Source organism: Variovorax paradoxus, assembly GCF_030815975.1.
In the GTDB taxonomy this organism is placed as follows: Bacteria; Pseudomonadota; Gammaproteobacteria; order Burkholderiales; family Burkholderiaceae_C; genus Variovorax; species Variovorax paradoxus_N.
Genome location: NZ_JAUSXL010000002.1, coordinates 724,483 through 779,801, shown reverse-complemented (window position 1 = coordinate 779,801; position 55,319 = coordinate 724,483). Strand labels below are relative to the sequence as shown.

Here is a 55,319-nt window from a genome sequence, read left to right as displayed (position 1 = left end):
GTAGCCTCCGCCGTAGTTCTTGGGCTCCCAGGGCTGGCCGCCGGTGGTGCCGGCATCGAAGAAGAGTGGACCATCGTTGATGACCGTGGCCGGCGTGAAGCCCTTCTCGAGCGCCGCCGAATAGATGAAAGGCTTGAAGCTCGAACCCGGCTGGCGCCAGGCCTGCGTCACGTGGTTGAACTTGTTCTTGCCGAAGTCGAATCCGCCCACCAGCGCCTTGATGGCGCCGTCGCGCGGGTCCATGGCGACGAAGGCGCCTTCCACTTCGGGCAGCTGAGTGATTTCCCAGGTGTTCTTGGGCGTCTTCACCACGCGGATCACCGCGCCGCGCCGAATCTTGATGTTGGGCGGTGCCTTGTCGGAAAGGCCGGACTGCGCGGGCTTGAGGCCATCGCCCGTGATCTGCACCGGGTCGCCATTGCCGCGCACGGCCGAGATTTCGCGGGCGTTGGCCTTGAGCACCACGGCCGCCATCACGTCGCCGTTGTCGGGATGGTCGGTCAGGGCGTCGTCCACTGCGTCGTCGAGCTCCTTCGGGTCGTTGGGCAGCTCGACGAATTTCTCGGGGCCGCGGTAGATCTGGCGGCGCTCGTAATCCATGATGCCCTTGCGCAGGGCCTTGTATGCCGCGGCCTGGTCGGCCGCCACCAGCGAGGTGTACACCTTGAGCCCGCGCGTGTAGGTGCTGTCGCCATATTGCGCATACATCAGCTGGCGCACGGTTTCGGCCACGTATTCGGCATGCAGGCGGTTCGGGTCGGCCGCGTCGCGCAGGTGCAGTTCTTCCTTCTTGGCCTCGGCCGCCTGCTCGGCGGTGATGAAGCCTGCGTCCTGCATGCGGTCGATCACATAGAACTGGCGTCCGCGCGCCCGCTGCGGGTTGTTGACGGGGTTGTTGGCCCCCGGCGCCTTCGGCAGGCCGGCCAGCATGGCGGCCTGCGCAATGGAGAGCTCCTGCAGCGGCTTGCCGAAATACGCCTCCGAGGCCGCCGCGAAGCCGTATGCGCGGTTGCCGAGATAGATCTGGTTCAGGTAGATCTCGAAGATCTGGTCCTTGGTGAGCAGGTGCTCCAGCTTGAAGGTGAGCAGCACCTCGTAGATCTTGCGCGTGAGCGTTTTCTCGGAACTCAGGTAGACATTGCGCGCCACCTGCATCGTGATGGTCGACGCGCCCTGGCTCTTCACGCGGTTCATGTTGGCCAGGCCGGCGCGCACCATGCCCTTGTAGTCGACGCCGCCGTGATCGTAGAAGCGCGTGTCTTCGGCCGCCAGCACCGCCTCCTTCACGAGCTTGGGGATTGCCGCGATCGGGGTCAGGTTGCGGCGCTCTTCGCCGAATTCGCCGATCAGGATGCCTTCCGCGGAGAAAACCCGCAGCGGCAGCTTCGGCCGGTAGTCCGACAGCTCGGAGATGTCGGGAAGGTTCGGGTAGGCGACGGCCAGGGCGACGGCGATCACGCACAGCAACGCCAGAACACCGGCTGCGGCAATGCCCAATCCCCAGACCATGAAGCGCAGCAGCCATTTCAGCCAGGCTGGGCGTGCGGGGGGAGGGGTCTTGGCTGGCCCTTTGAGGCGTGAAGTTTCTTGCATGTGGGCCCGGAGAGTCACCGCACATTATAAAAAGCCGGCCCCTTGCCACGGGCGGAACTTGGGTGCATCGTTGCGGGCTAAACCAAAAGTTACCAAATGTGGCTTCAGCGTCAGCTTTTGACAACGGTCTGCCATTTTGCCGACGTGGGTTGCTTGGTTGCCGCTACGCCTGCTGCTAGCATGCAACCGAACGCAAATTTTTCCATTAGTTACAAATGCAGGGGTAAAGGGACCTAACTTGGCTGCTTTCGGATCATTGTTTCGCCGACAGAACGCCCCCATGCTCGGCCTGGATGTCAGCTCTTCCAGCGTGAAGCTGGTCGAGCTCGGCCGTGAGGCCAGTGGCAAGCTGGTTCTCGAGCGCTGCGCGATCGAACCCCTGGAACGGGGCTGGATCACTGACGGCAACGTCGAGAAGTTCGACGAAGTGGCCGAAGCCGTCCGCCGCGTCGTGCGCAAGAGCGGCACCCGCACCCGCAACGTCGCGCTGGCGCTGCCTCCCTCGGCGGTCATCACCAAGAAGATCATTCTTCCTGGCGGCATGAGCGAGCAGGAACTCGAAATCCAGGTCGAGTCCGAAGCCAACCAGTACATCCCGTTTTCGCTCGATGAAGTCAGCCTCGATTTCTGCGTCACCGGGCAGAGCACCGCCTCTGCCGGCGATGTCGAGGTGCTGATTGCCGCGTCCCGCAAGGAAAAGGTCCAGGACCGCGAAGGCCTGGCCGAGGCGGCCGGTCTGAAGGCGGTGATCCTCGACGTCGAGTCTTATGCCTCCCGCCTCGCGACCGCTCGCCTGATCGAGCAATTGCCGGGCAAGGGCCTCGATGCCGTCGTGGCGCTTTTCGAAGTGGGTGCTTTCACCACCAGCATGCAGGTGCTGCGCAACCAGGAAGTGCTGTACGACCGCGACCAGGCCTTCGGCGGCGCGCAGCTGACCCAGCTGATCGTGCGCCAGTATGGTTTCTCGGCCGAAGAGGCCGAAGCCAAGAAGCGCAGCGGCGATCTGCCCGACGACTACGGCTCGGGCGTCCTGAAGCCCTTCGTGGAAAGCATCGCGCAGGAAATCGCCCGTGCGCTGCAGTTCTTCTTCACCAGCACGCCCCACAACCGCGTGGACTACGTGCTGTTGGCCGGCGGATCGGCCTCCTTGCCCAGCCTGACCAGCGCCGTGACGCGCCAGACCTCGTTCGCCTGCTCGCTCGTGAACCCGTTCGACGGCATGGAACTGGGTCCGAACATCCGCGAGAAGAAGGTTCGGCGCGAGGCGCCGTCCTATCTGACTTCTTGCGGCCTGGCCATGCGGAGGTTCGTGCAGTGATCCTCATCAATCTGCTTCCGCATCGCGAAGCCGCGCGCAAGCGGCGCCGCGAAGCCTTCTACGGCACTCTGGGCGCAGCCGCAGTGCTGGGCGTCCTGATCGCCGGCCTGGGCTATCTCTGGTTCGAGGCGCAGATCTCGGCCCAGCAAACCAAGAACAATTTCCTGAAGACCGAGATCACCAAGCTCGAAGTCGAAATCAAGGAAATCTCGACCCTGCAGGAAGAAATTGCCGCGCTGCGCGCACGCCAGCAGGCGGTCGAAGACCTCCAGGGCGACCGCAACCTGCCGGTGCACCTGCTCAACGAACTGGTCCGCCAGCTGCCCGACGGCGTCTACCTGACCAGCATGAAGCAGGACAACCAGACCGTCACGCTGCAGGGCATGGCGCAGTCGAACGAACGCGTCTCGGAACTGCTGCGCAACCTGGGCAACAACAGCCCGTGGCTGGTCAAGCCCGAGCTGGTCGAAATCACTTCCGCGACGGTGAGCCTGAGTCAGCGCGACCAGCGCCGCGTGGCGAACTTCACGATGCGCATCGGCCTCAAGCGGCCGACCGACGCGCAGAAGGCCGCAGCCGACAAGGCCCTGGCCGCAGCGGCGCCAGCCAAGGGGTAGACGGATCATGGCAAGCAATCGCCCCTCTCAAAAAATCGACGTCGGCGCGGCGCTGCGCAGCTTCGGCGACCAGTTCCGCAACCTGAACCCGAACGATCCGTCCGCCTGGCCGCCGGTGCCCCGCTACGCCTTGTGCCTGGCGGTGACCGCGCTGGTGCTCGCCGGCATGTGGTTCCTGTGGCTGACCAATTCCAACGACGAGCTCGAGAGCGAGCGCGCCAAGGAAGTCACGCTGCGGGCCGACTACCAGAAGAAGGTGGCGCTTGCCGCCAATCTCGATCTGCTGAAGAAGCAGCGCGAGCAGGTGCAGCAATATGTGACGCTGCTCGAGAAGCAGCTGCCCAGCAAGGCGGAAATGGACGCATTGCTGTCCGACATCAACCAGGCCGGGCTCGGACGCAGCCTGCAGTTCGAACTGTTCCGCCCGGGCCAGGTTTCGGTGAAGGACTACTACGCGGAACTGCCGATCGCCGTGCGCGTGACCGGCCGCTACCACGACATCGGCTCTTTCGCGGCCGACGTTGCGAGCCTGTCGCGCATCGTGACGCTGAACAACCTCACGATCACTCCGCAGCAAAAAGACAAGGACGGCACCCTCACGATGGATGCCACGGCACGCACTTACCGCTATCTCGATGACGAAGAGCGGGCGGCCCAGAAACGCGCCGCGGCGCCGAAGGCGAAGAAATGAGGACGACCGCCAACCTCCTGTGGCTGGTCGTGGCCGCCCTGGGCCTGAGCGCCTGCGCCGATTCGGAGCAGGAAGACCTGCGCCGCTGGATGGTCGAGCAGCGCGCCCAGGTGAAGCCCACGGTGCCGCCGATCACGGAACCCAAGAAATTCACGCCCCAGGCCTATACCGAAGGATCGGCGTTCGAGCCGTTCAACCTGCTGAAGCTGACCCAGGCGCTGCGCCGCGACTCGAACCAGCCCAGCACGTCGGAGCTGATCGCGCCCGAGCTGGCGCGCCGCAAGGAAGCGCTCGAAGCCTTCCCGCTCGACGCGATGGCCATGGTGGGCAGCATGAACCGCCACGGCCAGCCAGTGGCGCTGGTTCGTGTCGACAAGCTGCTCTACAAGGTGCGCGTCGGCGAGTACCTGGGGCTCAACTACGGGCGCATTACCCGTATCAACGAAACCGAAGTCGCCCTGCGTGAAATCGTGCAGGACGCCGCCGGTGAATGGATCGAACGCGTGGCGACATTGCAGCTGCAAGAGAGTGCGAAATGAATCAGAAAAAATCAACGATGGCACAGCGGCTGCGAGCTGCGGGGCTGGGTCTGCTGGCACTTGGCGCTTTCGCTATGGCCCATGCGCAAAACGCCATCGAGGCGGTGACCAGTTCGACGCAGTCCGGCGCGGAGGTGATCCGCATCGATCTCGCCCAGCCGCTCGCGGTCTTGCCGACCGGCTTTGCCGTGCAGACGCCGGCGCGCATCGCGCTCGATTTTCCGGGCGTCACCAACGCCATCGGACGCTCGGCCATTGAAGTGAACCAGGGCAACCTGCGTTCCGTCAATGTGGTCCAGGCCGGCGAGCGCAGCCGGGTGGTGCTGAACCTCAAGCAGGCCACGGCGTACAAGACCGAGATCCAGGGCAAATCGCTGCTGGTGATCCTCGAGCCCGTGGCCGGCACGGCGCTGGCGTCGTCCACGCCCACGGTCTTTGCCGAGAACCGCAACCGCGACACCCTGCCGCTGCGCGACGTCGACTTCCGCCTGGGTGCGGACAACACGGGCCGCGTGATCGTCGACCTGCCGAACAACCAGGTGGGCGTGGACGTCAAGCAGCAAGGCAAGAACCTTGTCGTCGAGTTCACCAAGTCGACCCTGCCCGAGGGGCTGCGCCGCCGCCTCGACGTGGCCGACTTCAACACCCCGGTCCAGCTGATCACCTCGCAACAGTCGGGCGACCGCGTGCGCATGACGATCGAGGCCAAGGGCGACTGGGAGCACAGCGCCTATCAGAGCGAAAACCAGTTCGTGGTGGAGCTTCGCGCACGCAAGGTGGATCCGGCCAAGCTGACGCAGGGCGTGGGCTACAACGGCGAGAAGCTGTCGCTGAACTTCCAGAACATCGAGATCCGCTCGCTGCTGCAGGTGATTGCCGACTTCACGAACTTCAACATCGTGACCTCCGACTCGGTCTCCGGCGCGCTGACGCTGCGGCTGAAGGACGTGCCCTGGGACCAAGCCCTCGACATCATCATGCAGGCCAAGAACCTGGGCATGCGCAAGAACGGCAGCGTGCTGTGGATCGCGCCCAAGGATGAAATCAACGCCAAGGAAAAGCTCGAATTCGAAGCCAAGGCCGCGATCGAGAACCTCGAGCCGGTGCGCACCCAGTCGTTCCAGCTCAACTACACCAAGGCGATCGCCATTGCCCAGGGGTTGACCGGAACCGGCGCCTCGGCCGGCGGCGGTGGCGGCTCCGGCACCACCACGCGCATCCTGAGCCCGCGCGGCAGCGTGATCGCGGAGGCGCGCACCAACCAGCTGTTCGTGTCGGACATTCCCTCACGCCTCGCACAAGTGGCCGACCTGATCCAGAAGCTCGACATTCCGGTGCGCCAGGTGCTGATCGAAGCCCGCATCGTGGAAGCCTCCGACACCTTCGGCAAGTCGCTGGGCGTGCGGCTCGGCGGCGGTATCTCCCGCGAACGCGTCGCGTCGGCCAACGGCAATCCGGCGTACGGCACCTTCGGCGTGATGCCCGCCACCACCGGCGGCGTCGGCGCCGCAGCAGCCACTTGGACCAACTCCAACTTCATCAACCTGCCTGCGGGCGACGCCGGCGGCACCGGCAACGCGCCGGGCACCTTCGCGATCTCGCTGTTCAACTCGAGCTTGTCGCGCATGCTGAACCTCGAGATCTCGGCGCTCGAAGCCGACGGCAAGGGCAAGCTGGTGTCCAGCCCGCGCGTCATCACGGCGGACCAGACCAAGGCGCTGATCGAGCAGGGCGAGGAAATTCCCTACCAGCAGGCAACCTCCAGCGGCGCCACCTCGATCTCGTTCCGCAAGGCGGTGCTGAAGCTCGAAGTCACGCCGCAGATCACGCCCGAAGGCAACATCATTCTCACGCTCGACGTGAGCAAGGACGCCCGCGGCGTCAACACCTCGGCGGGCCCGGCCATCAACACCAAGCATGTGCAGACCGAGGTGCTGGTCGAGAACGGCGGCACGGTCGTCATCGGTGGTATCTTCGAACTTACCGAAACCAATGACGAGTCGCGCGTGCCGGTGCTGGGTGAAGTGCCCTACCTGGGGGCACTGTTCCGCAAGCGCGAACGCGTTGCCAACAAGACCGAAATGCTCGTCTTTATCACTCCGAAGATGATTACCGACCGCAACGCCGCGCGCTGACGCGCGGGCGTAGCAGCCACCGCGTGGCGGTCGCACTCGTCGGGTTGCCCGGCGCCGGCAAGTCCGCAGTGGGCCGGCGTTTGGGCGCACGCCTGAACCTTCCCTTCGTCGATACCGATCACGTGATCGAGCAGCGCATCGGCTGCTCGATCCGCGATTTCTTCGAGCGGGAGGGTGAAATCGCCTTCCGGGACCTCGAGCAGACGGTCATCGCCGACCTTGCCGCCCAGCCCCACGGCGTGTTGGCCACGGGGGGCGGCGCCGTCCTGCGGGAGGCCAACCGCAAGCAGCTGCGGGACCGCTTCCACGTGATCTACCTGCGCTCCTCGCCCGAGGACCTGTTCCGGCGCCTGCGCCACGATGTCAAGCGGCCCCTGCTGCAGGTGGCCGACCCGCTGGGCCGGCTGCGCGAACTGCACGATGCGCGCGATCCGCTCTACCGCGAGACGGCCCATGAAGTGGTCGATACCGGGCGCCCCTCGATCGCCATGCTGGTGAACATCATCGTGATGCAGCTGGAGCTCGCCGGCATCGTGGTGCCGGGCAGCCAGCCGGAAGAGCCCTCCGACTGAAGCGCCGGCTCGCAGCGCCTAAACTCGCTGCCATGCCATTGCCCGCACCTTCCGCACCGCCAGAACGCGTCGACATTCAGCTCGGCGAGCGCAGCTACCCGATCCTGATCGGCGCCGGCCTGCTGGACGACCCCCAGAGCTTTGCCGCCGTGCCCGCGGCCGCCAGCGCGCTGATCGTCAGCAACACCACCGTGGCGCCGCTCTACGCCAAGGCCTTGCGCGCCGCGCTGGCCGGCCGCTTTCGCACCGTGCACCTGCTCGAACTGCCCGACGGCGAGGTGCACAAGAACCTGCAGACCCTGAATCTGATCTTCGATGCCTTGCTCGGCCACGGCAGCGACCGCAAGACCGTGCTGTTCGCCCTGGGCGGCGGCGTGGTGGGCGACATGGCTGGCTTTGCCGCCGCCAGCTACATGCGCGGCGTGCCCTTTGTGCAGGTTCCGACCACGCTGCTGGCGCAGGTCGATTCGTCGGTCGGCGGCAAGACCGCCATCAACCACCCGCTCGGCAAGAACATGATCGGCGCGTTCTACCAGCCGCAGCTCGTGGTGTGCGACCTGGGCACGCTGCAGACGCTGCCGCCGCGCGAGCTGAGCGCCGGCCTGGCCGAGGTCATCAAGTACGGCCCGATCCACGACATGGCCTTCTTCGACTGGATCGAGGCGAACATCGATGCCCTCGTGGCGCGGGAGCCCGCCGCGCTGGCCCATGCGGTCAAGCGCAGCTGCGAGATCAAGGCGCTGGTCGTCGGCCAGGACGAGCGCGAGACCGGCGTGCGGGCCATCCTCAACTTCGGCCACACCTTCGGCCACGCCATCGAGTCGGGCCTGGGCTACGGCGAGTGGCTGCATGGCGAAGCGGTCGGCTGCGGCATGGTGATGGCGGCGCACCTGTCGCAGCGGCTCGGCGGCGTCGATGCGGCGTTCGTCGAGCGACTCACGCGGCTGATCGAACGCGCCGGCCTGCCGACCGTCGGGCCGGCGCTGGGAGCGGAGCGCTATCTCGAATTGATGCGGATCGACAAGAAGTCCGAAGCCGGCGAGATCCGCTTCGTGGTGATCGACAAGCCGGGCTCCGCGGCTGTCAGCAGCGCGCCCGATGCGCTGGTGCGCGAAGTGCTCGCGCGGTGCTGCCAGGCGGAATGAGCGCCGCGCCGAGAGTGCATCAGTGAACGGATCGCCAGGGGTGCCTCAGTGAGCCTTGCGGCCTATGCCTGCCACCCGGCGCGCTCGCGCGGGAGGCGCCATGCCGAGCCGCCGGCGCCCACGCGCGATGCCTTCCAGCGCGACCGCGACCGCATCGTGCATTCCACCGCGTTTCGGCGGCTGGTCTACAAGACACAGGTTTTCCTGAACCATGAAGGCGACCTGTTCCGCACCCGGCTCACGCATTCGCTCGAAGTCGCCCAACTGGGCCGCTCCATCGCCCGCGCCCTGCGCATCAACGAGGACCTGGTCGAAGCGATCGCCCTCGCGCACGACCTCGGCCACACGCCGTTCGGCCATGCGGGGCAGGATGCGCTCAACGCATGCATGGAAGGCCATGGCGGCTTCGAGCACAACCTGCAGAGCCTGCGCGTGGTCGACGCCCTGGAACATCGCTATCCGCAGTACGACGGACTGAATCTCAGCTTCGAGACCCGCGAGGGCATCCTCAAGCACTGCTCGCGCGCCAATGCCGAGCGGCTGGAAGCCGGCGAGCCCAACGGCGTGGCGCGCCGCTTCCTGGACCGCACCCAGCCGGGCCTCGAAGCGCAGCTTTGCAACCTGGCCGACGCAATTGCCTACAACGCGCACGACATCGACGACGGCGTGCGCTCCGGGCTCATCAACGTCGAGCAGCTCGGCCAGGTGGAGCTCTTCGAGCGCTACCGCCGCGAGGCGCTGGCCGAATACCCCCAGCTGGGAGGGCGGCGTGTGCTCTACGAAACCATCCGGCGCATGCTGAGCGCCCAGGTCTACGATGTGATCGACGCCACCCGTGCGGCCCTGGAAACAGTGAAGCCGGCCGATGCCGACGGCGTGCGCAACGCGCCGCCCCTCGTTGCATTCAGCGAAACCATGCAGGCGCAGTCCAACGAGCTCAAGGCCTTTCTGTTCCGCAACCTCTATCGCCATCCGCAGGTGAGGCAGACCACCGACCAGGCGCAGCAGGTGGTGCGCGAACTGTTCGAGGCCTATCTGGAGCGCGGGGCCGAGATGCCCGGCTCCTACGCAGAGCGCCGCGGCCGGCATCGCGCCGTGGCCGACTACATCGCCGGCATGACCGACCGCTTCGCCATGCGCGAGCATGAACGGCTGACCGGCCGGCGGGGCATTGGATGAGCGCAACAGCCGTCTCGTCCGCTCGCGTTCCCGCCGCTGCCTTCGCCGTGGTGCTGGGCGGGGTCAGCGCAGCGCTGCACCTGGGCAAGCTGCCGCCTGCCGTGCCGGCCCTGCAGGCGTCGCTCGGCATCGACCTGGTCGAGGCCGGATTCCTGCTGTCGCTGGTGCAGGTGGCGAGCATGAGCCTGGGGTTGATCGCCGGGCTCGCGGCCGACACGATCGGCTTGCGCCGCAGCATGCTGACCGGCCTGCTGGTGCTGACGATGGCGAGCCTGCTGGGCGGCGCGGTCGGCGCAGGGCTCCTGGGCGGCGCCTTTGCGGTGCAATGGCTGCTCGGCCTGCGCGCGCTCGAAGGCATCGGCTTTCTGCTGGCGGTCATGCCGGGGCCGGGGCTGATCCGCGCCCTGACGCCGCCGGGCGCGGACAAGGCGGCGCTCGGCGTATGGGGCGCCTACATGCCGCTGGGCGTCGCGCTTGCGCTGCTCTTCGGGCCGGCGCTGATCGCCTGGGGCGGATGGGCCGACTGGTGGTGGACGCTGTCGGCCGTTTCGGCCGCCGCGGCGCTCTGGCTGTGGCTGGTGGTGCCCGCGGATGCGTTGCGTTCGGCTGCGGCGGGCGTGGAGGGCAGCACGGCCGGCGGATGGCCGTCGCGCTTGCGCGCCACGGTCGGCGCGCCCGGGCCCTGGATGATCGCGCTGACCTTTGCGGTGTATTCGGCCCAGTGGATGGCGGTGATCGGCTTTCTCCCGGCCATCTACGCCGGCGCCGGCATACCGGCCGGCTGGAGTGCGGTGCTCACCGCCGTGGCGGCGGCGATGAACATCGTCGGCAATGTCGCGGGCGGCCGCTGGCTGCAGCGCGGCGTTGCACCCGAGCGCTTGCTCCAATGGGGTTTCCTGGCCATGGCGCTGGGCGGCTTTGCAGCCTTCGCGCAGATCGGGCAGGGCGCCGACGCACTCGGTCTGCCGCCGGTGCTTCGCTATGCCGCGGTCTGCGTCTTCTCCCTGTGCGGCGGGATGGTGCCGGCGACCCTTTTCCTGCTCGGCGTCCGCCTGGCGCCCGGTCGGTCCACGGTTTCCACCACCGTCGGACTCATGCAGCAGGCGTCTTCCCTGGGCCAATTCCTGGCGCCGCCGGCGGTAGCGTGGGTGGCCTTGCGTGCCGGCGGCTGGCACTGGACCTGGACCGCCACGCTGGCATGCTCGCTGGCCGGCATGGCCCTGGCGCGGCGCCTCGGCGAAATACGCCCTTCGGCGGAGGTGGGATGACCGGCGCGGCGACAATCGATGCCATCCAGGCCGAAGCCGACATGCGGCGCTGGCTCGAACGCGCGGTGATCGGGCTCAACCTGTGCCCGTTCGCGAAAGCGGTGCACGTGAAGGGGCAGATCCACCATGCCGTGTACCTGCCCGCTGACGAATCCGCGCTGATCGACATGCTCCTTGCAGAGGCCAATGAACTCGCTGCGCTCGATGCCTCCGTGCGCGACACCACCTTGCTGACAGCACCCAATACCTTGGCGGATTTTCTGGACTTCAACGATTTCACGGCGCGCGCCGAACGCAGGCTCGCGCGCGCGGGCTTCGACGGCGTGTTTCAACTCGCGAGCTTTCATCCGCGGTTCCAGTTCGCAGGCACCGACGCCGACGACATCGCCAACGCCACCAACCGCGCGCCGTACCCCACGCTGCACTTGCTGCGCGAAGACAGCGTGAGCCGCGCGGTCGAGGCCTTTCCAGAGGCCGAAGCCATCTTCGAACGCAACATCGAGACGCTCGAGGCGCTGGGGCCGGACGGCTGGGCTGCGCTGGACGTGGGCCCCGGGAGCGCCCGGCCATGAACGCACCAGCGACCAGGGCCGTGAAGACGGCCAAGACCACCAAGGCCGAGGCCGAGCTGGCCGAGGTGCTGCGTCCGGGCCAGTCCATCGAGCTGCTGAAGGAACTGCACATCCTCACGCGCGAAGGCCGGCTCAACCAGGATTCGCGGCGCAAGCTCAAGCAGGTCTACCACCTGTTCCAGTTCATCGAGCAGCTGCTGCGCGAACTGCCGGAAGGCGGTGCCGAGGCCACGCTGGCCGACCATGGCGCCGGCAAGTCGTACCTTGGCTTCATCATCTACGATCTGTTCTTCCGCTCGCGCCAGGGCGGCCATGTCTACGGCATCGAGACGCGCAGCGAGCTGGTCGAGAAATCGCGCGCCTTGGCGCGGCAGCTGGGCTTCGACCGGATGTCCTTCCTGAACCTCACCGTGGCCGAATCGGCCCAGGCGAGCGAGCTGCCGGAGCGCATCGACGTGGTCACTGCGCTGCATGCCTGCGACACGGCCACCGACGACGCGATCGCCTTCGGGCTCGCCAAGAAGGCGCGCTGCATGGTGCTGGTGCCCTGCTGCCAGGCCGAGGTAGCGGCATGCCTGCGCGAAACCAAGGCGCTGGCCCTGTCGCGCACGCCATTGGCCGAACTCTGGCGCCATCCGCTGCACACGCGCGAAATCGGCAGCCAGCTCACCAACGTGCTGCGCTGCCTGTACCTCGAGGCCAACGGCTACAGCGTCACCGTCACCGAACTGGTGGGCTGGGAGCACAGCATGAAGAACGAGCTGATCCTGGCGCGCCACACCGGGCAGCGCAAGGCCGCAGCGGCCGCACGGCTCGGCGAGCTGCTGTCGCAGTTCGGGCTCGACACCCTGGGCGAGACGCGGTTTCGCCTGCCCTGAGATTTCGCTGAAGCGCATCGCGTCACGTCTCGTCTCGTCACGCCATGGCCCGTCTGCCCCGCCTCACACTCGCCGGCCTGCCGCACCATGTGATCCAGCGCGGCAACAACCGCCAGGCGATCTTCATCGACCGCGCCGACCACGAGCGTCTGCTTGGCCTGCTGGCAGACGCAGCCCCGCGCTTCGGCGTGGCGCTGCATGCCTATGTGCTGATGGACAACCATTTCCATCTGCTGGCAACGCCCGACACGACCACCGGGCTGCCGCAGTTCATGCAGGCGGTGGGGCGCAGCTACGTGCGCTATTTCAACGATCGCCACGGCCGCAGCGGCACCCTGTGGGAGGGGCGCTACCGATCGACATTGATCCAGACCGACCGCTACCTGCTCACCTGCATGGCCTACATCGACCTCAATCCCGTGCGGGCCGGCCTGGTGTCGGACGCGCGCGACTTTCCATGGTCCAGCCATGGGCACTATGCGGGCCTGCGGCACGACAAGCTGCTGACGCCGCATCCGCTGTACTGGGAACTGGGCAACACGCCTTTTGCCCGCGAGGCGGCCTACGTCGAACTGGTGCGTGCCGGCGTGCGCGCGGCCGACCAGGGCACACTGACCGAAGCCACCTTGCGCGGCTGGGCGGCCGGCGATGCGGATTTTCTTGCGTCGCTTCAGAAGGCGACCGAGCGCCGCGTCGCCAAAGCCAAGGCCGGGCGTCCGCCATCGGCCTCCGATTCCTGAGCTGAAGCTTCCCGCCGCGGGACGATGAGTGGAGCTTTCGCATCTTCATTAATGTGTCCCCAATTTTATTCTGACCATAAGAGTCGGGATTTAATTGGAATCTGACCCCGTTTAAAGTGTTTGGCATTCTTTGTGCATCGCAATATCCTTCTCATCCCTGCGAAAAACTGAAGGAGTGCGCCATGACGACGGCTGCCGAGATCGAACATCTCCAACAACACGGTCTGTATTCCGGTGCCGATGAACACGATGCCTGCGGCGTCGGCTTCGTCGCGCACATCAAAGGCGAGAAGAGCCATGCCATCGTGCTGCAGGGCCTGAAGATCCTCGAAAACCTCGACCATCGCGGCGCAGTGGGCGCTGACAAGCTGATGGGCGACGGCGCCGGCATCCTGATCCAGCTGCCCGACCGCCTCTATCGCGAAGAAATGGCCAGGCAGGGCGTCACACTGCCTCCTCCTGGCGAATACGGCGTCGGCATGATCTTCCTGCCCAAGGAGCACGCCTCGCGCGAAGCCTGCGAGCAGGAAATGGAACGCGCCATCAAGGCCGAAGGCCAGGTGCTGCTGGGCTGGCGCGACGTGCCGGTGAACCGCGACATGCCCATGTCGCCCACGGTGCGCGCCAAGGAGCCGCTGCTGCGCCAGGTGTTCATCGGCCGCGGCAACGACGTGATCGTGCAGGATGCGCTGGAACGCAAGCTCTATGTGATCCGCAAGACCGCCAGCGCCAACATCCAGCGCCTGAAGCTCAAGCACAGCAAGGAATACTACGTTCCGAGCATGTCGAGCCGCACCGTGGTCTACAAGGGCCTGCTGCTCGCCGACCAGGTCGGCACCTACTACCTCGACCTGCAGGACAAGCGCTGCGTCTCGGCCCTGGGCCTGGTGCACCAGCGCTTCTCGACCAACACCTTCCCCGAGTGGCCGCTGGCCCACCCGTACCGCTATGTCGCCCACAACGGCGAAATCAACACGGTCAAGGGCAACTACAACTGGATGAAGGCGCGCGAAGGCGTGATGTCGTCGCCCGTGCTGGGCGCCGACCTGCAGAAGCTCTACCCGATCAGCTTCGCCGGCCAGTCCGACACCGCCACCTTCGACAACTGCCTCGAACTGCTGACGATGGCCGGCTACCCCATCAGCCAGGCCGTGATGATGATGATTCCCGAACCCTGGGAACAGCACGCCACCATGGACCCGCGCCGCCGCGCGTTCTACGAATACCACGCCGCCATGCTCGAGCCGTGGGACGGCCCGGCTTCCATCGTGTTCACCGACGGCCGCCAGATCGGCGCCACGCTCGACCGCAACGGCCTGCGCCCGTCGCGCTACTGCGTGACCGACGACGATCTGGTCATCATGGCCTCGGAATCGGGCGTGCTGCCGGTGCCCGAGCAGAAGATCGTGCGCAAGTGGCGGCTGCAGCCCGGCAAGATGTTCCTGATCGACCTGGAGCAGGGCCGCATGATCGACGACGAGGAGGTCAAGGCCACCCTCGCCAACAGCAAGCCCTACAAGCAGTGGATCGAGAACCTGCGCATCAAGCTCGACAGCGTCGAGGCCGAGCCGGTCCCCGCGCCGCTCTCACAGGTTGCGCTGCTCGACCGCCAGCAGGCCTTCGGCTACACCCAGGAAGACATCAAGTTCCTGATGAGCCCGATGGCGCAGGCCGGCGAAGAGGGCATCGGCTCCATGGGCAACGACAGCCCGCTGGCCGTGCTCTCCAACAAGAACAAGCCGCTCTACAACTACTTCAAGCAGTTGTTCGCGCAAGTGACCAACCCGCCGATCGACCCGATCCGCGAGGCCATCGTGATGTCGCTGGTGTCCTTCATCGGCCCCAAGCCCAACCTGCTGGACATCAACCAGGTCAACCCGCCGATGCGGCTCGAAGTGAGCCAGCCGATCCTCGACTTTGCCGACATGGCCAAGCTGCGCGACATCGGCAAGTACACTCAGGGCAAGTTCAAGAGCTACGCGCTCGACATCACCTACCCGCTCGCCTGGGGCGACGAGGGTGTCGAAGCCAAGCTGGCCTCGCTGTGCGCCGAAGCGGTGGACGCCATCAAGGGCGGCCACAACATCCTGATCGTGAGCGACCGCGGCGTGAGCCCCACGCAGGTGGCCATTCCCGCCGTGCTGGCGCTCTCCGCTGTTCATCAGTATCTGGTCCGGGAAGGCCTGCGCACCACGGCCGGCCTGGTGGTGGAAACCGGCTCGGCGCGCGAAGTGCATCACTTCGGCGTGCTCGCGGGCTACGGCGCGGAAGCCGTGCACCCCTACCTCGCCATGGAAACGCTGGCGGCCATGCATGCCGACCTGCCGGGCGACATGAGCGCGGAGAAGGCGGTCTACAACTACGTCAAGGCCATCGGCAAGGGCCTGTCGAAGATCATGTCGAAGATGGGTGTCAGCACCTACATGAGCTACTGCGGCGCGCAGCTGTTCGAAGCCATCGGCCTCAACACCGAGACGGTCAACAAGTACTTCACCGGCACCGCCAGCCGCGTCGAGGGCATCGGCGTGTTCGAGATCGCCGAGGAAGCCATCCGCATGCACAAGGCCGCGTTCGGCGACGACCCGGTGCTCTCCAACATGCTCGACGCCGGCGGCGAATACGCCTGGCGCACGCGCGGCGAAGAGCACATGTGGACGCCCGACGCCATTGCCAAGCTGCAGCACAGCACGCGCGCCAACAACTGGAACACCTACAAGGAATTCGCGCAGCTCATCAACGACCAGAACCGCCGCCATCTCACGCTGCGCGGCCTGTTCGAATTCAAGCTCGATCCGGCCAAGGCCATTCCGGTGGACGAGGTCGAGGCGGCTGCCGAGATCGTCAAGCGCTTTGCCACCGGCGCGATGTCGCTCGGTTCGATCAGCACCGAGGCGCACTCCACGCTCGCGATTGCCATGAACCGCATCGGCGGCAAGAGCAACACGGGCGAGGGTGGCGAAGACCCGGCGCGCTACCGCAACGAACTCAAGGGCATTCCGATCAAGCAGGGCGACACGCTCAAGAGCGTGATCGGCGCGGCCAACGTCGAAGTCGACCTGCCCCTGAAGGACGGCGACTCGCTGCGTTCGCGCATCAAGCAGGTGGCGTCGGGCCGCTTCGGCGTCACGGCCGAGTACCTGCATTCGGCCGACCAGATCCAGATCAAGATGGCGCAGGGCGCCAAGCCGGGCGAGGGCGGCCAGCTGCCAGGCGGCAAGGTCACCGAGTACATCGGCAAGCAGCGCTATGCGGTGCCGGGCGTGGGCCTGATCTCGCCGCCGCCGCATCACGACATCTACTCGATCGAAGATCTCGCGCAGTTGATCCACGACCTGAAGAACGCCGCGCCGCACGCGAGCATCAGCGTCAAGCTGGTGAGCGAAATCGGCGTGGGCACCATCGCGGCCGGCGTGGCCAAGTGCAAGAGCGACCACGTGGTGATCGCGGGCCACGACGGCGGCACGGGCGCATCGCCCTGGTCGTCGATCAAGCACGCGGGCAGCCCGTGGGAAATCGGCCTGGCCGAAACGCAGCAGACGCTGGTGCTCAACCGCCTGCGCAGCCGCATCCGCGTGCAGGCCGACGGCCAGATGAAGACCGGCCGCGACGTCGCCATCGGCGCGCTGCTGGGCGCCGACGAATTCGGCTTTGCCACCGCCCCGCTGGTGGTCGAGGGCTGCATCATGATGCGCAAGTGCCACCTGAACACCTGCCCGGTGGGCGTGGCCACGCAGGACCCGATCCTGCGCAAGAAGTTCTCGGGCAAGCCCGAGCACGTCGTCAACTACTTCTTCTTCGTGGCCGAGGAAGTGCGCCAGATCATGGCCCAGCTCGGCATCCGCAAGTTCGACGACCTGATCGGCCGCGCCGACCTGCTCGACATGCGCAAGGGCATCGAGCACTGGAAGGCGTCCGGCCTGGACTTCAGCCGCCTGTTCGCGCTGCCGATCGTGCCGGCCGACGTGCCGCGCTTCCACGTCGAGAACCAGGACCACGGCCTGGACAAGGCGCTCGATGTGAAGCTGATCGAAAAGTCGCGTCCGGCCATCGAGCGGGGCGAGAAGGTGCAGTTCATCGAGGTGGCGCGCAACGTCAACCGCTCGGTGGGCGCCATGCTCTCGGGCGCGCTGACCAAGGTGCATCCGCAGGGCCTGCCCGACGACTCCATCCGCATCCAGCTCGAAGGCACGGGCGGCCAGTCGTTCGGCGCGTTTCTCGCGCGCGGCATCACGCTCTACCTGATCGGCGATGCCAACGACTACACCGGCAAGGGCCTGTCGGGCGGCCGCGTGGTGGTGCGCCCGAGCCTCGACTTCCGCGGCGAAGCAGTGCGCAACACCATCGTGGGCAACACCGCGCTGTACGGCGCGACCACCGGCGAGGCCTACCTCTGCGGCGTGGCCGGCGAGCGTTTTGCCGTGCGCCTCTCGGGTGCCACGGCCGTTGTCGAAGGCACGGGCGACCATGGCTGCGAATACATGACGGGCGGCACGGTCGCGGTGCTCGGCAAGACGGGCCGGAACTTCGCAGCCGGCATGAGCGGCGGCGTGGCTTTCGTCTACGACGAAGACGGCCAGTTCGCCACGCGCTGCAACCTCTCGATGGTGTCGCTCGACAAGGTGCTGACCTCGGCCGAGCAGACGGCCAGCATGCACCGCAAGGTCTGGCATGGCGGCGAAACCGACGAGGCCCAGCTCAGGAAGCTGCTCGAAGAACACCACCGCTGGACCGGCAGCAAGCGCGCGCGCGAACTGCTCGACAACTGGGCCGTGTCGCGCACCAAGTTCGTCAAGGTGTTCCCGAACGAATACAAGCGTGCGCTCGCCGAACTGCACGACCGCAAGGTCGAACTCACGAGCAGCGGCAACAACGCGCACATGGGCCTCGAGCCGCATGCGCTGGCCGCCGCGCCGCAGGCCGCGCCGGCCGCGGTCTGAACGCCGACGACGACACAGAGAGAAAGAACTAAGGAATCGCGATGGGAAAGATCACCGGCTTCATGGAGCATGAGCGCATCGAGGAGGGCTACAAGCCCGTCGACGAGCGAGTCAGGCACTACAAGGAATTCATCGTCGGCCTGACGCCCGAGCAGGCCAAGGTGCAGGGTGCGCGCTGCATGGACTGCGGCACGCCGTTCTGCAACAGCGGCTGCCCGGTCAACAACATCATTCCGGACTTCAACGACCTCGTGTACCGCAACGACTGGCAAAACGCCTTCGCGGTGCTCGATTCGACCAACAACTTCCCGGAATTCACCGGCCGCATCTGCCCCGCGCCCTGCGAGGCGGCCTGCGTGCTCAACGTGAACGACGACCCGGTCGGCATCAAGTCCTTGGAGCACGCGATCATCGACCGCGCCTGGGACGAAGGCTGGGTGGCGCCGCGCGTTGCCAAGCACAAGACCGGCAAGAAGGTGGCGGTGGTGGGTTCGGGGCCGGCCGGCATGGCTGCGGCGCAGCAGCTCGCGCGCGTGGGCCACGACGTGACACTGTTCGAGAAGAACGACCGCATCGGCGGCCTGCTGCGCTACGGCATTCCCGACTTCAAGATGGAGAAGACCCACATCGACCGCCGCGTCGAGCAGATGAAGGCCGAGGGCGTGAGCTTCCGCACCGGCGTCATCGTCGGTGCCGCGAAGGATCCGCTGGGCAAGGGTTCCAAGGTCACCAACCTGGCCAAGGAAACCGTCACGCCCGAGCAACTGCAGAAAGAGTTCGACGCCGTGGTGCTCACGGGCGGCGCCGAGCAGTCGCGCGACCTGCCGGTGCCTGGCCGCGACCTCGACGGCATCCATTACGCGATGGAGTTCCTGCCGCAGCAGAACCGCGTCAACGCGGGCGACAAGGTCAAGGGCCAGCTGCGCGCGGACGGCAAGCACGTCATCGTCATCGGCGGCGGCGACACCGGCTCCGACTGCGTGGGCACCAGCAACCGCCATGGCGCGGCCAGCGTCACCCAGTTCGAACTGATGCCGCAGCCGCCCGAGGAAGAAAACCGCCCGCTGACCTGGCCCTACTGGCCGATCAAGCTGCGCACCAGCTCCAGCCATGAAGAAGGCTGCGAGCGCGAGTTCGCCATTTCCACCAAGGAGTTCATCGGCGAAAAGGGCAAGATCACAGGTCTCAAGACCGTGCGCGTCGAGTGGAAAGACGGTCGCATGCAGGAAGTGGCCGGCAGCGAACAGATCCTCAAGGCCGACCTCGTGCTGCTGGCCATGGGCTTCGTGAGCCCCGTGGCCACCGTGCTCGATGCCTTCGGCGTCGAGAAGGATGCACGCGGCAATGCCAAGGCCACGGTCGATTTCATCGGCGGCTATGCCACCAACGTGCCGAAGGTGTTTGCAGCGGGCGACATCCGCCGCGGGCAGTCGCTGGTTGTGTGGGCCATCCGGGAAGGCCGCCAGGCCGCGCGCTCGGTGGATGAATTCCTGATGGGATTCAGCGACTTGCCACGCTGATTTTTGTTTCAGTTTTGCGGGGCCGGCCACGGCCCCGCTATCATTCGCGGAAACCGCATGCCGGGATGCCTGAGAAGGTGCCCGGCTTTTTTATTGAGATGGAATCAGCCGCACCACTGCCACACCCCTTTGTAGAGTTCCGCGACGTCACGTTCGGCTACGGCGCACGGGCGATCCTCGGCGGTGTGTCGTTTGCCGTGCCGCGCGGCAAGGTGACTGCGCTGATGGGCGCCTCGGGCGGCGGCAAGACCACCGTGCTGCGGCTCATCGGCGGACAGCAGCGGGCGCAGCGCGGCGAGGTGCTTTTCGATGGCCAGGACGTCGGCAGGTTCGACGCGGCCGGGTTGTACAAGGCGCGGCGGCGCATGGGCATGCTGTTCCAGTTCGGTGCCTTGTTCACCGACATGAGCGTGTTCGACAACGTCGCCTTTCCGCTGCGCGAGCACACGCAGCTGTCGGAAGCGCTGGTGCGCGACATCGTGCTCATGAAGCTCGACGCGGTGGGCTTGCGCGGCGCGCGCGACCTGATGCCCAGCGAAGTGTCCGGCGGCATGGCCAGGCGCGTGGCTCTCGCGCGCGCCATTGCGCTCGACCCCGATCTGGTCATGTACGACGAGCCGTTTGCCGGCCTCGATCCGATTTCCCTGGGCACGGCCGCGCGGCTGATCCGCCAGCTCAACGACACGCTCGGGCTGACCAGCATCGTCGTATCGCACGACCTCGAAGAAACCTTCCGCATCGCCGACCACGTGATCATCCTGGCCAACGGCGGCATTGCCGCGCAGGGCACGCCCAGCGAAGTGCGGGAAAGCGCCGATCCATTGGTTCACCAGTTCGTCAATGCCTTGCCCGATGGGCCGGTGCATTTCCACTACCCGGTCGTCGGCATCGAGGAAGATTTCGGCAACGAAGGAGGGCGGTCATGAGCGCAGCGCCGAACCGGGGGCAGACATGAGCTGGTGGAAACCCGCCGACATCGGCTTTGCGGTGCGCAGCAAGCTGGCCGACCTGGGCTACGGCGCCAAGCTGTTCCTGCGCCTGCTGGTGCAGGGGGCACGAAGCTTGCAGCGCTTCGGGCTGGTGCGCGACCAGATCCATTTTTTGGGCAACTACTCGCTGGCCATCATTGCGGTGTCGGGGCTTTTCGTCGGCTTCGTGCTGGGCCTGCAGATGTACTACGCATTGCAGCGCTACGGTTCTTCCGAGGCGCTCGGCCTGCTGGTGGCATTGAGCCTGGTGCGCGAACTCGGGCCCGTGGTGGCGGCCTTGCTGTTCACGGGGCGCGCCGGTACCTCGCTCACCGCGGAGATCGGCCTCATGAAGGCCGGCGAGCAGCTCAGCGCCATGGAAATGATGGCGGTCGACCCGGTGCAGCGCATTCTTGCGCCGCGTTTCTGGGCCGGCGTCATCACGATGCCGCTGCTGGCGGCCGTGTTCAGCGCGGTCGGCATCATGGGCGGCTACGTGGTGGGCGTGCTGATGCTGGGTGTCGATCCGGGCGCGTTCTGGGGCCAGATGCAGGGTGGCGTCGACGTCTGGCGCGACGTGGGCAACGGCGTGATCAAGAGCATCGTGTTCGGTTTCACCGTGACCTTCATCGCGCTGCTGCAGGGCTACGAGGCCCAGCCCACGCCCGAAGGCGTGTCGCGCGCGACCACGCGCACCGTGGTGATGGCGTCGCTCTCGGTGCTCGGGCTCGACTTCCTGCTCACGGCCATGATGTTCAGTATTTGAAGGAGCCCCGGCTCCAATCGTTCTAGAGAGTGCAAACCATGCAACGTTCCAACAACGACATCTGGGTCGGCCTGTTCGTCCTGATCGGCGGCGCGGCACTGCTGTTCCTCGCGCTGCAGTCGGCCAATCTGCTGAGCCTGAACTTCCAGAAGACCTACAACGTGACCGCGCGTTTCGACAACATCGGCGGGCTCAAGCCGCAAACGGCGGTCAAGAGTGCAGGCGTGGTGGTCGGCCGCGTGGAATCCATCTCGTTCGACGACAAGTCCTTTCAGGCCAGCGTCACACTGGCATTGCAAAACCGTTACAGTTTTCCCAAGGACAGTTCGCTCAAGATCCTGACCAGTGGCCTGCTCGGCGAGCAGTACATCGGGATCGAGGCGGGCGCCGAGGAGAAGAACCTGCAAGCCGGCGACACCGTCACCGCGACCCAATCGGCCGTGGTGCTGGAAAACCTGATCAGCCAGTTCCTCTACAGCAAGGCGGCCGAGGGAAATACTTCGACGCCGGGAACAGCCAACAAGAAATGAAAACAAGCCTTTTTCCGTCTTTAGCTATCGATAGGATAGCAAGCCATGCCCGCTGGGCGAGTGTTGCAGTCGCCCTCGCGCTCATTGCAGGTTGCGCGAGCGGGCCCCACGCCAATCCGGCCGACCCCTTCGAGCCAATGAACCGAGGTGTCACCCGCTTCAACGACGTGGTCGACGACGCGGTGCTCGTGCCCGTGGCCACGGCCTACCAGCGCGTGCTGCCCTCGATGGTGCGCACCGGCGTGGGCAACTTCTTCGGCAACCTGGGCGACGTCTGGAGCTTCGTCAACAGCGTGGCCCAGCTCAAGCTGCAGAACAGCGCCGAAACCTTCATGCGCGTCAACGTCAACACCTTCTTCGGCCTTGGCGGTCTGCTGGACATTGCCACCGAAGCGGGCATCGACCGCCACGAGGAAGATTTCGGCCAGACGCTCGGCCGCTGGGGCGTGGGTGCCGGCCCTTACGTGGTGCTGCCGGTGTTCGGCCCCTCGACCCTGCGCGATACGGCCGCATTGCCGGTGGACCGTGCCGGCAGCGTGCTCGGCAACATGAACGACGTGGCCTGGCGCAATTCGCTGTCATTCCTGGAGGCCGTCGATACGCGCGCCAAGTACCTGCGCGCCGGTCGCCTGCTCGACGACGCGGCGCTCGACAAGTACACCTTCACGCGCGACGCCTTCCTGCAGCACCGCCGCAACGACGTCTACGACGGCAATCCGCCTGACGACGAAGGCGGAAAATAGAAGCACAAAAGGCGCGGAAAGGAGACTTTTCGGGGCCAGGCAGGCGGTTTTGCCGCTTGCATACGGTTTCAAGGCTTCACCTGCGCTTCAGGAACCCGGTCGGCCGGGCGCCTGTCGAACACGTTCTTTCCTGCAGGCGCGATTTAATTTAATTTGCGCCGTGCGGATTTTTCAACTTGAGGGGATAGCCATGAACAACAAAATCTTGCAACGACGCGGCTTTGGCCGCCTGATGCTGGCCAGCGCCCTGCTTTTTGGTGCCGCCACGGCTTTCGTGCGCCCGGCCCATGCCGCCGACGAAGCACCCGACGCGCTGGTCAAGCGCTTGTCGACCGATGTGCTCGAAACCATCAAGGCCGACACCTCCATCAAGGCGGGTGACGTCAACAAGATCATGGTGCTGGTCGACAGCAAGATCATGCCCAACGTCAACTTCCAGCGCATGACGGCTTCCGCCGTTGGCCCGGCATGGCGACAGGCCACGCCTGAGCAGCAAAAGAGGCTGCAGGAAGAATTCAAGACCCTGCTGGTGCGCACCTACGCCGGCGCGCTCGACCAGGTGAGCGACCAGACCGTCACGGTCCGTCCGTTCCGCGGGTCGCCTGAAGATACCGAAGTGCTGGTTCGTACCGAGGTCAAGGGCCGCGGCGATCCGGTGCAGCTCGACTACCGCCTCGAGAAAACGCCCGGCCAGGGCGGCGGCTGGAAGGTCTACAACCTCAATGTGCTGGGCGTCTGGCTGGTCGACACCTACCGCACCCAGTTCTCGCAGGAAATCAACGCCCGCGGCATCGACGGCCTGATTGCAGCGCTGGCGGCGCGCAACAAGGGCAACAACGGCAAGAGCTGAGGCCATGCTGGTCCTGCCCTCCAAACTCACCCACGACGAAGCCCCGGCCTGCATGCGCATGCTGCAGCAGGGGCTGGCGGGACAGGCCGACACATCCACCGTGGTGGACGCCAGCGCGCTGGCGCAGTTCGATTCCTCGGCCTTGGCGGTGCTGCTGGAGTGCCGCCGCGAATCCAGCGCGCTCGGCCGCGGCTTTGCGGTCAAGGGGCTGTCGCCGCGGCTGCGCGAACTGGCCGCGCTCTACGGCATCGCGGGGCTCCTGCCGGCGGCACCCTGATCGCCGGGCGGCCCGGCAGCGGCCGCGTCAGGGCATCCGGCCGTCGCCAAGCGGCCTGCAGGGCAGGCCCGTAAAATCGCCGGCTCCCATGCCCGCGATCTCATTCCAATCGGTCTCCAAGACCTACCCTCCCTCCAGACAACAGCGGGCCCAAGGCAAGCAGGGGCTGCGCGCCGTCGACGAGGTCAGCTTCCAGATCGAGCCGGGCGAGTTCTTCGGCCTGCTCGGGCCCAATGGCGCGGGCAAGACCACGCTCATCAGCATGCTGGCGGGCCTGTCGCGCCCCACGGCCGGCGCCATCAGCGTCCATGGCTTCGACGTGCAGCGCGACTATGCCGAGGCCCGGCGCCAGCTCGGCATCGTGCCGCAGGAGCTGGTGTTCGACCCCTTCTTCAACGTGCGGGAATCGCTGCGCATCCAGTCGGGCTACTTCGGCATCAAGAACAACGAGGCCTGGATCGACGAACTGCTGCAGAGCCTGGGCCTGGCCGACAAGGCCACGGCCAACATGCGCCAGCTCTCGGGCGGCATGAAGCGCCGGGTGCTGGTGGCGCAGGCGCTGGTGCACAAGCCGCCCGTCATCGTGCTGGACGAGCCCACCGCCGGGGTCGACGTCGAGTTGCGCCAGACGCTCTGGCAGTTTGTCGCCAGGCTCAACAAAGAGGGCAGCACCGTGCTGCTCACCACCCATTACCTCGAGGAAGCCGAAGCGCTGTGCAGCCGCATCGCGATGCTCAAGCTCGGCAAGGTGATCGCCCTGGACCGCACCAGCGAGCTCTTGAAGTCGGCCGCCAGCAACGTGCTGCGATTCAAGACCGATGCGATGCTGCCCTGGGCCATTGCCCAGCATGCGCGCATCACCGGGCGCATCGTGCAATTGCCGGCGCAGAACGCCCATGAAGTCGAACAACTGCTGGCCGCGATCCGCGAAGCCGGCGTGGCGGTGGAAGACGTGGAAATGCGCAAGGCCGACCTGGAAGACGTGTTCATCGACCTGATGGCGGGCGAGCAGACGCCGCTGGAGGTTGCGAGATGAGCGCCGCGCCGGGCCGCCCCAAGCAAGCGAAGCTCCCCCTCGGGGGGAAGCGAGGACACGCAGTGCCGAGCAAGGGGGCCCTATGATGGCCGTCACTGGTTGGCGCGCGCTGCTCTACAAGGAGACGCTGCGCTTCTGGAAGGTCGGTTTCCAGACGGTGGGCGCGCCGGTGCTCACGGCGCTGCTCTACCTGATGGTGTTCGGCCATGTGCTCGAAGACCATGTGAAGGTCTACGGTTCGGTCGGCTACACCGCCTTCCTGGTGCCGGGCCTGGTGATGATGAGCGTGCTGCAGAACGCCTTTGCCAACAGCTCGTCCTCGATCATCCAGAGCAAGATCATGGGCAACCTGGTGTTCGTGCTGCTCACGCCGCTGTCGCACTGGGGCTGGTTCTTCGCCTACGTGGGCTCGTCGGTGATCCGCGGGCTGGCCGTGGGGCTCGGCGTGTTCGTGGTCACGATCTTCTTCGCCATGCCGAGCTTCGTTGCGCCCATCTGGATCCTGGTGTTCGCGCTGCTGGGCTCCGCCATGCTCGGCACGCTGGGGCTCATTGCCGGCCTCTGGGCCGAGAAGTTCGACCAGATGGCGGTGTTCCAGAACTTCCTGATCATGCCCATGACCTTTCTGTCGGGCGTTTTCTATTCGATCGGCTCGCTGCCGCCGTTCTGGCAGGGCGTGAGCCACCTGAACCCGTTCTTCTACATGATCGACGGCTTCCGCTACGGCTTCTTCGGCGTGAGCGACGCCTCGCCCTGGCTCAGCCTGGGCATCGTCGGTGCCGCCTGGCTGGTGGTGAGCGCCATTGCCGTCCATTTGCTGCGTATCGGCTACAAAATCAGAGGCTGAAAGGCCCTTTTCAATTCCCATGACCGCCGAACAACTCCAGGCCCTGATCCAGTCCCACCTTCCCTGCGAGCACATCACGCTCGAAGGCGACGGCCGGCATTGGTACGCCACCATCGTCTCGGCCGAATTCGAGGGCAAGCGCGCCATTCAGCGCCATCAGCGGGTCTACGCCACCCTGGGTGCGAAAATGCATACCGACGAGGTGCATGCGCTCTCGATGAAGACCTACACGCCGGCCGAATGGGCGGCGTTGGAAAAATAACTCTCCGGCCCCCGGGCCCTGATTCGCTGGAAATTCGATGGACAAACTTCTGATTCGCGGCGGGCGCCAGCTCCGCGGCGAGGTACTCATTTCCGGCGCCAAGAACGCAGCCTTGCCGGAACTGTGCGCCGCGCTGCTGACCGACCAGCCCGTGACGCTGCACAACGTGCCGCGGCTGCAGGACGTGTCGACCATGCTCAAGCTGGTGCGCAACATGGGCGTTGCGGCCGAGCGCGACGGCAACGGCACGGTGCGGCTCGATGCGGGCGATCTCACCAACCCCGAGGCGCCCTACGAACTGGTGAAGACCATGCGCGCCTCCGTGCTGGCGCTGGGCCCGCTGCTCGCGCGCTTCGGCCACGCCAAGGTCTCGCTGCCGGGCGGCTGCGCCATCGGCTCGCGGCCGGTCGACCAGCACATCAAGGGCCTGCAGGCCATGGGCGCCGAGATCGTGGTCGAGCACGGCTACATGATCGCGAGCCTGCCGGCGGGCCGCACCCGCCTGAAGGGCGCTCGCATCCTGACCGACATGGTCACCGTCACCGGCACCGAGAACTTCCTCATGGCGGCCGCGCTGGCCGAGGGCGAAACGCTGCTCGAAAACGCCGCGCAGGAGCCCGAGATCGTCGACCTGGCCGAAATGCTGATCCGCATGGGCGCGAAGATCGAAGGCCACGGCACCAGCCACATCCGCATCCAGGGCGTCGAGAAGCTGCACGGCTGCGAGCACGCCGTGGTGGCCGACCGCATCGAGGCCGGCACCTTCCTGTGCGCCGTCGCAGCCACGGGCGGCGACGTATTCCTGCGCCATGCGCGGGCCGACCACATGGACGCCGTGATCGACAAGCTGCGCGATGCCGGCTGCACGGTCGCGCCGGAAGAGGGCGGTGTGCGCATCAGCTCCAGGGCCCCGGCCTGCGAGCACCTCAAGGCGCAGAGCTTCAGCACCACCGAGTACCCGGGTTTTCCGACCGACATGCAGGCCCAGTTCATGGCCCTGAACGTGATCGCGCGCGGCGCCTCGATGGTCACCGAAACCATCTTCGAGAACCGCTTCATGCACGTGAACGAGATGGTGCGCCTGGGCGCCACGATCCACGTCGAGGGCAAGGTGGCGATGGTCGAGGGCGTGCCCCAGCTTTCGGGCGCCACCGTGATGGCCACCGACCTGCGCGCCTCGGCCAGCCTCGTGATCGCCGGGCTCGTGGCCGACGGCGAGACGCTGGTCGACCGCATCTACCACCTGGACCGCGGCTACGACCGCATGGAAGCCAAGCTGCGCGGCCTGGGTGCCGACATCGAACGCATTTCGGGAGCCGCCGCATGATCACCCTGGCGCTCTCGAAGGGCCGCATCTTCGAAGAGACGATGCCCCTGCTGGCCGCAGCCGGCATCGAGGTCACCGAAGACCCCGAAAAATCGCGCAAGCTGATCCTGGCCACCAGCCGGCCCGACGTGCGCGTGGTGCTGGTGCGCGCCTCCGACGTGCCCACCTACGTGCAGTACGGCGGCGCCGACCTCGGCGTGACCGGTTTCGACGTGCTGCTCGAGCACGGGAACCAGGGCCTGTACCAGCCGCTCGACCTGCGCATTGCGGCCTGCCGCCTCAGCGTGGCGGTGCGCGCCGACTACGACTACGCCTCGGCCGTGAAACAGGGCTCGCGCCTGCGGGTCGCCACCAAGTACGTGGGCCTGGCGCGCGAGTTTTTCGCGAGCAAGGGCGTGCACGTCGACCTGATCAAGCTCTACGGCAGCATGGAACTCGCGCCGCTCACCGGCCTGGCCGATGCCATCGTCGACCTGGTTTCGACCGGCAACACGCTCAAGGCCAATCACCTGGTCGAGGTCGAGCGCATCATGGACATCAGCGCGCGCCTGGTCGTCAACCAGGCCGCGCTCAAGCTCAAGCGCGAGCCGATCCGCCGCATCATCGACGCCTTCGCGTCGGCCATTCCTTCCGCCTGAACCTCATGACTCCGAAAGCAGCCCCCGTCCGCCTCTCCACGGCTTCAGCCGGCTTCGACGCTGAATTCAAGGCGCGGCTGCACTGGTCCGCGGATGCCGATGCGGCCATCGAGAAAGTGGTGGCCGACATCCTGGCCGATGTGCAGAAGCGCGGGGACGAGGCGGTGCTGGAATACACGAACCGCTTCGACAAGCTGGACGCCAAGACGCTGCTCGAACTGGAGCTGACGCAGGCCGAACTGAAGGCCGCCTTCGAGGCACTGCCCGCCGCGCAGCGCGACGCCCTCGAAGCCGCCGCGCGCCGCGTGCGCAGCTACCACGAGGCCCAGAAGAAGGCGAGCGGCGAGAGCTGGAGCTACCGCGACGCCGACGGCACGCTGCTCGGCCAGAAGGTCACGCAGCTCGATCGCGTCGGCATCTACGTGCCGGGCGGCAAGGCCGCCTATCCGTCGAGCGTGCTGATGAATGCCATTCCCGCGCACGTTGCCGGCGTGGCTGAAATCATCATGGTCGTGCCTACGCCCAGGGGACAGAAGAACCAGCTCGTGCTCGCCGCCGCCTACGTGGCCGGCGTCACCCGCGCCTTCACCATCGGCGGCGCGCAGGCCGTGGCCGCGCTGGCCTACGGCACCGCCACCATCCCGGCGGTCGACAAGATCACCGGCCCTGGCAACGCCTACGTGGCCGCGGCCAAGCGCCGCGTGTTCGGCACCGTGGGCATCGACATGATCGCGGGGCCGAGCGAGATCCTCGTGCTGGCCGACGGCAGCACGCCGCCCGACTGGGTGGCGATGGACCTGTTCAGCCAGGCCGAGCACGACGAGCTCGCGCAAAGCATCCTGCTGTGCCCCGACGCGGCGTACATCGACCGCGTGCAGGCGGAGATCGACCGCCTCCTGCCCGGCATGCCGCGCGCCGAAATCATCGCGGCTTCGCTCAACGGCCGCGGCGCGCTCATCCACACGAAGAGCATGGAAGAAGCCTGCGAGATCAGCAACCGCATCGCACCGGAGCACCTCGAAGTCAGCAGCAGCGAGCCGCAGCGCTGGGAGCCCTTGCTGCGCCACGCGGGCGCGATCTTCCTCGGCGCCTTCACCAGCGAGAGCCTCGGCGACTATTGCGCGGGCCCCAACCACGTGCTGCCGACCAGCGGCACGGCGCGTTTCTCGAGCCCGCTGGGCGTCTACGATTTCCAGAAGCGTTCGAGCCTGATCGAGGTCAGCGAGGCCGGCGCGCAGGTGCTCGGCCCCATTGCCGTCACGCTGGCCGAAGGCGAGGGCCTGCAGGCGCACGCCGAGGCGGCGCGCATGCGCCTGCGCGGGATCTGACGACCGTTCCACTTTCGCCAGGAGCAAGCAGGATGGCGCGACGCCGTTTTCATTTTTCGCGTGCCGCGGCATGGCTGCTGGTGCTTGCGGCTGCCAGCGCGGCACATGCCATGAGCATCCGCGAACTGCGCACGCTGGAAGCCAGCGAAAAGGACGGCAAGGCGTACGCGGGCTATTACCTCGTCGGCGTGCTCGAAGGCCTGCGCGAAGGCGTGGAAGCCTCGCAGCGCAACGGCCAGAAGCCGGTCTTCTGCATCGACGGCCGGCGGCTGGAGCCTTCGATGGCGCGTTCCCTCTATCAAGCCGAGCTGACCCGCAACGCCGACAGCTACGAAGCCGACATGCCCGTGCAACTGGTCATGTCCGGCGCCCTCCGAAACAGCTACCGCTGCACCCGATGACAACTTCCCCTCCTGCCGCCCGCCCGATCGACCGCATCCGCTCCGACGTGCAGTCCATGCATGCCTATGCGGTGCAGGACGCACGCGGCTTCGTCAAGCTCGACGCCATGGAGAACCCCTTCGGCCTGCCGCCCGCATTGCAGGCCGAGCTCGGCGCGCGGCTCGGCGCGCTGGCGCTCAACCGCTATCCGGGCGAGCGCGGCGCCGACCTGCAGCGCGCGCTGGCCGCGCACGCGCAAATGCCCGAAGGTTTTTCGCTGATGCTGGGCAATGGCTCCGACGAACTGATCTCACTGCTCGCCATTGCCTGCGACGTGCCCGGCGCCACGGTGCTCGCGCCCGTGCCGGGCTTCGTGATGTACGCCATGAGCGCGAAGCTGCAGGGCCTGCGCTTTGTCGGCGTGCCGCTCACGGCCGATTTCGAACTCGACGAGGCGGCAATGCTGTCGGCCATCGCGCGCGAGAAGCCAGCCATCGTGTACCTGGCGTACCCGAACAACCCCACCGCCAACCTCTGGGACGATGCCGCCATCGAGAAGATCGTGCAGGCCCAGGGCGCACAGGGCGGCCTGGTGGTGATCGACGAGGCCTACCAGCCCTTTGCCGCCCGCAGCTACATCGACCGCATCGCGCGGCATGGCCATGTGCTGCTGATGCGTACGCTCAGCAAGTTCGGCCTGGCCGGCATCCGCCTTGGCTATCTCATGGGCCCGGCCGCGCTGGTCGCCCAGATCGACAAGGTGCGCCCGCCCTACAACGTCAGCGTGCTCAATTGCGAATGCGCACTGTTCGCGCTCGAGCATGCCGAGGTGTTCGAGGCCCAGGCGCGGCAGATCCGCGACGAGCGCCATCGCCTCATGATGGGATTGGGCCGCCTGCCGGGCGTGAAGGCCTGGCCGAGCGACGCCAACATGATCCTCGTGCGCGTGCCCGATGCCGCCAAGGCCTTCGAGGGCATGAAAGCGCGCGGGATTCTTGTGAAGAACGTTTCTAAAATGCACGAACTGCTCGCAAACTGCCTGCGCCTCACCGTCGGAACGGCCGACGAGAATGCGCGGATGCTCGCGGCACTCGAAGCCTCACTATGACTACCCCCCAGAATGCCGATCGCATCGCATCGGTTACTCGCAACACCGCCGAGACGAAGATCACCGTCAGCGTCAACCTGGACGGCACGGGCAAGGCCAGGCTCTCCACGGGCATCGGCTTCTTCGACCACATGCTCGACCAGATCGCGCGCCACGGCCTGATCGACCTCGAGATCGACTGCCAGGGCGACCTGCACATCGACGGCCACCACACTGTCGAAGACGTGGGCATCACGCTGGGCCAGGCGGTGGCCAAGGCCGTGGGCGACAAGAAGGGCATCCGCCGCTACGGGCACGCCTACGTGCCGCTCGATGAAGCGCTGAGCCGCGTCGTCATCGACTTCTCGGGCCGCCCGGGCCTGGTGATGCACGTGCCGTTCACCAGCGGCATGATCGGCACCTTCGACAGCCAGCTCACCTACGAGTTCTTCCAGGGCTTCGCCAATCACGCCTTCGTCACGCTGCACATCGACAACCTGAAGGGTGTCAACGCGCACCACCAGTGCGAAACCGTGTTCAAGGCCTTTGCGCGCGCGCTGCGCGGCGCGCTCGAACTCGATCCACGCTCCGTGGGCGTCATTCCTTCGACCAAGGGCTCGCTCTGAACGCCATCGCCGCCAAGCCATGAAATCTGCAGCAAATACCGTCGCCGTGGTCGACTACGGCATGGGCAACCTGCGCTCCGTCTCGCAGGCCGTGCAGCACGCGGCCGACCAGGTGGGCGTGCAGGTCTTCGTCACCTCCGATCCCGAGGTGGTGCGCAAGGCCACCCGCGTGGTGCTGCCGGGCCAGGGCGCGATGCCCGACTGCATGCGCGAACTGCGCGACTCCGGCCTGCAGGAGTCGGTGCTCGAGGCCGCGGCGAGCAAGCCGCTCTTCGGCGTGTGCGTGGGCATGCAGATGCTGCTGTCGCGCAGCGACGAAGGCCCGACCGACGGGCTCGGCCTGATTCCGGGCGAGGTCGTCAAGTTCGACCTCGCGGGCCGCCTGCAGCCCGACGGCAGCCGCTTCAAGGTGCCGCAGATGGGCTGGAACCAGGTGCGCCAGGCCCAGCCGCACCCCGTGTGGGCGGGCGTGCCCGACATGAGCTATTTCTATTTCGTGCACAGCTTCTATGCCCGGCCGGCCGACAGCCGGCACAGCGTGGGCGAGGCCGATTACGGCGCATGCTTTACCGCCGCCGTCGCACGCGATAACATTTTTGCCACCCAGTTCCACCCGGAGAAGAGTGCGGACCATGGGTTGCAGCTCTACCGAAATTTCCTCCACTGGAATCCCTGACCTTATATTTCCGCCCGGGCCGAACTTTCTTCAGCCCGGATTCCGCACACTCGCGTCACTTCCATGCTCCTCATTCCCGCCATTGATCTCAAAGACGGCCACTGCGTTCGCCTCAAACAGGGCGACATGGACCAGTCCACCATCTTCAGCGAAGACCCCGCCGCCATGGCCCGCAAGTGGGTCCAGGCCGGCGCGCGGCGGCTGCACCTGGTCGATCTGAATGGGGCCTTCGCCGGCAAGCCGCAGAACCACGCGGCCATCAAGGCGATCCTGAAGGAAGTCGGCGACGACATCCCTGTGCAGCTGGGCGGCGGCATCCGCGACCTGGACACCATCGAGCGCTACATCGACGACGGCCTGCGCTACGTGATCATCGGCACCGCCGCGGTCAAGAACCCTGGCTTCCTGAAGGACGCCTGCGTGGCTTTCGGCGGCCACATCATCGTGGGCCTCGACGCCAGGGACGGCAAGGTGGCCACCGACGGCTGGAGCAAGCTCACGGGCCACGAGGTGGCCGACCTGGGCAAGAAATTCGAGGACTACGGCGTCGAATCGATCATCTACACCGACATCGGCCGCGACGGCATGCTCTCGGGCATCAACATCGACGCCACCGTCAAGCTGGCGCAGGCATTGACCATTCCGGTGATCGCCTCGGGCGGCCTGTCGAACATGGCCGACATCGACCAGCTCTGCGCGGTCGAGTCCGAAGGCGTCGAAGGCGTGATCTGCGGCCGGGCCATCTATTCGGGCGACCTCGATTTCGCCGCTGCGCAAGCCCGCGCGGACGAACTCGCCGGCGCCTGAACTGCTGCGCACTGCGCCGGACCTGCCGCCAGGATTGGCCTGCGGGGTAGTTGCGGGGCCGGCTACTCCGCCTTCACCGACATCGTCTGGATGATCGCTTCCAGCTGCGCGCTCATCGGCAGGTTGATGCTCTCGCCCGTGGGCAGCTTGCGCAGGAACCAGCGCTTGTACTGGCGTTCAATCTCGCCGTCCTCCGCCAGCACCTGGAAGGTGTCGTTGACCACCTTGCCCAGCTGCGAATCGCCCTTGCGGTACATGATGCCGTAGGGGTCGTAGGAGAGGTAGTCGCCGACGACCTCGTACTCGGCCTTGGCGGCGTCGCGCGCGATCAGGCCGTAGAGCAGCACGTCGTCGGTGGCAAAGGCATCGGCCTCGCCGTTTTTCACGAGCCCGAAGGAGTCGGCGTGGTCGCGCGCCACCAGCAATCGGATGCCGAGCCTGAACTTCTGCGACAGCTCGCGCAGCGTCTTCTCGTTGGTGGTGCCCGCGGTCACCGCCACCCGCTTGCCCGCCAGGTCGCGGAACGACTTGATCGGCGATCCCTTCTTCACCAGCACCTTGGTGCCCGAGACGAACATCGTGGGCGAGAAGCTCACGCGCTTCTGCCGCTCGAGGTTGTTGGTGGTCGAGCCGCATTCGAGATCGACCGCGCCGCTCACGACCGCATCGATGCGCGAGTCGGAGGTCACCGGCACCCACTTGATCGCAAGGCTCTTGTTCACCGCGTCCTCGATGGCCGTGACCAGCGCGCGGCAGAGTTCGATCGAATAGCCGACGGGTTCGCCGCGTGCGTTGAGAAACGAGAACGGCACCGACGACTCGCGGTAGCCGATGGCGATGGCGCCGGTCTCGCGCACCTTGGCGAGCGTGCCCGTCAATGTCTCGGGGGCCTGCTGCTGCGCCCGGGCCGGTGCTGCCGCGACAAGCGCAGCGGCCGCCAGCAGGCCGGCAAGAAGAACCGACAGCGTGGCCTTGGCTTTCATTGCGAGCCTCACGCGTGGACGGGGTGGGCGAGCGTGGCCGCGGCTTCGGCATCGAGCGCCCTGGCATTCAGCTCCGCATCGCTCTCGGAGAGCAGCTCGCCCTCCCACTTCGCGACCACGGCCGTTGCGATGGAGTTGCCCACGGCGTTGGTGGCCGAGCGTCCCATGTCCAGGAAGGTGTCGACGCCCAGGATCAGCAGCAGGCCGGCCTCGGGAATGTCGAAGTGGTTGAGCGTGGCGGCAATCACCACCAGCGAGGCGCGCGGCACGCCGGCCATGCCCTTGGAGGTGAGCATCAGGATCAGCAGCATGGTGATCTGCGTGCTGATGGGCATGTGGATGTTGTAGGCCTGCGCGATGAACAGCACGGCGAAGGTGCAGTACATCATCGAGCCGTCGAGGTTGAACGAATAGCCCATCGGCATCACGAAGCTCGAGATCTTGCGCTTCACGCCGAAACGGTCGAGCGCCTGCAGGATCTTCGGGTAGGCCGCTTCCGAACTGGCCGTGGCGAACGACAGCAGGAAGGCCTCCTTGATGAGCACCAGCAGCTTGAACACCCGCGGGCCCAGGAACGAGAAGCCCGCGAACACCAGCACGCTCCACAGCACGAACAGGCCCAGGTAGAAGTCGCCCATGAAGACCGCGAACTTGAGCAGGATGCCCAGGCCGTTCACCGCCACGGTGGCAGCCATGGCGGCCATCACCGCGAGCGGCGCCAGCTTCATCACGTAGCCGGTGATCTTGAGCATGGCGTGCGAAAGTTCGTCGATGGCGGCCACCAGCGTCTTGGCCTTGTCGCCCAGCGAGGCGAGCGCCACGCCGAAGAACATCGAGAACACCACGATCTGCAGGATCTCGTTGTTGGCCATGGCCTCGGCAAAGGACTTCGGCACCATGTGGCTCACGAAGTCCTTGAGCGTGAACTTCGCGGTCGCCAGGTTGGCCGAAGCGCCGATGTCCGGCAGCGGGAGCCCCAGGTTCTCGCCGGGCTTCAGGACGTTGGCCATCACCAGACCGATGACCAGCGAGATCAGCGAAGCGGTGAAGAACCAGCCGAGCGACTTGCCGAACACGCGGCCCACCGACTTGGCGTCGCCCATGTGCGCGATGCCCACCACCAGCGTGGAGAACACCAGCGGGCCGATCAGCATCTTGATGAGGCGCAGGAACACGTCCGACACGATCGACACGTAGCCTGCGATCTGCGCGGCCGCCTTCTTGTCGGGGAAGCTCGTGAAGATCATGTAGCCGACAAGAATGCCGAGCACCATGGCGATCAGGATCCAGGCGGCGGCCGGCAGTTTTCTCTTCATAGGTGTCCCTTCGAGGTGTGTGGTTCTGGGGCGGCCGCAAAGGGTATCCAAGAAGGTACCCTGCATGCAACCGGCACCGGCAAGGCGGCGATGAAGCCTTAAGTGTCCAATGCCAATTCCGTGCCACGGGATTTCCGCTGCCTACAATTCTCCAATGGATATCAGCTCGATTGAGTTTCGTGGCCAGCCCGCGCTGCGTGCCACCGGGGCCGACGGCAGTGCTTTCACCGTCTCTCTGCACGGGGCGCAGCTGCTCTCCTGGACCACCGCCGACAGGGTGGAGAGGCTCTACCTGAGCCCGTGCGCGGTGTTCGACGGGCAGGCGGCGATCCGCGGCGGCGTGCCCATTTGCTGCCCCCAGTTCAACCAGCGCGGCATGCTCCCCAAGCATGGATTCATGCGCAATCTGCCTTGGGAGAACCGGAGCATCGACGCCACAACGGGCGAACTGACCCTTCGGCTGCGCTACAACGAGGCCACGCGCAGGCTCTGGCCGCACGCTTTCGAGGCGCGGCTGCAGATCGGCATGGCCGCGGGCCGGCTGCGCACCGCGCTGACCCTGCTCAATATCGGCCATGGGCCGTTCAGCTTTGCCGCGGCGCTGCACACCTATCTGCGCGTCGACGATATTGCGCAGGTGCGCCTCGAAGGCCTGCAGGGTGCCAACCGCTGGGATTCGCTGCGCGACGATCGCCACGTGGAAACGGCCCCCGCACTGCGTTTCGATGCCGAGTTCGACAGCGTCTATGCCGCTCCCGCGAAGCCGCTGCGCCTGGTGCAGCCGGCCGGCACGCTCGAAATCGCGCAAAGCGCCAGCTGCAGCGAAACCGTGGTCTGGAACCCCGGCGCCGTGCTGGGTGCGAAACTCGCCGACATGCCCGAAGATGGGTACAGGCACATGCTCTGCGTCGAGGCTGCGCGCATCGACGAGCAGGTATTGCTCGCGCCCGGCGCCCAATGGCAGGGCTGGCAGCAGCTTCGCGTTCTCTGATTTTTTCCCTTACGACCGACCATGCTCGCAAAACGCATCATTCCCTGTCTCGACGTCACCGGCGGCCGCGTGGTCAAGGGCGTCAACTTTCTCGAACTGCGCGACGCTGGCGACCCGGTCGAAATTGCGGCGCGCTACAACGCGCAGGGCGCCGACGAGCTCACTTTTCTGGACATCACGGCCACCAGCGACGGCCGCGACCTGATCCTGCCGATCATCGAGGCGGTGGCCTCGCAGGTCTTCATTCCATTGACGGTGGGAGGCGGCGTGCGCACCGTGGCCGATGTGCGCCGGCTGCTCAATGCGGGCGCCGACAAGACCAGCTTCAATTCGGCGGCCATTGCCGATCCGCAGGTGATCAACGACGCCTCGCAGAAGTACGGTTCGCAATGCATCGTGGTGGCCATCGACGCAAAGCGCCGCAGTGCCGAAGAAGCTGCGACGCGCGGCGCCGGCTGGGACGTCTACAGCCATGGCGGCCGCAAGAACACCGGCCTGGACGCCGTCGAATGGGCGGCCGAGATGGTGCGCCGCGGCGCCGGCGAGATCCTGCTCACGAGCATGGACCGCGACGGCACCAGGAGCGGCTTCGACCTCGCGCTCACCCGTGCGGTCAGCGACGCCGTCAACGTGCCGGTCATTGCATCGGGTGGCGTGGGCAGCCTCGACGACCTGGCCGACGGCATCCAGACCGGCGGTGCCGACGCGGTGCTGGCCGCCAGCATCTTCCACTACGGCGAACACACGGTCGGCGAGGCGAAAGCCCGCATGGCCGCGCGGGGCATTCCCGTTCGGACCTGATCCGCTTCAGGGCCGCCCGGGGGTGGGACAATATCGTCCATGAATTGGCTTGACGAAGTGAAATGGGACGCGAACGGGCTGGTGCCGGTGATCGCGCAGGAGCAGGGCAGCAACGACGTGCTGATGTTCGCCTGGATGAACCGCGAGGCGCTCGAAAAGACCGCCGAGCTCGGGCGCGCCGTGTATTTCAGCCGCTCGCGCAACAAGCTCTGGTTCAAGGGCGAGGAATCGGGCCACGTGCAGACCGTGCACGAGATCCGCCTCGACTGCGATAACGACGTCGTGCTGCTCAAGGTCACCCAGCTCGGCCACGAGCCCGGCATTGCCTGCCACACCGGCCGCCACAGCTGCTTCTTCAGCAAGTACGAGAACGGCCGATGGAGCGTGGTCGAGCCGGTCTTGAAAGACCCGGAGTCGATCTACAAATGACGGCCACAGTGAACACCTCGGACGCCCTCGCACGCCTTGCCGCGGTCATCGAAAGCCGCCTTCCCGCGCATGGCGGCGACCCCGAGAAGAGCTATGTGGCGCGCCTGCTGCACAAGGGCCCCGACGCCTTTCTCAAGAAGATCGGCGAGGAAGCCACCGAGGTGGTCATGGCCGCCAAGGATGCCGACCATGGCGGCGACCGCACGAAAATAGTGAACGAAGTGGCCGACCTGTGGTTTCACACCATGGTGGCGCTGGCGCACTATGGTTTCTCGCCCGGCGAGGTGATCGCGGAACTCGAGCGCCGCGAGGGGACCAGCGGCATCGAGGAAAAAGCCCTGCGCAAGGCGCAGGCCCGCGAGGCATCCAACGATTGAAAGGACATCCCATGGCCAACGACATCGTGAATGTGGAACCCGACGACTCGCTCAAGACCTGGGGCTGGGTCAGCTACATCCTGCACCTGATCGTGGCCATTGGCGCCGTCCTGCCCGGAGCGCAGGCTTCCGTGGCGCTTTTGCTGGTGGCGCTGGTGATCGACTTCGTCAAGCGCGACAACGCGGCCGGCACCTGGCAGGCCACGCATTTCAGCTGGCGCATCCGCTCGGTGCTGTGGGCCGGCCTGCTGTACATCGTGACTTCGTGGCTCTGGCTGCTCTTTCTCGTGCCGGGCTGGATTGCCTGGAGCCTCATTTCGCTGTGGTTTCTCTACCGGATCGTGAAAGGCATGATCCGCATGAACGACAACCGCCCCATGGAACCCAAAGATGTCATCTGATCCGAACTGCGTCTTCTGCAAAATCATCGAAGGCAAGATTCCTTCGCGCAAGGTCTACGAAGACGACGAGCTGTTCGGTTTTCACGACATCGCGCCCTGGGCGCCGGTGCACTTCATGCTGGTACCCAAGCGGCACATCCCGTCGATGGCGCAGCTCGAGCCCGATGACGCCGCGCTCATGGGCAAGATCATGACGCTGGCCCCCAGGCTCGCGCTGGAACTGGGCTGCAGGCCCTATCCGGAGGGCGGCTACCGCGTCCTCGTCAACACCGGCACGGAGGGCGGGCAGGAGGTTCACCATCTCCATGTCCATGTCATGGGCGGCCCGCGCCCGTGGCTGCGCGGCTGAATCCCATTAATCCGAACTGTCACATTCAGCCCGACTAAAATCGGACACATTCTTAGGAGTCTTCCATGGGTTCTTTTTCTATCTGGCACTGGCTGATCGTGCTGCTCGTCGTGGTCATGATCTTCGGCACCAAGAAGCTGCGGAACATGGGTTCCGATCTTGGTGGCGCCGTCAAGGGCTTCAAGGACGGCATGAAGGACGGCAGCACCACCACCGATGCATCCGCCGCTTCGCCGGCCCCTGCAGCGCAAGTGACCGGCCAGCCGGCCAACAGCGACAAGTCCGCGATCGACGTCGAAGCGCGTCAGAAGTCCTGAGCGCGGGTCATAAGTGCTCGACCTCGGCATTGAGAAGCTGGCGCTCATCGGCGTCGTGGCGCTGATCGTCATCGGACCGGAGAAGCTGCCGCGCGTGGCGCGCACCGTCGGTGCCCTGCTGGGCAAGGCGCAGCGCTACGTGAACGACGTCAAGGCTGAAGTCAATCGCTCCATGGAGCTGGACGAACTGCGCAAGATGAAGGGCACGATGGAAGATGCCGCACGAGACGTCGAGCAGAGCATCCACAGCGGCGCCAGCGAACTCGAGAAGCAGTTCTCCGGCTCGGGCGAAACGCTTTCGGCCCTGGCCGAACCCGAGCCCGTGATGCCGGAATACAGGCATCCCCGCAAGAACTGGCGCCTGAAGCAGGGCGCCACGCCGCAGTGGTACAAGGCGCGCAACGGCGTGCGCACCAAGGCGCTTTCGGGTGCCGCGCGCGTCGCCCGCTTTCGTCCCCACAAGATCAACTAGCGGCTTTCCCATCTGCGCGTTCCTCGTGCGCCGCACGCCGGCCGAAGCCACGCTTTCTTCTGCTTTCTCTCCTTCCAATGGCCGATTCCGACAACAAGAACAAAGACGCAGAAGACGAACTGGCGGGCACCGAACAACCGTTCGTGCAGCATCTGGTCGAACTGCGCGACCGGCTGCTCTATTGCGTGTACGGCCTGGCGGTCGCGGGCATACTGCTGGCCATCTGGCCCGGCCCGGGCGGCCTGATCGACCTGATCGCAATGCCGATCCGCGCGCACATGCCGCCGGACGCCAAGCTCATTGCCATTGGCGTGTTCTCGCCGTTCTTCGTGCCGCTCAAGGTGCTCATGATGACGGCGGTGCTGCTGGCGCTGCCCTGGCTCATGTACCAGGCCTGGATGTTCGTTGCGCCGGGGCTCTACAGCCATGAAAAGCGCTTTGCGCTGCCGCTGATCTTCTTCGGCAGCCTGCTGGCCTATGCGGGCATTGCCTTCGTGCAGTTCTTCGTGCTGGACAAGATGTTCAGCTTCATCCAGAAGTTCACGCCGGCCGCGGTGGCGGCCACGCCCGACATCTCCTCGTATGTCGAGGCCATTCTCTCGCTCTACATCGCGTTCGGCGTCGCCTTCCAGGTGCCCATCGTCGTGATGCTGCTGGTGCGCTTCGAGATGGTCACCATCGAGAAGCTGAAGTCGTTCCGCGGCTACTTCATCGTGGTGGCCTTCGTGGTGGCCGCGGTGCTCACGCCGCCCGACGTGGTGTCGCAGCTCGCGCTGGCGGTGCCGATGTGCCTGCTCTACGAGGTGGGCATCATCGGTGCGCGCTATTTCGCCGGCAGCAAGAAATCGTCCGAAGAGGAAGAAGAAAGCGCGGATTCCTCCGCGTCTTCCTGACCGGTCATTCGGGCTGGTTCGGCACCTGCCGCACCGGGCTCTTGGGCCTGAGGCCCGGCGTCACGTCGAGTTCCATCTTGTCGGTGCCGCGCTGCAGCGCGAAGCGTGCGCTGCTGCCGGGCTTGAGGCCGGCCACGGCGGTCAGCAGGGCCTGCACGTTGTCGGTCTTCTTTTCGCCGACCGAGGTGATCACGTCGCCCGGACGGATGCCGGCCTTGGCCGCAGGGCCGTTCTGCAGCACGCCGGTGATGATCACGCCGGCATCGGCCTTCACGCCGAAGGTTTCGGCCAGCTCCGGCGAGAGTTCGTTCGGCTCGACGCCGATCCATCCGCGGCGCACCTGGCCTTCCTTCACGATGCCTTCGAGCACGATCTTGGCCATGGAAACCGGAATCGCGAAGCCGATGCCCATGCTGCCGCCCGAGCGCGAATAGATGGCGGTGTTGACGCCCTGCAGGTTGCCTTGGACGTCGATCAGCGCGCCGCCCGAATTGCCGGGGTTGATGGCCGCGTCGGTCTGGATGAAGTTCTCGAAGTTGTTGATGCCCAGCTGGTTGCGCCCCAGCGCCGAGACGATGCCGCTGGTGACCGTCTGGCCCACGCCGAAGGGGTTGCCGATGGCCAGCACCTGGTCGCCCACCTGGAGTTCGTCGGAATTGCCCAGCACGATGGCGGGCAGCTTGTCCATTTCGATCTTGAGCACGGCAAGGTCGGTGTCCGGATCGGTGCCGATGACCTTGGCGCGCGTGTGGCGGCTGTCGTTGAGCGTGATCTCGATTTCGTCCGCGCCTTCGACCACGTGGTTGTTGGTGAGGATGTAGCCCTCGGTGCTCACGATCACGCCGCTGCCCAGGCCGACCTGGGGCTGGTCGCCCTGGTCGCCGAAGAAAAAGCGGAACCACGGATCGTTGCTGCGGGGATGGCGCTGCGCGGCCTTGCTGGTGTTGATGCTCACGACCGCCGGCGAGGCTTTCTTGGCCGCCGCGCTCAGGCTGCCGGCAACCGGCACCGAAGGAGCGCCCGCCGGCGCCTCGACGATCGACACCACGCCTCCAAGGGAAGTTGCGCGGCGGTTGATCCACTCGGGCTTGAGCGTGGCAACAACGAAATAGGCCGCCAGGAGGACGGTCACGGCTTGGGCAAAGAGCAGCCAGGTGCGTTTCATGAAAACTTGAATAGGACAGAGTGAGCGCGCCGTTCGCGCGGCGTCAGGGCTCATTGTCCCTCAACCCCCCATCTGCCAGAAACCGCGCGAGGCGGTCGAGATTGGCAAAGGCCTCCTGCGCAAATAAGGGATAACCCTTAGCATTGCACAGCGAGCCTACACGGCTCCGAGCTCCGGCCTTCCGCATCGCCCATCCGGTGGACGCGGCCAGGCGTTTCGCCGGGGCGCCGATTTCCGCTTCCCATCCCGTGCGGCCCGGCGCCTGGCAACGATCCTCCCTGCCCGCCATGACTTCTCACGCAATCTCCCCGGACGGCGCACAGCCGGTGCCGGCGCGCGCACTCGACGCGCGCGACTACAAGACCCTGGCCCTGTCCGCTCTCGGCGGAACGCTGGAGTTCTACGACTTCGTCATCTACGTGTTCTTCGCCACCGTGCTGGGCGCGCTCTTCTTTCCCGCCGACATGCCCGACTGGCTGCGGCAGCTCCAGACTTTCGGCATCTTTGCAGCAGGCTACCTGGCCCGGCCGGTGGGCGGCATTGTCATCGCGCATTTCGGCGACCTGCTCGGGCGCAAGCGAATGTTCACGCTGTCGATCTTCCTGATGGCGGCGCCCACGCTGGTCATCGGCCTCCTGCCCACCTACGCGAGCATCGGCATCGCCGCACCCTTGCTGCTGCTGGCCATGCGCGTGCTGCAGGGCGCGGCGATCGGCGGCGAAATGCCCGGCGCCTGGGTGTTCATCGGCGAGCACGTGCCGGCGCAGCGCTACGGCTTCGGCATCGGCATGCTGACCTCGGGCATCACGGGCGGCATCCTGCTGGGCTCGCTGGTGGCCGTGGCCATCAACCGCCACTATTCGCCGGCGGAGGTGAGCGGCTTTGCCTGGCGCATTCCCTTTGTGCTGGGCGGCGTGTTCGGCCTGGTTTCGGTGTACCTGCGCCGCTTCCTGTACGAGACGCCGGTCTTCAAGGAGCTGGCAGGCCGCAAGGCCGTGGCGCGCGAGCTGCCGCTGCGCACCGTGCTGCGGGAGCACCGTGCGGCCAGCGTCTACGTGGGGCTGCTGACCTGGGTGCTGTCGGCCGCCATCGTCGTGGTGGTGCTGTACACGCCCACCTACCTGCAGAAGGTGCACCACATTCAGCCCGCGCTGGCGCTGGAAGCCAATGCGCTCGCCACGCTGACCCTGACCATCGGCTGCGTGCTGGTCGGCTGGGCCAGCGACCGCTTCGGCACGCGCGCCGTGATGCTCATCGGCTGGGGCGGCTTGTTCGCGACCTCGTACCTCTTCTACACGGGGCTGCCCGGCACGCCGGCCACGCTGTTCTGGCACTACGGCCTGGTCGGGTTGTTCGTGGGCACCATCGCCACGGTGCCGATGGCCGGCGTGCGCGCGTTTCCGGCGCCGGTGCGCTTCACGGGGCTTTCGTTTGCCTACAACATGTCGTATGCCGTGTTCGGCGGCCTGACGCCCGTGATTCTCACGCTCTGGCTGCAGCACGATGCCATGGCCCCGGCGCACTACGTCGCCGTGCTGGCCGGGCTCGGTTTCGTGCTGGCCCTGTGGCCATTGGCGGCGCGCGGCCATGCAATGCGCGACGGCATCGGGAGCGCGACAATGTCGCGATGAGCACCACTCGCCACGAATTGCTGCATGCCTTCGACCTGCTCCTTGCGCCGTCGCGCTTCAAGGACTATGGACCCAATGGCCTGCAGGTCGAGGGCCGCACCGTGGTGCGGAAGATCGTCTCCGGCGTGACGGCGAGCCGCGCGCTCATCGAAGCCGCCATCCGCGCCGAGGCCGATGCCATCTTCGTGCACCACGGCCTGTTCTGGCGCGGCCAGGACGGCTGCGTCACCGGCTGGATGAAGCAGCGCCTGGGCCTGCTGCTGGGCGACGACGTCAACCTGTTCGCCTATCACCTGCCGCTCGATGCGCATCCGGAGCTGGGCAACAACGCGCAGCTCGGACTGCAACTCGGGTTGCTCGCCCATGCCGGGTCGACCGGACGCTTCGGCGAGCAGGAGCTGGGCTTCCTTGGCGCGCGCGACAACGGAGAAGCCTTTGCCAGCGCCAAGGAACTGGCCGCGCACGCGGAAAAGGTGCTGCAGCGGCCCGTCACCCTGGTGGACGCGGCGCACCGTCCGATCAGGAACGTCGCGTGGTGCACGGGTGGTGCCCAGGGCTACTTCGAGGCCGCCATCGCCGCCGGGGCCGACGCCTTCATCACCGGCGAGATCTCCGAACCCCAGGTCCACTACGCGCGCGAAATGGGCGTCGCCTTCCTGGCCTGCGGACACCATGCCACGGAGCGCTACGGCGCCCAGGCCGTGGCCGGGCACGTGGCAGCCCAGCTCGGGCTGAAGCACGAGTTCATCGACATTGACAATCCGGCATGAAGCAAGCTCGCACTACGGTGCGAAGCACCGGGGGACTTCAATGAACAGCCCGGCGGCTTCCATGGCCATCACGCTCGGCGACCCTGCGGGCATCGGCCCCGAAATCATCGCCAAGGCCTTTCGCCAGGCGCCCGAGGCCACGCGCGGCGCTTTCGTGGCCGGCGACGTGGCCACGATGCGCCGGGCGTCGCAGGCGCTGGCGCTGCCGGGGCAACCCGCCTGGCCGGTGGCGCAGATCGAGCACATTGCCGAAGCGGCCGCGGTGCCGCGGGGCTGCATCCCCGTGCTGCAGGTGGTGGCCGCGCCGGCGCAAGACATCGTGCTGGGCCGGATCAGCGCCGAAGCCGGCCGCGTGGCCGGTGACTGCGTGGTCTGGGCTGCACGCGCCGCATTGCGGGGCGAGATCGCCGCCATCGTCACGGCGCCACTGCACAAGGAAGCACTGGCCGCGGCCGGGTTTCCGTACCCGGGCCATACCGAGCTGCTGCAGGCCGAGGCCGCCGCCCATGCGGGGCTCGCGGTGGACGGCATGCCGGTGCGCATGATGCTGGCCAACGACGAGCTGCGCACCGTGCTGGTGAGCATTCACATGTCGCTGCGCGACGCCATCACGGCCGTGAGCTTCGGCAGCGTGCTGGAGACGCTGCGCATCACCCACCGTGCCCTGCACCGCATGCTCGGCCGGACGCCGCGCATTGGCGTGGCCGGGCTCAATCCGCACGCGGGCGAGGGGGGCCTGTTCGGCTCCGAAGAGCACGACATCATTGCGCCGGCCATTGCGGCCGCCCGTGCCGAGGGCATCGATGCCGACGGACCCCATGCGCCCGACACCGTCTTCATGCGCGCGCGCGCCAGGCCAGGGATGCCTGGAGAGTTCGACGTGGTGGTTGCCATGTACCACGATCAGGGGCTGATTCCGGTCAAGTACCTGGGCGTGGAGAAGGGTGTGAACGTGACCTTGGGCCTGCCGCTGGTGCGCACCAGCCCCGATCACGGCACCGCATTCGATATTGCGGGCACCGGCCAGGCCGATGCGTCGAGCCTCGTCGAGGCGCTGCGCATGGCCAGAACGCTGGCAGGCGCCTGAGAAGGGCAGGGAAGAAGGTTCAGGGGCGCTTCAGGCTGTCGCGGATTTCTCGCAGCAGGGCAATGTCTTCCGGTGGTGCCACCGGTGCCGCGGGAGCCTCCGCCTGCGTCTTGCGCAGCTTGTTGATCTGCTTGACCATCATGAAGATGATGAAGGCAAGAATGATGAAGTTGACCGCGATGGTGATGAAGTTGCCATAGGCCAGCACCGCCACCCCGGCCTTCTTGAGGTCGGCCAGGTTGTTGGCGACCCCCGCCGGCACGCTGCCCAGCACCACGTACAGGTTCGAGAAATCCAGCTTGCCGAACACCAGCCCGACGACAGGCATGATGATGTCGGCAACGACCGAGTCGACGATCTTCCCGAATGCCGCGCCAATGATCACGCCGACCGCGAGATCGATCACGTTGCCCTTGACGGCAAATTCCTTGAACTCGCTGATGATGCTCATGATTTCAATAGCTCCGGGAGCGCTGGTGTTGAAGGTGCCGCCAGTATGCCTTTGGAATGCATCCGATCGGCGGTGGCGCACCCCTGAGAAAAGCGCACTTATTTCACGTTAATGAATAATTTCTGGTTAATTGCCACCGGGTTCGGTGACAGCGGCTTCCTGTTGCCTGCGGCATTGGGAATTGCAATTTGGCTCGCGATCGATCCCGGCACACGCCCTGCAGCGGTGCGTTGGACGCTGCTATTCGGCGGTTGTGGCTTCATCGTGATGCTGTCCAAGCTTCTCTTCATGGGCTGGGGCATTGGCAGCGCCCAATTCGATTTCATAGGCTTCAGCGGGCACACCGCGCTGGCAACCAGCGTCTGGCCGGTCGTTTTCTGGCTGGTGGCCCGGCGCCGCGCACCAATCGTGCGCATGGTGGCCGCGTTATCGGGCTGGGGATGGGGTGTTTTCATCGGTGTGTCGCGCCTGGCCCTCGAAGTTCATTCCACGGCGGAGGTCGTGACGGGGGCCCTGCTTGGAACAGTTGTAAGCGCAAGCTTTTTGCGGTTGCATTGGCATCAGTCCATGGGGGTCAAGACGCCACGCTGGTTCGCCTTGGCACTGGCGCTGCCGCTCCTCTTTTTCATAGTGGGGCGGCCTGCACCCACACAGGACGCGTTGGAGTCTTTCGCCGCTTGGATGGCGGGCATCGAACGCCCATTCACGCGTGCCGATCTCCTGCAGAACCGCAGGGCCGTGCGCAAACCTGCCAGCAGCACACAATTTCTTACAAAAGAGCAAAGCTTTTCAACGCGCGACTGACGGGCGCGATTTGTGGTCAGCGCGCCACAATCGCTCCGCGCAGGCAGTTAATTGATAGTTCACATTTGCAAACTGCAAGACACAGTCGCGCGCGCGCAATCGAAGCATCTTTTCCCAGTGGAAAAAGGCCTTCAGCCATTGATTCCTGAGATAACCCCAGGAAGGCATGGGTTAATCCGCATATAGACACATTTTTTGCATCTATTAAACGGAAAAGGGTCAATGCGCGGGCAGCGACAATTCGCTCCGGCCCGCCTCCCGACGATGCGTGGGCTTTGCTTTGACAAACCGCGGCAAAAAATGCCCGGCCCAATATCAACTGGGCTCGGGCCTTGCATATGAATCGCGGCTGCCGAAAACCAATTTGTGCAATGGGGATCAATTTGACACGCTTCGTGTACCCGATGGGGTGGGGTTTTGCCCTAATGGGCGCGTTATTGCTGCAGGGCTGCGCGCCGGGCTTCAATTCTGTGAGCGCCTACGAGGCCGACCAGAGCCTGCCGCCGGAGTTCCAGTACCTGCCGGCCGATGGCGCACCGGATGGGGTCATCACCTCCATTTCGCCTGCGCTGATCCGTACCCTGGCCGAGTCGCAGCCGACCGCCGTTGCGCCGGATGTGAAGGCGCTTTTTGGCGAATCGCCGGTCTACACCATCGGGCCGAGCGACGTGGTGGGCGTGATCGTCTACGACCATCCGGAACTGCTGCCCAATGCCGGCGCCGTGATCACGCAGCAGGCGGACCCGACGGGCATCAGCGTGGCGCCAGGCTTCATCGTCGGCGCGGACGGGCAGATCACATTCCCCTACATCGGCCGCGTCAAGCTCCAGGGATTGACCGAAATCGAGGCCTCGGACCTCATCGCGAGCCGCATCGCCGCCTACATCAAGGATCCGCAGGTGACGGTGCGCATCCAGTCCTTCAGAAGCCGCCGCGCCTTCGTCGAAGGCGAGGTGCGCACGCCGGGGCTGCAGATCTTCACCGATGTGCCGATGACGCTGGCCGAAGCCCTCAGCCGGGCCGGCGGCATTACCGCCAACGGCGACCGCTCGTTCGTGACGCTCACGCGCGGCGACAGGACCACGCTCATCAACCTGCCCAACCTGCAGGACCTGGGTGTCGATGCCAGCAGGATTCCGCTGCGCAACGGCGACGTGGTCCAGGTGCGGCACCGCGACGAGAGCAAGGTGTTCGTGATGGGCGAAATCTCCCGTCCCTCGGCGCTGCTCATGCACAACGGACGGCTCAGCCTCAACGAAGCGCTGGGCGAGGCAGGCGGCCCCAATCTGACGTCGGCCAACACGGGCCAGATCTACGTCATCCGCAACAACGCGAGAGGCTTGCCGGCCATCTTCCACCTGAATGCCAGGAATCCGGCGGCGCTGGGCCTGGCCGAGCGCTTCCAGCTGCAGCCGCGCGACGTCGTCTACATCGATTCGGTGCCGCTGGTCACATGGAACCGCCTGGCCAGCCTGATCCTGCCGGCTGCGCAAGTGATCAACGCCGGCGACGAAGTCTGGAGCCGCCACAGATGAAATCCGTCCTGACAGTCTGCATCGGCAACATCTGCCGCAGCCCGATGGCGCAAGGGATCCTGGCCGCGGGCCTGCCGCACCTTCACGTGGTGTCCGCCGGCACCGGCGCTCTCGTGGGCAAGCCCGCCGACGCAACGGCGCAGAAGCTCATGCAGGCACGCGGCATCGACATTTCCGGCCACGTGGCGCAACAGGTGAGCCAGCTGCTGTGCCGGCAGGCCGACCTGATCCTGGTCATGGACATGGCGCAGCGCCGCCATCTCGAGTCGGCCTACCCCTTCGTGCGCGGCAAGGTCTTTCGCATCGCCGAGGCCGCCAAGCAGGACGTGCCCGATCCCTACAAACAGGACGAGGCGGCCTTCGAGCACGCCCTGGCGCTCATCGACGTGGGGGCCAGGACATGGATCGACCGCATTTTGAAAATTACAAAACCTGAGCAGCAACCGACATGAACGCACCCCAGCAAGCCGCCCTGCCGATGCCCGCGCTGGAAGAGGAGGACGACGGATTCAAGCTCGTCGAGTACCTGGACATCCTGATCGACAACCGATGGTTCATTGCCGTCGTGGTTGCCGTGATGCTGATGCTTGGCATGGCCTATGCCCTTTTCGGCCAGCCCATGTACGAAACCAACGTGGCCGTGCAGGTCGAGGACTCCGGCAATTCGGCGGGCAGTTTCCTGGGCGATGCCGCGTCGTCGCTGCTGAGCGTGAAAACGCCCGCCGCGGGCGAGATCGAGATCATCAAGTCGCGCGCCATCCTCGCCCAGGCGGTGGAGAACACCAAGCTCTACATCAGCGCGCAGCCCCGCTATGCACCGATTGTGGGCAGCTGGCTCGCCCGGCGCGCCAGCGAGCTGTCGGATCCGGGCTTCATGGGCTTTTCGGGCTACGTGAACGGAACCGAGAAGATCATGGTTCCGCAGTTCGACGTACCTGTCGACTTCGAAGCAAAGCAGTTCATGCTGACGCTCGGCGCGGACAATCGTTACGAGCTGTCTCATCCGAACCTCGAAGCCCCGCTCAAGGGCGCAGTCGGGACTCCGCTCGTCGCCAATGTTCCAGGCGGCAGCCTCCGGCTGCTGGTGAGTTCTGTCAGTGCCAAGCCCGGCGCGCAGTTCGAATTGAGCCGGATGTCCAGGCAATTGGCGCTGCTGTCGCTGCAGGACAATCTCAAGGTCGTTGAAAAAGGCAAGCAGTCCGGCGTTCTCGACGTCAGCCTCAGAAGCCCGAATCCGGAAAAGCTGACCCAGCTGCTCAATGAAATCGGGCGGCTCTATGTTCGCCAGAACATCGAACGCAAGGCCGCCGAGGCCGAAAAGACCCTGGGCTTCCTCGACACGGCGCTGCCGCAATTCAAGAAGCAGCTCGAGCAATCCGAAGACCTCTACAACCGCTACCGGAACGAGAACGGCACGGTCAGCCTCGACGACGAGGCCAAGAATGCCTTGGCCCAGACGGTCGACCTGCAATCCAAATTGCTCGAAGCGGAACAGAAGCGGCGAGAACTTTCCGCGCGCTTTACCGACAAGCATCCCAATCTCCAGACGCTGGACGCGCAGATTGCGGCGTGGAGGGGGGAAATCTCCACCGTCGATTCGCGCATCCGGAAAATGCCGCTGCTGCAGCAGAACACGGTCCAGATGCAGCGCGACATCAAGGTCAATACCGATCTCTACGTGTCGCTGCTGAACAGTTCGCTGCAGATGCGGCTGGCCAAGGAAGGCAAGGTCGGCAACGTGCGCCTGCTGGACGACGCCATCATTCCCGAGGAGCCCGTCTGGCCCAAGCGGCCGCTGATCATCGCGCTGGCCCTGCTGCTGGGACTGGGAGCCGGCGTCGCGCTCGCCATTGCCAGGAACTCGCTGTTCGGCGGCATCCGCAATCCGAGTGAAATCGAGATGCACACGGGCCTCAACGTGTACAGCAGCATCCCGCTGAGCGCCGCCCAGCGGATGATCGACAAGAACATCGAGAACAGGGCGCCGGGGATGCACGTTCTCGCCCTCCAGCAATCGGAGGATCCCGCGGTGGAAAGCCTGCGCAGCCTGCGGACTGCATTGCAGTTCGCCATGCTGGAAGCACCCAACAACCGCCTGCTGATTTCCGGCGCGACGCCGGGCGTCGGAAAAACTTTTGTCTCGGTCAATTTCGCGGCCATTACCGCAGCGTCAGGAAAGAAGGTCCTGCTGATCGACGCCGACTTGCGCAAGGGCCGGGTCAATCAATTCTTCTCTCTTTCCCGGTCGCCAGGCCTTTCGGAATTGATTGCCGGCACGCTGAGTTTTGAAAAGGCCATTCGCTCGTCGATCCTGCCGAATCTGGACGTCATCACGACCGGGATGCTGCCGCCCAATCCGGCGGAATTGCTCATGAGCGACTCTTTCTCGCAGATCCTGGAAAAGCTCTCGCCTAATTACGACCTTGTGATTATCGATACGGCGCCGGTGCTCGTGGCCGCGGACACCGCCTCGGTGGCTCCACTCGCGGGTTCTCTTCTCCTTGTTGCACGGGCGGAAAAGACGCATCTGGGCGAATTGAATGAAAGCGCAAGAAGGCTGGCGCACGCAGGCTGCTCGGCCAATGGCGTGATTTTGAATGCTATGGACTTATCCCGGCGTCACGCGGGCAGCAGCAGCTACAAATATGGTGGTTACCGTTACACACACTATAAATACAAAAACAACAGGGATATCACCTAGTCTGATGGACAGTTTCTGAGAAAATTAAGCAAGATCGTGATAATTATCACCCGATGCACTAAATCGGTGCTGTCAATCAAAGGCTAATAACAAAGGATTAGGGACAAGTGCGTCGCTCTTTTGTATTACGTATTTGGATCGCTCGGCCTGCGCATTGATTTTTCTGCGCCGCAACCTTCACGGCTTCCGTGCAAGGCCGTATTGGCCTGAAAACCAAGCCGCCACGTATCACTGAACCCGAAAGGGGCAAGCGCTTGCTTGTAAGACGAAAGGTTCTCCTCCAATGAGAGTTTTCAAGCTGCGAATTTGCCTCCGCTTCAAATGTGAGAACGGAGCATTCCTATGACGAATTTTCGCCACGAAGAGTCGATGGCAGCCGGAGGCGAGGAGGCGATCGGCGCCATCGCTGACGACATGGCATGGATCAGAGTCCGTCACCCCGCCATGCTGCGCGCTGGAAAAAGGGCGGTCGACATCGCTGCCGCGCTGTTCTTTTTCTGCGCCTTCGGCTGGCTCTATGTCCTGATCGCCGCCGGTGTGCTCATCACCTCCGGAGCACCGGTCCTGTACTCCCAGCCGCGATTCGGGCGGGGAGGGCGTGTGTTCAAGTTCTACAAGTTCCGCTCGATGCTGCCGAACTCCGCCCAGATCCTCGAGGAGCACCTCAGGAACGATCCGGTCGCGCGCCAGCAGTGGGACGACTATCAAAAGCTCGAAGACGACCCGCGCATCACATCGTTCGGCAAGTTCATCCGCAAGACCAGCCTGGACGAGCTGCCGCAGTTCTGGAATGTGCTCGTGGGCGACATGAGCCTGGTCGGCCCCCGGCCATGCATGCTCGACCAGAAGATCCTGTATGGGGCGGACTGGTCGTTCTATTGCGCGGTCAGGCCCGGCATTACCGGCCTGTGGCAAGTCAGCGGGCGCAACCAGCTGAGCTACAAGAAGCGCGTGGCGCTGGATGTCGCCTACGTCGAGACGCTCTCGGTCGGCCGGGACATCGGCATCTTCATCAGGACCATCTGGGTGGTTGCCGTGGGCCACGGTTCGCGATGAATGGCTTGGCTTCGAAGAAGGCCATCGATTCACAGATGAAAAAAATCCTTATCTGCGCCGTGCCCTTCAGCGACAACCTGGGTGACGGGGTCATTGCGGCATCCCTGGCTCATATTGCCGGCCTGAAATATCCGCAGGCGAGGGTCGAATTTCTGGACATTGCCGGCCGGCTCGGGTTCGAGGAAGAAAACCTGCGTGGTGGTGGCGCATTCCGGCTCTTTGCGAAGCTGCCGTCGCTCATCAGGTCGGTGATCGTGTTCCTGTATTGCCTCAAGGGCTATTTTCTCGGCTGGCGAAGGAACTGGAAGGCCGCGGTGGACGACGCGGACCTGGTCGTCATTGGCGGCGGCCAGCTGTTTTGCGATGTGGCCCTCAATTTTCCGGCGAAGCTGTACCTCCTGAGCAGGCTGCTGCGCGGAAAGAAGGTGGTGATCTTGTCGGTCGGCGTGACGGCGAAATGGTCTTTTCTGGGGCGTGTTCTGGTCAGGCGATTCCTGAAAAATGCCAGGCCGGCCTTCTACGCTACGCGCGACCAGGAATCGGCCAGCAATCTGCACACCTACTTTCGAATCCCGAGAAGCGATATACAGGTCGTACCCGACCCGGCGCTCATTTGCGCCGATGCTTTCTCGGACGAGCTTTCACCGGAAAAAAACTGGGACATCGGAATTTGCGTCAGCAGCCTCGATGCGCTGGTCATGAATTCCGAATACGAGGGCTCGAATTCGACGCAGTCCGCCAAGTTTTTTGCCAGCCTGGCCGAAGCATTGCGAGCCGAGGGAAAGCGCGTGCTCTATTTCACGAACGGTGCCTCCGAAGACAACAAGGTACTGGAAGAAATTTCCTCGGCATCCGATGCGCCGAAGTCTATTTTTCTTGTTCCCCGGCACCCCGACGAACTCGTTGCCTTGATCAGCGCCTGCTCATGCATCGTGGCCCACCGGCTCCACGCAAATATCGTTGCCTACGGTTTGAACATTCCGTCCATAGGAATGAATTGGGACAAGAAGGTGGAGTCATTTTTCGAGCTGACTGGCAGAAAGCGCTACCTCTTCGACTTGTCGCCCCGGGTTGAAAAGCTGGGGGTTTCGGTGCTGGGCCTGCTGAACGACAGGAACCCGGACCGGAAGGTGCTCGACGCATTGAGAAGCCAGGTGGTGGCCGGTATCCATGCATTGATCTGATTGGCACCTCTATGAAGATATTGCACGTTGCCGAAACGCTCAAGGGCGGGCTCGAAACCTATCTTCGGCTGGTTTCGGGCTTTCAGCAGAACTCCCCTGTGATCAGCCAGGCAAAGTTCATATTGCCCGGGCCGGTGGAGTGGCTGAATTCCCGGGACACGCATGTGGTTCCCACGGCCCGAAGTCCTCTTGCCCTCGCGAGCTACGCCGCCGAGATCAAGAAAATCATCCGCTCGGAGCGCCCCACGGTCCTTCACCTGCACAGTTCCATTCCGGGCGGGATCGTTCGCGCCATGGCGCTGCTCGGCCAGGTGCCGGCCGAGACCAAGATCGTCTATTGCTCGCATGGCTGGGCCTTCGATCAGGTCGGGCCTTCCTACAAGAAGTCGATCTATCGATGGATCGAATGGCTGCTGTCCCATTGGAGCGACGCGATCATCTGCATCAGTGGCCACGAGTTCCGGATTGCCGAAAAATTCGGCATCAAGCGGTGCAAATGCATTCCGAACGGAATTCAGCTCACCGCCCCCATTCCGGAAAGCACCGTTGCGCCGAGGGCCCCGGCACGGCCCCGGAGGATCCTGTTCGTGGGACGGCTCGATCGGCAGAAGGGCATCGACGCCTTGCTCGACGCCTATGCCCGCGTCCAGCCTGGCTTCAAGCTCGTGATCGTGGGTGGCGCGGTCAGAAACGATCTTTCCCTTGCGCGCTCCAGCGAGATCGAATTCGCCGGATGGCTCGAGAAAGACGAACTCGAAGAGGCCTACAGGTCGTGCGATGCGGTCATCGTTCCCTCCCGGTGGGAAGGCTTCGGCCTTGTCGCGGTCGAGGCCATGGCCCGGAGCAAGCCGGTTTTTGCGTCTGCCGTGGGCGGGCTGGTCGATATCGTCGAAGACAACCGGAACGGCCGGCTGTTTTCGCTCGATGGACTGGACGACGCGCTGCGCGAGATCGATCGGATTTCCGATGAGGAACTACAGCGGATGGGGCGTGCCGGACGGGAGATTTTCGAAGAGAAATACACCGCCGACCGAATGAACGCCGCCATCCTGGACTTGTATAAGGAGTCGGTGCAGTGATGAAGTTTTGGTCTTTTCCTTCCGTGCCGGGGCGTTTGCTGAATGCTTTCAGGCTGCTGTGCGGTACGGCGGCGCTTGCGGCCGTGGCCTGCTCGGCGCAGGCCCGCGGCATCAGCGAATTGGGCACGGAATATCCGGTCGCCCTGAGCGTGCAGATCGACCCGGCCACCATCTCGAACGAGGATCTGAACGAGATCAGGGCATCGGGTTTCGAATTCGTGAGATTCGGGGCGCGGCCGCCGCTCAAGAGCGTCAATCCCGCATCGGTCGACTATTCGGGCTTGATCAAGCGCGTGAAAAACGCCAGGCTCGAAGCGATCGTGACGCTGTTCGGGGGGCGGGAGATCTGGGGGCAAGATCCGGCGGAAGCGGGCGGAGGCCAGCGCGAGAAGCTGTTCGCCAAGTTCGCACTCGACTTCATGAGCGCGCACGCATCCGAGGTCGCGGTCTGGGAACTGTGGAACGAGCCTGACCACAAGACGTTTCTGAACCCCGCGCTTTTTTCGAGCTTTGAAACCGCGACCGCCGAGTTCTGCAGCAGCATCGCGCAAATGAAGACGCCGCCGAAGATCGTCATGGGATTCGGCTTTGCGAAGCTTCCTTTCAACTCGGGGCAGGTTCCGCCGCAGCTCGAGAATGCCTTCGTGTCGGCAGCCAGGGCCAACTGCCTGACGGACATATCGATCCATCCCTATCGCTCGATTCCGGAAACCGCCATTGCAGATTATGGAAAGCTGCGCGCGAAGCTGGACCAGCAGCAGCTCGGAAAGGTCGGGATCGTCGCCTCCGAGTGGGGCTATGCCTCCTACCTGCCCGTTCGGGACCGCAACACCCAGGCTTCGCTGATCCTGCGGGAATACCTCACCAATGTGGCCGCGGGCATCAAGCTGCTGAATCTCTATGCCTGGCAGGACCGGGGAACCTCCGCGATTTCGAGGGAAGACAACTTCGGGCTCAAGTCGAAGGGCGGCGAGAAGAAGGAGGCCTTTTCGAGCCTCACCGAATTCCTCAAGATCGCCAGGAATTCGAAGAAGGTTTCATACCAGAGCAATGCCGGCCTGAACAAGCTGGTGCTGAGCCGCGGAAATTCCCTGCTGCACGTGGTGTGGACGCAAAGCGCCGAGCAGAACGTGCTGGTTCCCGCCGAGAAGGGAAAGAAGTGCACGCGGGTCGACTTCTTCCCGCAGGTGCGCCACGGAAGCTGCGGCAGCCCCGTCGACGGAGGCTTTGCTGCCAAGGCCAGCGACTATCCGATCCTGTTGTCCATTTCGGATTAGGGTGAACAGGCCCAGGATGGCGTCCCTGTCCGGAATTCGAAAACGCCTCGGAGGTCCGATCTATGCCGTTGCAGACCAGTGCATCTATAGCGCGAGCCAGCTGCTGCTGAGCTTTGCGCTGGCACGGGCGCTCTCGCCTTCCGACTTCGGCATTGCCTCGGCGTTCCTGGCGATCGTCAGCTTCCAGTACATCCTGCATACCGCGGTGGTGCACGAGCCGCTGTTGATCAAGCGGTATTACGCGGATCGCTCCGCTGCCTGGTGGAGCTGGGCGCTCGTGCTTGCGGTTTCGATTGCCGGCTTTCTGGCCTGGCAGTTCACGAGTTTCCCCGGGCCGCTGAGCTGGGCCGGCATGGCCCTGATCGCGGGCTACGAAATATTCTGGATTTCTCGCAGC

At 65.2% G+C, this 55,319-nt stretch carries 57 protein-coding genes (2 of these 57 only partly in view); 52 read left to right on the top strand and 5 right to left on the bottom strand.

All coding sequences use genetic code 11. The annotated features are described in order from the left end of the window. On the bottom strand, window positions 1-1,593 hold the 5' portion of the coding sequence (locus QFZ47_RS07475; protein ID WP_307655039.1) for a penicillin-binding protein 1A. It extends 816 nt beyond the left edge of the window; the window shows 1,593 of its 2,409 coding nt (coding positions 1-1,593); it begins with the start codon at window positions 1,591-1,593; its stop codon lies beyond the left edge, outside the window. A gap of 238 nt (window positions 1,594-1,831) precedes the next feature. Here QFZ47_RS07475 and QFZ47_RS07470 point away from each other — a divergent pair, with 238 nt between their 5' ends. The 31 genes from QFZ47_RS07470 to hisA all read left to right on the top strand — a co-directional run bounded on the left by QFZ47_RS07470 (window position 1,832) and on the right by hisA (window position 32,853). Next, entirely contained in the window at window positions 1,832-2,911 is a 1,080-nt protein-coding gene (locus QFZ47_RS07470) for a pilus assembly protein PilM (protein WP_012746289.1), read from the top strand. Further along, window positions 2,908-3,528: a PilN domain-containing protein gene (locus QFZ47_RS07465; RefSeq protein ID WP_307655038.1), complete on the top strand. Its 621-nt coding sequence runs from the start codon at window positions 2,908-2,910 to the stop codon at window positions 3,526-3,528. The genes QFZ47_RS07470 and QFZ47_RS07465 overlap by 4 nt, the downstream gene beginning before the upstream one ends. A gap of 7 nt (window positions 3,529-3,535) precedes the next feature. Then, the gene (locus tag QFZ47_RS07460; protein WP_307655037.1) at window positions 3,536-4,219 is read left to right on the top strand and encodes a type IV pilus inner membrane component PilO; all 684 of its coding nucleotides are present in this window, start codon (window positions 3,536-3,538) and stop codon (window positions 4,217-4,219) included. Further along, window positions 4,216-4,758: a pilus assembly protein PilP gene (locus QFZ47_RS07455; protein ID WP_307655036.1), complete on the top strand. Its 543-nt coding sequence runs from the start codon at window positions 4,216-4,218 to the stop codon at window positions 4,756-4,758. The genes QFZ47_RS07460 and QFZ47_RS07455 overlap by 4 nt, the downstream gene beginning before the upstream one ends. Further along, window positions 4,755-6,893 (top strand): type IV pilus secretin PilQ, encoded by a 2,139-nt coding sequence (locus tag QFZ47_RS07450; protein WP_307655035.1) that lies wholly within the window; start codon window positions 4,755-4,757, stop codon window positions 6,891-6,893. The genes QFZ47_RS07455 and QFZ47_RS07450 overlap by 4 nt, the downstream gene beginning before the upstream one ends. 23 nt (window positions 6,894-6,916) lie before the next feature. Then, window positions 6,917-7,465, top strand: a complete 549-nt coding sequence (locus QFZ47_RS07445) for a shikimate kinase (protein ID WP_307655034.1) — start codon at window positions 6,917-6,919, stop codon at window positions 7,463-7,465. Window positions 7,466-7,497: 32 nt separating this feature from the next. Continuing rightward, window positions 7,498-8,610 (top strand): 3-dehydroquinate synthase, encoded by a 1,113-nt coding sequence (aroB, locus tag QFZ47_RS07440; protein WP_307655033.1) that lies wholly within the window; start codon window positions 7,498-7,500, stop codon window positions 8,608-8,610. 48 nt (window positions 8,611-8,658) lie between these two features. Beyond that, entirely contained in the window at window positions 8,659-9,789 is a 1,131-nt protein-coding gene (locus QFZ47_RS07435) for a deoxyguanosinetriphosphate triphosphohydrolase (RefSeq protein ID WP_307655032.1), read from the top strand. Beyond that, window positions 9,786-11,057 carry an MFS transporter gene (locus tag QFZ47_RS07430; RefSeq protein ID WP_307655031.1) on the top strand — a complete coding sequence of 424 codons (1,272 nt, stop codon included), beginning with the start codon at window positions 9,786-9,788 and terminating at the stop codon, window positions 11,055-11,057. The genes QFZ47_RS07435 and QFZ47_RS07430 overlap by 4 nt, the downstream gene beginning before the upstream one ends. Next, window positions 11,054-11,629: a DUF1415 domain-containing protein gene (locus QFZ47_RS07425; protein ID WP_307655030.1), complete on the top strand. Its 576-nt coding sequence runs from the start codon at window positions 11,054-11,056 to the stop codon at window positions 11,627-11,629. The genes QFZ47_RS07430 and QFZ47_RS07425 overlap by 4 nt, the downstream gene beginning before the upstream one ends. Beyond that, complete coding sequence (locus tag QFZ47_RS07420) at window positions 11,626-12,507, top strand: class I SAM-dependent methyltransferase (protein ID WP_307655029.1); 882 nt, start codon at window positions 11,626-11,628, stop codon at window positions 12,505-12,507. The genes QFZ47_RS07425 and QFZ47_RS07420 overlap by 4 nt, the downstream gene beginning before the upstream one ends. Window positions 12,508-12,551: 44 nt before the next feature. Further along, complete coding sequence (locus QFZ47_RS07415; protein WP_307655028.1) at window positions 12,552-13,247, top strand: transposase; 696 nt, start codon at window positions 12,552-12,554, stop codon at window positions 13,245-13,247. Window positions 13,248-13,429: 182 nt separating this feature from the next. Next, window positions 13,430-18,184 (top strand): glutamate synthase-related protein, encoded by a 4,755-nt coding sequence (locus tag QFZ47_RS07410; RefSeq protein ID WP_307655027.1) that lies wholly within the window; start codon window positions 13,430-13,432, stop codon window positions 18,182-18,184. Between the two features lie 41 nt (window positions 18,185-18,225). Next, window positions 18,226-19,704 (top strand): glutamate synthase subunit beta, encoded by a 1,479-nt coding sequence (locus QFZ47_RS07405; protein ID WP_307655026.1) that lies wholly within the window; start codon window positions 18,226-18,228, stop codon window positions 19,702-19,704. Between the two features lie 65 nt (window positions 19,705-19,769). Further along, on the top strand, window positions 19,770-20,630 hold the full coding sequence (locus QFZ47_RS07400) for an ABC transporter ATP-binding protein (protein WP_307655025.1): 861 nt from the start codon (window positions 19,770-19,772) through the stop codon (window positions 20,628-20,630). 25 nt (window positions 20,631-20,655) lie between these two features. Next, a complete protein-coding gene (gene mlaE, locus QFZ47_RS07395) occupies window positions 20,656-21,438 on the top strand; it encodes a lipid asymmetry maintenance ABC transporter permease subunit MlaE (protein WP_018906525.1) in 783 nt (260 codons plus the stop codon). 38 nt (window positions 21,439-21,476) lie between these two features. After that, on the top strand, window positions 21,477-21,968 hold the full coding sequence (gene mlaD / locus QFZ47_RS07390; RefSeq protein ID WP_307655024.1) for an outer membrane lipid asymmetry maintenance protein MlaD: 492 nt from the start codon (window positions 21,477-21,479) through the stop codon (window positions 21,966-21,968). Continuing rightward, window positions 21,965-22,711, top strand: a complete 747-nt coding sequence (locus tag QFZ47_RS07385) for an MlaA family lipoprotein (RefSeq protein ID WP_307655023.1) — start codon at window positions 21,965-21,967, stop codon at window positions 22,709-22,711. Before mlaD ends, QFZ47_RS07385 begins: the two co-directional genes overlap by 4 nt. Window positions 22,712-22,901: 190 nt before the next feature. Next, on the top strand, window positions 22,902-23,561 hold the full coding sequence (locus QFZ47_RS07380; RefSeq protein WP_307655022.1) for an MlaC/ttg2D family ABC transporter substrate-binding protein: 660 nt from the start codon (window positions 22,902-22,904) through the stop codon (window positions 23,559-23,561). A 4-nt stretch (window positions 23,562-23,565) separates the two neighbouring features. Next, the gene (locus QFZ47_RS07375; protein WP_307655021.1) at window positions 23,566-23,838 is read left to right on the top strand and encodes an STAS domain-containing protein; all 273 of its coding nucleotides are present in this window, start codon (window positions 23,566-23,568) and stop codon (window positions 23,836-23,838) included. Between the two features lie 88 nt (window positions 23,839-23,926). Beyond that, on the top strand, window positions 23,927-24,874 hold the full coding sequence (locus tag QFZ47_RS07370; RefSeq protein WP_012746309.1) for an ABC transporter ATP-binding protein: 948 nt from the start codon (window positions 23,927-23,929) through the stop codon (window positions 24,872-24,874). A gap of 82 nt (window positions 24,875-24,956) precedes the next feature. Further along, complete coding sequence (locus tag QFZ47_RS07365) at window positions 24,957-25,721, top strand: ABC transporter permease (protein WP_307655020.1); 765 nt, start codon at window positions 24,957-24,959, stop codon at window positions 25,719-25,721. 19 nt (window positions 25,722-25,740) lie between these two features. Continuing rightward, window positions 25,741-25,983 (top strand): BolA family protein, encoded by a 243-nt coding sequence (locus QFZ47_RS07360; protein ID WP_012746311.1) that lies wholly within the window; start codon window positions 25,741-25,743, stop codon window positions 25,981-25,983. Window positions 25,984-26,020: 37 nt separating this feature from the next. After that, window positions 26,021-27,310, top strand: coding sequence for a UDP-N-acetylglucosamine 1-carboxyvinyltransferase (gene murA, locus QFZ47_RS07355; protein ID WP_307655019.1), 1,290 nt, complete (start codon window positions 26,021-26,023; stop codon window positions 27,308-27,310). Then, on the top strand, window positions 27,307-27,948 hold the full coding sequence (hisG, locus tag QFZ47_RS07350) for an ATP phosphoribosyltransferase (protein ID WP_307655018.1): 642 nt from the start codon (window positions 27,307-27,309) through the stop codon (window positions 27,946-27,948). Before murA ends, hisG begins: the two co-directional genes overlap by 4 nt. Before the next feature lie 5 nt (window positions 27,949-27,953). Beyond that, entirely contained in the window at window positions 27,954-29,276 is a 1,323-nt protein-coding gene (gene hisD / locus QFZ47_RS07345) for a histidinol dehydrogenase (protein ID WP_307655017.1), read from the top strand. 32 nt (window positions 29,277-29,308) lie between these two features. Beyond that, window positions 29,309-29,677 (top strand): hypothetical protein, encoded by a 369-nt coding sequence (locus QFZ47_RS07340; RefSeq protein WP_307655016.1) that lies wholly within the window; start codon window positions 29,309-29,311, stop codon window positions 29,675-29,677. Then, window positions 29,674-30,765: a histidinol-phosphate transaminase gene (hisC, locus tag QFZ47_RS07335; protein ID WP_307655015.1), complete on the top strand. Its 1,092-nt coding sequence runs from the start codon at window positions 29,674-29,676 to the stop codon at window positions 30,763-30,765. Before QFZ47_RS07340 ends, hisC begins: the two co-directional genes overlap by 4 nt. Then, the gene (gene hisB, locus QFZ47_RS07330; protein ID WP_307655014.1) at window positions 30,762-31,370 is read left to right on the top strand and encodes an imidazoleglycerol-phosphate dehydratase HisB; all 609 of its coding nucleotides are present in this window, start codon (window positions 30,762-30,764) and stop codon (window positions 31,368-31,370) included. The genes hisC and hisB overlap by 4 nt, the downstream gene beginning before the upstream one ends. Window positions 31,371-31,389: 19 nt before the next feature. Continuing rightward, window positions 31,390-32,046, top strand: coding sequence for an imidazole glycerol phosphate synthase subunit HisH (gene hisH / locus QFZ47_RS07325; RefSeq protein WP_307655013.1), 657 nt, complete (start codon window positions 31,390-31,392; stop codon window positions 32,044-32,046). Between the two features lie 63 nt (window positions 32,047-32,109). Continuing rightward, a complete protein-coding gene (gene hisA / locus QFZ47_RS07320; protein WP_307655012.1) occupies window positions 32,110-32,853 on the top strand; it encodes a 1-(5-phosphoribosyl)-5-[(5-phosphoribosylamino)methylideneamino]imidazole-4-carboxamide isomerase in 744 nt (247 codons plus the stop codon). 62 nt (window positions 32,854-32,915) lie between these two features. On the opposite strand, the gene QFZ47_RS07315 is transcribed toward hisA, so the two are convergent. Both QFZ47_RS07315 and QFZ47_RS07310 read right to left on the bottom strand, forming a co-directional pair. Continuing rightward, window positions 32,916-33,836, bottom strand: a complete 921-nt coding sequence (locus QFZ47_RS07315; RefSeq protein ID WP_307655011.1) for an amino acid ABC transporter substrate-binding protein — start codon at window positions 33,834-33,836, stop codon at window positions 32,916-32,918. A gap of 8 nt (window positions 33,837-33,844) precedes the next feature. Next, window positions 33,845-35,152, bottom strand: coding sequence for a dicarboxylate/amino acid:cation symporter (locus QFZ47_RS07310; protein WP_307655010.1), 1,308 nt, complete (start codon window positions 35,150-35,152; stop codon window positions 33,845-33,847). A 154-nt stretch (window positions 35,153-35,306) separates the two neighbouring features. Here QFZ47_RS07310 and QFZ47_RS07305 point away from each other — a divergent pair, with 154 nt between their 5' ends. The 9 genes from QFZ47_RS07305 (at window position 35,307) to tatC (ending at window position 40,182) form a co-directional block, all read left to right on the top strand. Next, window positions 35,307-36,143: a D-hexose-6-phosphate mutarotase gene (locus tag QFZ47_RS07305; protein WP_307655009.1), complete on the top strand. Its 837-nt coding sequence runs from the start codon at window positions 35,307-35,309 to the stop codon at window positions 36,141-36,143. A 21-nt stretch (window positions 36,144-36,164) separates the two neighbouring features. Next, the gene (gene hisF, locus QFZ47_RS07300; RefSeq protein WP_307655008.1) at window positions 36,165-36,944 is read left to right on the top strand and encodes an imidazole glycerol phosphate synthase subunit HisF; all 780 of its coding nucleotides are present in this window, start codon (window positions 36,165-36,167) and stop codon (window positions 36,942-36,944) included. A gap of 30 nt (window positions 36,945-36,974) precedes the next feature. Continuing rightward, entirely contained in the window at window positions 36,975-37,373 is a 399-nt protein-coding gene (hisI, locus tag QFZ47_RS07295) for a phosphoribosyl-AMP cyclohydrolase (protein WP_307658896.1), read from the top strand. Further along, on the top strand, window positions 37,370-37,750 hold the full coding sequence (locus QFZ47_RS07290) for a phosphoribosyl-ATP diphosphatase (protein ID WP_126745547.1): 381 nt from the start codon (window positions 37,370-37,372) through the stop codon (window positions 37,748-37,750). The genes hisI and QFZ47_RS07290 overlap by 4 nt, the downstream gene beginning before the upstream one ends. A gap of 11 nt (window positions 37,751-37,761) precedes the next feature. Beyond that, complete coding sequence (locus QFZ47_RS07285; RefSeq protein WP_307655007.1) at window positions 37,762-38,151, top strand: DUF4870 family protein; 390 nt, start codon at window positions 37,762-37,764, stop codon at window positions 38,149-38,151. After that, complete coding sequence (locus tag QFZ47_RS07280) at window positions 38,141-38,500, top strand: histidine triad nucleotide-binding protein (RefSeq protein WP_307655006.1); 360 nt, start codon at window positions 38,141-38,143, stop codon at window positions 38,498-38,500. The genes QFZ47_RS07285 and QFZ47_RS07280 overlap by 11 nt, the downstream gene beginning before the upstream one ends. Window positions 38,501-38,565: 65 nt before the next feature. Continuing rightward, window positions 38,566-38,817, top strand: a complete 252-nt coding sequence (tatA, locus tag QFZ47_RS07275) for a Sec-independent protein translocase subunit TatA (RefSeq protein WP_307655005.1) — start codon at window positions 38,566-38,568, stop codon at window positions 38,815-38,817. A gap of 13 nt (window positions 38,818-38,830) precedes the next feature. Next, on the top strand, window positions 38,831-39,289 hold the full coding sequence (gene tatB, locus QFZ47_RS07270; protein WP_307655004.1) for a Sec-independent protein translocase protein TatB: 459 nt from the start codon (window positions 38,831-38,833) through the stop codon (window positions 39,287-39,289). A 77-nt stretch (window positions 39,290-39,366) separates the two neighbouring features. Continuing rightward, a complete protein-coding gene (gene tatC, locus QFZ47_RS07265) occupies window positions 39,367-40,182 on the top strand; it encodes a twin-arginine translocase subunit TatC (RefSeq protein WP_021005899.1) in 816 nt (271 codons plus the stop codon). A 4-nt stretch (window positions 40,183-40,186) separates the two neighbouring features. On the opposite strand, the gene QFZ47_RS07260 is transcribed toward tatC, so the two are convergent. Continuing rightward, window positions 40,187-41,347, bottom strand: coding sequence for a S1C family serine protease (locus QFZ47_RS07260; RefSeq protein ID WP_307655003.1), 1,161 nt, complete (start codon window positions 41,345-41,347; stop codon window positions 40,187-40,189). Between the two features lie 287 nt (window positions 41,348-41,634). On the opposite strand from QFZ47_RS07260, the gene QFZ47_RS07255 reads away from it, so the two are divergent. Genes QFZ47_RS07255 through pdxA form a run of 3 tightly spaced genes read left to right on the top strand, consistent with a single transcriptional unit; the run spans window position 41,635 to window position 44,835 of the window. Further along, window positions 41,635-42,978 carry an MFS transporter gene (locus QFZ47_RS07255; protein WP_307655002.1) on the top strand — a complete coding sequence of 448 codons (1,344 nt, stop codon included), beginning with the start codon at window positions 41,635-41,637 and terminating at the stop codon, window positions 42,976-42,978. Then, window positions 42,975-43,748: a Nif3-like dinuclear metal center hexameric protein gene (locus tag QFZ47_RS07250; RefSeq protein ID WP_307655001.1), complete on the top strand. Its 774-nt coding sequence runs from the start codon at window positions 42,975-42,977 to the stop codon at window positions 43,746-43,748. Before QFZ47_RS07255 ends, QFZ47_RS07250 begins: the two co-directional genes overlap by 4 nt. A gap of 40 nt (window positions 43,749-43,788) precedes the next feature. Beyond that, window positions 43,789-44,835: a 4-hydroxythreonine-4-phosphate dehydrogenase PdxA gene (gene pdxA, locus QFZ47_RS07245; RefSeq protein WP_307655000.1), complete on the top strand. Its 1,047-nt coding sequence runs from the start codon at window positions 43,789-43,791 to the stop codon at window positions 44,833-44,835. Window positions 44,836-44,854: 19 nt separating this feature from the next. Here pdxA and mscL read toward each other — a convergent pair whose 3' ends face one another. After that, window positions 44,855-45,286: a large conductance mechanosensitive channel protein MscL gene (gene mscL, locus QFZ47_RS07240; protein ID WP_307654999.1), complete on the bottom strand. Its 432-nt coding sequence runs from the start codon at window positions 45,284-45,286 to the stop codon at window positions 44,855-44,857. A gap of 111 nt (window positions 45,287-45,397) precedes the next feature. Between mscL and QFZ47_RS07235 the strand changes: the two genes are divergently transcribed. The 9 genes from QFZ47_RS07235 to QFZ47_RS07195 form a co-directional block, all read left to right on the top strand. After that, complete coding sequence (locus QFZ47_RS07235; protein ID WP_307654998.1) at window positions 45,398-46,090, top strand: phosphatase PAP2 family protein; 693 nt, start codon at window positions 45,398-45,400, stop codon at window positions 46,088-46,090. Between the two features lie 371 nt (window positions 46,091-46,461). Then, window positions 46,462-47,625, top strand: coding sequence for a polysaccharide biosynthesis/export family protein (locus QFZ47_RS07230; RefSeq protein ID WP_307654997.1), 1,164 nt, complete (start codon window positions 46,462-46,464; stop codon window positions 47,623-47,625). Beyond that, window positions 47,622-48,077, top strand: a complete 456-nt coding sequence (locus tag QFZ47_RS07225; RefSeq protein WP_307654996.1) for a low molecular weight protein-tyrosine-phosphatase — start codon at window positions 47,622-47,624, stop codon at window positions 48,075-48,077. The genes QFZ47_RS07230 and QFZ47_RS07225 overlap by 4 nt, the downstream gene beginning before the upstream one ends. Next, a complete protein-coding gene (locus QFZ47_RS07220) occupies window positions 48,074-50,326 on the top strand; it encodes a polysaccharide biosynthesis tyrosine autokinase (protein ID WP_307654995.1) in 2,253 nt (750 codons plus the stop codon). The genes QFZ47_RS07225 and QFZ47_RS07220 overlap by 4 nt, the downstream gene beginning before the upstream one ends. 342 nt (window positions 50,327-50,668) lie before the next feature. Continuing rightward, window positions 50,669-51,382, top strand: a complete 714-nt coding sequence (locus QFZ47_RS07215) for a sugar transferase (RefSeq protein ID WP_307654994.1) — start codon at window positions 50,669-50,671, stop codon at window positions 51,380-51,382. 35 nt (window positions 51,383-51,417) lie between these two features. Then, window positions 51,418-52,566, top strand: a complete 1,149-nt coding sequence (locus QFZ47_RS07210; protein WP_307654993.1) for a polysaccharide pyruvyl transferase family protein — start codon at window positions 51,418-51,420, stop codon at window positions 52,564-52,566. 11 nt (window positions 52,567-52,577) lie between these two features. After that, window positions 52,578-53,645 (top strand): glycosyltransferase family 4 protein, encoded by a 1,068-nt coding sequence (locus QFZ47_RS07205; RefSeq protein ID WP_307654992.1) that lies wholly within the window; start codon window positions 52,578-52,580, stop codon window positions 53,643-53,645. Then, the gene (locus QFZ47_RS07200; RefSeq protein WP_307654991.1) at window positions 53,645-54,922 is read left to right on the top strand and encodes a glycoside hydrolase 5 family protein; all 1,278 of its coding nucleotides are present in this window, start codon (window positions 53,645-53,647) and stop codon (window positions 54,920-54,922) included. Before QFZ47_RS07205 ends, QFZ47_RS07200 begins: the two co-directional genes overlap by 1 nt. 16 nt (window positions 54,923-54,938) lie before the next feature. Continuing rightward, window positions 54,939-55,319 carry the start of a lipopolysaccharide biosynthesis protein gene (locus tag QFZ47_RS07195; RefSeq protein ID WP_307654990.1) on the top strand. It continues 849 nt past the right edge of the window, so 381 of the gene's 1,230 nt are visible here — the first part of the coding sequence; its start codon is at window positions 54,939-54,941; the stop codon falls past the right edge of the window.

Bases quoted from the DNA above. Each gene is read 5' to 3' on its own strand.
- QFZ47_RS07460 (WP_307655037.1), top strand. From the start codon at position 3,536: ATGGCAAGCAATCGCCCCTCTCAAAAAATCGACGTCGGCGCGGCGCTG.
- QFZ47_RS07455 (WP_307655036.1), top strand. From the start codon at position 4,216: ATGAGGACGACCGCCAACCTCCTGTGGCTGGTCGTGGCCGCCCTGGGC.
- QFZ47_RS07450 (WP_307655035.1), top strand. From the start codon at position 4,755: ATGAATCAGAAAAAATCAACGATGGCACAGCGGCTGCGAGCTGCGGGG.
- aroB (WP_307655033.1), top strand. From the start codon at position 7,498: ATGCCATTGCCCGCACCTTCCGCACCGCCAGAACGCGTCGACATTCAG.
- QFZ47_RS07430 (WP_307655031.1), top strand. From the start codon at position 9,786: ATGAGCGCAACAGCCGTCTCGTCCGCTCGCGTTCCCGCCGCTGCCTTC.
- QFZ47_RS07425 (WP_307655030.1), top strand. From the start codon at position 11,054: ATGACCGGCGCGGCGACAATCGATGCCATCCAGGCCGAAGCCGACATG.
- QFZ47_RS07420 (WP_307655029.1), top strand. From the start codon at position 11,626: ATGAACGCACCAGCGACCAGGGCCGTGAAGACGGCCAAGACCACCAAG.
- QFZ47_RS07415 (WP_307655028.1), top strand. From the start codon at position 12,552: ATGGCCCGTCTGCCCCGCCTCACACTCGCCGGCCTGCCGCACCATGTG.
- QFZ47_RS07410 (WP_307655027.1), top strand. From the start codon at position 13,430: ATGACGACGGCTGCCGAGATCGAACATCTCCAACAACACGGTCTGTAT.
- QFZ47_RS07405 (WP_307655026.1), top strand. From the start codon at position 18,226: ATGGGAAAGATCACCGGCTTCATGGAGCATGAGCGCATCGAGGAGGGC.
- QFZ47_RS07400 (WP_307655025.1), top strand. From the start codon at position 19,770: ATGCCTGAGAAGGTGCCCGGCTTTTTTATTGAGATGGAATCAGCCGCA.
- mlaE (WP_018906525.1), top strand. From the start codon at position 20,656: ATGAGCTGGTGGAAACCCGCCGACATCGGCTTTGCGGTGCGCAGCAAG.
- mlaD (WP_307655024.1), top strand. From the start codon at position 21,477: ATGCAACGTTCCAACAACGACATCTGGGTCGGCCTGTTCGTCCTGATC.
- QFZ47_RS07385 (WP_307655023.1), top strand. From the start codon at position 21,965: ATGAAAACAAGCCTTTTTCCGTCTTTAGCTATCGATAGGATAGCAAGC.
- QFZ47_RS07380 (WP_307655022.1), top strand. From the start codon at position 22,902: ATGAACAACAAAATCTTGCAACGACGCGGCTTTGGCCGCCTGATGCTG.
- QFZ47_RS07375 (WP_307655021.1), top strand. From the start codon at position 23,566: ATGCTGGTCCTGCCCTCCAAACTCACCCACGACGAAGCCCCGGCCTGC.
- QFZ47_RS07370 (WP_012746309.1), top strand. From the start codon at position 23,927: ATGCCCGCGATCTCATTCCAATCGGTCTCCAAGACCTACCCTCCCTCC.
- QFZ47_RS07365 (WP_307655020.1), top strand. From the start codon at position 24,957: ATGATGGCCGTCACTGGTTGGCGCGCGCTGCTCTACAAGGAGACGCTG.
- QFZ47_RS07360 (WP_012746311.1), top strand. From the start codon at position 25,741: ATGACCGCCGAACAACTCCAGGCCCTGATCCAGTCCCACCTTCCCTGC.
- murA (WP_307655019.1), top strand. From the start codon at position 26,021: ATGGACAAACTTCTGATTCGCGGCGGGCGCCAGCTCCGCGGCGAGGTA.
- hisG (WP_307655018.1), top strand. From the start codon at position 27,307: ATGATCACCCTGGCGCTCTCGAAGGGCCGCATCTTCGAAGAGACGATG.
- hisD (WP_307655017.1), top strand. From the start codon at position 27,954: ATGACTCCGAAAGCAGCCCCCGTCCGCCTCTCCACGGCTTCAGCCGGC.
- QFZ47_RS07340 (WP_307655016.1), top strand. From the start codon at position 29,309: ATGGCGCGACGCCGTTTTCATTTTTCGCGTGCCGCGGCATGGCTGCTG.
- hisC (WP_307655015.1), top strand. From the start codon at position 29,674: ATGACAACTTCCCCTCCTGCCGCCCGCCCGATCGACCGCATCCGCTCC.
- hisB (WP_307655014.1), top strand. From the start codon at position 30,762: ATGACTACCCCCCAGAATGCCGATCGCATCGCATCGGTTACTCGCAAC.
- hisH (WP_307655013.1), top strand. From the start codon at position 31,390: ATGAAATCTGCAGCAAATACCGTCGCCGTGGTCGACTACGGCATGGGC.
- hisA (WP_307655012.1), top strand. From the start codon at position 32,110: ATGCTCCTCATTCCCGCCATTGATCTCAAAGACGGCCACTGCGTTCGC.
- QFZ47_RS07315 (WP_307655011.1), bottom strand. From the start codon at position 33,836: ATGAAAGCCAAGGCCACGCTGTCGGTTCTTCTTGCCGGCCTGCTGGCG.
- QFZ47_RS07310 (WP_307655010.1), bottom strand. From the start codon at position 35,152: ATGAAGAGAAAACTGCCGGCCGCCGCCTGGATCCTGATCGCCATGGTG.
- QFZ47_RS07305 (WP_307655009.1), top strand. From the start codon at position 35,307: ATGGATATCAGCTCGATTGAGTTTCGTGGCCAGCCCGCGCTGCGTGCC.
- hisF (WP_307655008.1), top strand. From the start codon at position 36,165: ATGCTCGCAAAACGCATCATTCCCTGTCTCGACGTCACCGGCGGCCGC.
- QFZ47_RS07290 (WP_126745547.1), top strand. From the start codon at position 37,370: ATGACGGCCACAGTGAACACCTCGGACGCCCTCGCACGCCTTGCCGCG.
- QFZ47_RS07285 (WP_307655007.1), top strand. From the start codon at position 37,762: ATGGCCAACGACATCGTGAATGTGGAACCCGACGACTCGCTCAAGACC.
- QFZ47_RS07280 (WP_307655006.1), top strand. From the start codon at position 38,141: ATGTCATCTGATCCGAACTGCGTCTTCTGCAAAATCATCGAAGGCAAG.
- tatA (WP_307655005.1), top strand. From the start codon at position 38,566: ATGGGTTCTTTTTCTATCTGGCACTGGCTGATCGTGCTGCTCGTCGTG.
- tatC (WP_021005899.1), top strand. From the start codon at position 39,367: ATGGCCGATTCCGACAACAAGAACAAAGACGCAGAAGACGAACTGGCG.
- QFZ47_RS07260 (WP_307655003.1), bottom strand. From the start codon at position 41,347: ATGAAACGCACCTGGCTGCTCTTTGCCCAAGCCGTGACCGTCCTCCTG.
- QFZ47_RS07255 (WP_307655002.1), top strand. From the start codon at position 41,635: ATGACTTCTCACGCAATCTCCCCGGACGGCGCACAGCCGGTGCCGGCG.
- QFZ47_RS07250 (WP_307655001.1), top strand. From the start codon at position 42,975: ATGAGCACCACTCGCCACGAATTGCTGCATGCCTTCGACCTGCTCCTT.
- pdxA (WP_307655000.1), top strand. From the start codon at position 43,789: ATGAACAGCCCGGCGGCTTCCATGGCCATCACGCTCGGCGACCCTGCG.
- mscL (WP_307654999.1), bottom strand. From the start codon at position 45,286: ATGAGCATCATCAGCGAGTTCAAGGAATTTGCCGTCAAGGGCAACGTG.
- QFZ47_RS07235 (WP_307654998.1), top strand. From the start codon at position 45,398: ATGAATAATTTCTGGTTAATTGCCACCGGGTTCGGTGACAGCGGCTTC.
- QFZ47_RS07230 (WP_307654997.1), top strand. From the start codon at position 46,462: ATGGGGATCAATTTGACACGCTTCGTGTACCCGATGGGGTGGGGTTTT.
- QFZ47_RS07225 (WP_307654996.1), top strand. From the start codon at position 47,622: ATGAAATCCGTCCTGACAGTCTGCATCGGCAACATCTGCCGCAGCCCG.
- QFZ47_RS07220 (WP_307654995.1), top strand. From the start codon at position 48,074: ATGAACGCACCCCAGCAAGCCGCCCTGCCGATGCCCGCGCTGGAAGAG.
- QFZ47_RS07215 (WP_307654994.1), top strand. From the start codon at position 50,669: ATGACGAATTTTCGCCACGAAGAGTCGATGGCAGCCGGAGGCGAGGAG.
- QFZ47_RS07210 (WP_307654993.1), top strand. From the start codon at position 51,418: ATGAAAAAAATCCTTATCTGCGCCGTGCCCTTCAGCGACAACCTGGGT.
- QFZ47_RS07205 (WP_307654992.1), top strand. From the start codon at position 52,578: ATGAAGATATTGCACGTTGCCGAAACGCTCAAGGGCGGGCTCGAAACC.
- QFZ47_RS07200 (WP_307654991.1), top strand. From the start codon at position 53,645: ATGAAGTTTTGGTCTTTTCCTTCCGTGCCGGGGCGTTTGCTGAATGCT.